General features: G+C 71.6%; 51 protein-coding genes and 2 pseudogenes (2 of these 53 running past the window's edge). 23 read left to right on the plus strand and 30 right to left on the minus strand.

Annotation, left to right across the window (positions count from 1 at the left end; genetic code table 11):
* Nucleotides 1–110 carry the beginning of a GntR family transcriptional regulator gene (locus ACZ7OO_RS30645; RefSeq protein WP_471509651.1) on the minus strand. Its footprint begins 661 nt before the window's first position, so only the first 110 of its 771 coding nucleotides appear in the window; it begins with the start codon at nt 108–110; its stop codon lies off the left edge, out of view.
* Between the two features lie 163 nt (nt 111–273).
* On the opposite strand from ACZ7OO_RS30645, the gene ACZ7OO_RS30650 reads away from it, so the two are divergent.
* Together ACZ7OO_RS30650 and ACZ7OO_RS30655 are read left to right on the plus strand one after the other, a co-directional pair.
* Nucleotides 274–1098, plus strand: a complete 825-nt coding sequence (locus ACZ7OO_RS30650) for a (2Fe-2S)-binding protein (RefSeq protein WP_471509653.1) — start codon at nt 274–276, stop codon at nt 1096–1098.
* Nucleotides 1099–1415: 317 nt separating this feature from the next.
* On the plus strand, nt 1416–2453 hold the full coding sequence (locus ACZ7OO_RS30655) for a DUF2637 domain-containing protein (protein ID WP_471509655.1): 1038 nt from the start codon (nt 1416–1418) through the stop codon (nt 2451–2453).
* Between the two features lie 80 nt (nt 2454–2533).
* Here the strand turns inward: ACZ7OO_RS30655 and ACZ7OO_RS30660 are convergent, their stop codons facing one another.
* The 3 genes from ACZ7OO_RS30660 to ACZ7OO_RS30670 form a co-directional block, all read right to left on the minus strand.
* Nucleotides 2534–2983 carry an ATP-binding protein gene (locus ACZ7OO_RS30660; RefSeq protein WP_471509657.1) on the minus strand — a complete coding sequence of 150 codons (450 nt, stop codon included), beginning with the start codon at nt 2981–2983 and terminating at the stop codon, nt 2534–2536.
* A gap of 307 nt (nt 2984–3290) precedes the next feature.
* A complete protein-coding gene (locus ACZ7OO_RS30665; RefSeq protein ID WP_471509659.1) occupies nt 3291–3755 on the minus strand; it encodes a hypothetical protein in 465 nt (154 codons plus the stop codon).
* A 118-nt stretch (nt 3756–3873) separates the two neighbouring features.
* A complete protein-coding gene (locus tag ACZ7OO_RS30670) occupies nt 3874–4503 on the minus strand; it encodes a hypothetical protein (RefSeq protein ID WP_471509661.1) in 630 nt (209 codons plus the stop codon).
* Nucleotides 4504–4681: 178 nt separating this feature from the next.
* Between ACZ7OO_RS30670 and ACZ7OO_RS30675 the strand changes: the two genes are divergently transcribed.
* Nucleotides 4682–6022, plus strand: coding sequence for a helix-turn-helix domain-containing protein (locus ACZ7OO_RS30675; RefSeq protein ID WP_471509662.1), 1341 nt, complete (start codon nt 4682–4684; stop codon nt 6020–6022).
* A gap of 256 nt (nt 6023–6278) precedes the next feature.
* On the opposite strand, the gene ACZ7OO_RS30680 is transcribed toward ACZ7OO_RS30675, so the two are convergent.
* Together ACZ7OO_RS30680 and ACZ7OO_RS30685 are read right to left on the minus strand one after the other, a co-directional pair.
* Nucleotides 6279–8021 carry a pyruvate dehydrogenase gene (locus tag ACZ7OO_RS30680; protein ID WP_471509664.1) on the minus strand — a complete coding sequence of 581 codons (1743 nt, stop codon included), beginning with the start codon at nt 8019–8021 and terminating at the stop codon, nt 6279–6281.
* A 60-nt stretch (nt 8022–8081) separates the two neighbouring features.
* On the minus strand, nt 8082–9518 hold the full coding sequence (locus tag ACZ7OO_RS30685) for a protein phosphatase 2C domain-containing protein (protein ID WP_471509666.1): 1437 nt from the start codon (nt 9516–9518) through the stop codon (nt 8082–8084).
* A 503-nt stretch (nt 9519–10021) separates the two neighbouring features.
* Between ACZ7OO_RS30685 and ACZ7OO_RS30690 the strand changes: the two genes are divergently transcribed.
* On the plus strand, nt 10022–11002 hold the full coding sequence (locus ACZ7OO_RS30690; protein WP_471509668.1) for a helix-turn-helix domain-containing protein: 981 nt from the start codon (nt 10022–10024) through the stop codon (nt 11000–11002).
* A gap of 168 nt (nt 11003–11170) precedes the next feature.
* Here ACZ7OO_RS30690 and ACZ7OO_RS30695 read toward each other — a convergent pair whose 3' ends face one another.
* The 7 genes from ACZ7OO_RS30695 to ACZ7OO_RS30725 all read right to left on the minus strand — a co-directional run bounded on the left by ACZ7OO_RS30695 (nt 11171) and on the right by ACZ7OO_RS30725 (nt 18335).
* Entirely contained in the window at nt 11171–12352 is a 1182-nt protein-coding gene (locus ACZ7OO_RS30695) for an SGNH/GDSL hydrolase family protein (protein ID WP_471509670.1), read from the minus strand.
* Nucleotides 12353–12538: 186 nt separating this feature from the next.
* On the minus strand, nt 12539–13039 hold the full coding sequence (locus ACZ7OO_RS30700) for a methylated-DNA--[protein]-cysteine S-methyltransferase (protein WP_471509672.1): 501 nt from the start codon (nt 13037–13039) through the stop codon (nt 12539–12541).
* Nucleotides 13039–14436: a DNA-3-methyladenine glycosylase 2 family protein gene (locus ACZ7OO_RS30705; protein WP_471509778.1), complete on the minus strand. Its 1398-nt coding sequence runs from the start codon at nt 14434–14436 to the stop codon at nt 13039–13041. Before ACZ7OO_RS30705 ends, ACZ7OO_RS30700 begins: the two co-directional genes overlap by 1 nt.
* Nucleotides 14437–14508: 72 nt before the next feature.
* Entirely contained in the window at nt 14509–15618 is a 1110-nt protein-coding gene (rsgA, locus tag ACZ7OO_RS30710) for a ribosome small subunit-dependent GTPase A (protein ID WP_471509674.1), read from the minus strand.
* A gap of 274 nt (nt 15619–15892) precedes the next feature.
* The gene (locus ACZ7OO_RS30715) at nt 15893–16564 is read right to left on the minus strand and encodes a class I SAM-dependent methyltransferase (protein ID WP_471509676.1); all 672 of its coding nucleotides are present in this window, start codon (nt 16562–16564) and stop codon (nt 15893–15895) included.
* Nucleotides 16561–17073: a hypothetical protein gene (locus ACZ7OO_RS30720; RefSeq protein WP_471509678.1), complete on the minus strand. Its 513-nt coding sequence runs from the start codon at nt 17071–17073 to the stop codon at nt 16561–16563. Before ACZ7OO_RS30720 ends, ACZ7OO_RS30715 begins: the two co-directional genes overlap by 4 nt.
* The gene (locus ACZ7OO_RS30725; protein ID WP_471509680.1) at nt 17070–18335 is read right to left on the minus strand and encodes a molybdopterin-dependent oxidoreductase; all 1266 of its coding nucleotides are present in this window, start codon (nt 18333–18335) and stop codon (nt 17070–17072) included. Before ACZ7OO_RS30725 ends, ACZ7OO_RS30720 begins: the two co-directional genes overlap by 4 nt.
* Nucleotides 18336–18727: 392 nt before the next feature.
* On the opposite strand from ACZ7OO_RS30725, the gene ACZ7OO_RS30730 reads away from it, so the two are divergent.
* Entirely contained in the window at nt 18728–19171 is a 444-nt protein-coding gene (locus ACZ7OO_RS30730; RefSeq protein WP_471509682.1) for a GtrA family protein, read from the plus strand.
* Nucleotides 19168–19527: a hypothetical protein gene (locus ACZ7OO_RS30735; protein WP_471509684.1), complete on the plus strand. Its 360-nt coding sequence runs from the start codon at nt 19168–19170 to the stop codon at nt 19525–19527. Before ACZ7OO_RS30730 ends, ACZ7OO_RS30735 begins: the two co-directional genes overlap by 4 nt.
* 623 nt (nt 19528–20150) lie before the next feature.
* Here ACZ7OO_RS30735 and ACZ7OO_RS30740 read toward each other — a convergent pair.
* Nucleotides 20151–21161, minus strand: coding sequence for a LacI family DNA-binding transcriptional regulator (locus ACZ7OO_RS30740; RefSeq protein ID WP_471509686.1), 1011 nt, complete (start codon nt 21159–21161; stop codon nt 20151–20153).
* 240 nt (nt 21162–21401) lie between these two features.
* Here ACZ7OO_RS30740 and ACZ7OO_RS30745 point away from each other — a divergent pair, with 240 nt between their 5' ends.
* The 3 genes from ACZ7OO_RS30745 to ACZ7OO_RS30755 all read left to right on the plus strand — a co-directional run bounded on the left by ACZ7OO_RS30745 (nt 21402) and on the right by ACZ7OO_RS30755 (nt 24269).
* The gene (locus tag ACZ7OO_RS30745) at nt 21402–22157 is read left to right on the plus strand and encodes an ATP-binding cassette domain-containing protein (protein ID WP_471509688.1); all 756 of its coding nucleotides are present in this window, start codon (nt 21402–21404) and stop codon (nt 22155–22157) included.
* Nucleotides 22154–23188, plus strand: coding sequence for an ABC transporter permease (locus tag ACZ7OO_RS30750; protein WP_471509690.1), 1035 nt, complete (start codon nt 22154–22156; stop codon nt 23186–23188). Before ACZ7OO_RS30745 ends, ACZ7OO_RS30750 begins: the two co-directional genes overlap by 4 nt.
* A gap of 79 nt (nt 23189–23267) precedes the next feature.
* On the plus strand, nt 23268–24269 hold the full coding sequence (locus ACZ7OO_RS30755; RefSeq protein WP_471509692.1) for an ABC transporter substrate-binding protein: 1002 nt from the start codon (nt 23268–23270) through the stop codon (nt 24267–24269).
* A gap of 97 nt (nt 24270–24366) precedes the next feature.
* Here ACZ7OO_RS30755 and ACZ7OO_RS30760 read toward each other — a convergent pair whose 3' ends face one another.
* The 4 genes from ACZ7OO_RS30760 to ACZ7OO_RS30775 all read right to left on the minus strand — a co-directional run bounded on the left by ACZ7OO_RS30760 (nt 24367) and on the right by ACZ7OO_RS30775 (nt 30049).
* Nucleotides 24367–25866 carry a cellulose binding domain-containing protein gene (locus ACZ7OO_RS30760; RefSeq protein WP_471509694.1) on the minus strand — a complete coding sequence of 500 codons (1500 nt, stop codon included), beginning with the start codon at nt 25864–25866 and terminating at the stop codon, nt 24367–24369.
* 359 nt (nt 25867–26225) lie between these two features.
* Nucleotides 26226–27545, minus strand: coding sequence for a radical SAM protein (locus ACZ7OO_RS30765; RefSeq protein ID WP_471509696.1), 1320 nt, complete (start codon nt 27543–27545; stop codon nt 26226–26228).
* Between the two features lie 388 nt (nt 27546–27933).
* Nucleotides 27934–28992, minus strand: a complete 1059-nt coding sequence (locus tag ACZ7OO_RS30770) for a LacI family DNA-binding transcriptional regulator (RefSeq protein ID WP_471509698.1) — start codon at nt 28990–28992, stop codon at nt 27934–27936.
* A gap of 49 nt (nt 28993–29041) precedes the next feature.
* Nucleotides 29042–30049 carry a hydroxyacid dehydrogenase gene (locus ACZ7OO_RS30775; protein ID WP_471509699.1) on the minus strand — a complete coding sequence of 336 codons (1008 nt, stop codon included), beginning with the start codon at nt 30047–30049 and terminating at the stop codon, nt 29042–29044.
* Nucleotides 30050–30244: 195 nt separating this feature from the next.
* Here ACZ7OO_RS30775 and ACZ7OO_RS30780 point away from each other — a divergent pair, with 195 nt between their 5' ends.
* From ACZ7OO_RS30780 to ACZ7OO_RS30800, 5 genes are all read left to right on the plus strand, one after another.
* The gene (locus ACZ7OO_RS30780; RefSeq protein ID WP_471509700.1) at nt 30245–31498 is read left to right on the plus strand and encodes an FAD-binding protein; all 1254 of its coding nucleotides are present in this window, start codon (nt 30245–30247) and stop codon (nt 31496–31498) included.
* 68 nt (nt 31499–31566) lie between these two features.
* Nucleotides 31567–32817, plus strand: a complete 1251-nt coding sequence (locus tag ACZ7OO_RS30785) for an ROK family transcriptional regulator (protein ID WP_471509701.1) — start codon at nt 31567–31569, stop codon at nt 32815–32817.
* 139 nt (nt 32818–32956) lie between these two features.
* Complete coding sequence (locus ACZ7OO_RS30790; protein WP_471509703.1) at nt 32957–33952, plus strand: ABC transporter ATP-binding protein; 996 nt, start codon at nt 32957–32959, stop codon at nt 33950–33952.
* 1 nt (nt 33953) lies between these two features.
* Nucleotides 33954–34757: an ABC transporter permease gene (locus ACZ7OO_RS30795; RefSeq protein WP_471509705.1), complete on the plus strand. Its 804-nt coding sequence runs from the start codon at nt 33954–33956 to the stop codon at nt 34755–34757.
* A gap of 5 nt (nt 34758–34762) precedes the next feature.
* A complete protein-coding gene (locus ACZ7OO_RS30800; protein ID WP_471509706.1) occupies nt 34763–35563 on the plus strand; it encodes an ABC transporter permease in 801 nt (266 codons plus the stop codon).
* Nucleotides 35564–35578: 15 nt separating this feature from the next.
* Here ACZ7OO_RS30800 and ACZ7OO_RS30805 read toward each other — a convergent pair whose 3' ends face one another.
* Together ACZ7OO_RS30805 and ACZ7OO_RS30810 are read right to left on the minus strand one after the other, a co-directional pair.
* Nucleotides 35579–36259, minus strand: coding sequence for an alpha/beta fold hydrolase (locus ACZ7OO_RS30805; RefSeq protein WP_471509708.1), 681 nt, complete (start codon nt 36257–36259; stop codon nt 35579–35581).
* Entirely contained in the window at nt 36252–36842 is a 591-nt protein-coding gene (locus ACZ7OO_RS30810; protein WP_471509710.1) for a TetR/AcrR family transcriptional regulator, read from the minus strand. Before ACZ7OO_RS30810 ends, ACZ7OO_RS30805 begins: the two co-directional genes overlap by 8 nt.
* Before the next feature lie 118 nt (nt 36843–36960).
* Here ACZ7OO_RS30810 and ACZ7OO_RS30815 point away from each other — a divergent pair, with 118 nt between their 5' ends.
* Nucleotides 36961–38283 (plus strand): MFS transporter, encoded by a 1323-nt coding sequence (locus ACZ7OO_RS30815; RefSeq protein ID WP_471509712.1) that lies wholly within the window; start codon nt 36961–36963, stop codon nt 38281–38283.
* A gap of 344 nt (nt 38284–38627) precedes the next feature.
* Here the strand turns inward: ACZ7OO_RS30815 and ACZ7OO_RS30820 are convergent, their stop codons facing one another.
* Complete coding sequence (locus ACZ7OO_RS30820; protein ID WP_471509714.1) at nt 38628–40325, minus strand: DUF2264 domain-containing protein; 1698 nt, start codon at nt 40323–40325, stop codon at nt 38628–38630.
* Nucleotides 40326–40458: 133 nt separating this feature from the next.
* Complete coding sequence (locus tag ACZ7OO_RS30825) at nt 40459–41517, minus strand: rhamnogalacturonan acetylesterase (RefSeq protein WP_471509716.1); 1059 nt, start codon at nt 41515–41517, stop codon at nt 40459–40461.
* 189 nt (nt 41518–41706) lie between these two features.
* Here ACZ7OO_RS30825 and ACZ7OO_RS30830 point away from each other — a divergent pair, with 189 nt between their 5' ends.
* Nucleotides 41707–43386, plus strand: coding sequence for a rhamnogalacturonan lyase B N-terminal domain-containing protein (locus ACZ7OO_RS30830; protein ID WP_471509718.1), 1680 nt, complete (start codon nt 41707–41709; stop codon nt 43384–43386).
* A 12-nt stretch (nt 43387–43398) separates the two neighbouring features.
* Here ACZ7OO_RS30830 and ACZ7OO_RS30835 read toward each other — a convergent pair whose 3' ends face one another.
* The gene (locus ACZ7OO_RS30835; protein WP_471509720.1) at nt 43399–44808 is read right to left on the minus strand and encodes an RICIN domain-containing protein; all 1410 of its coding nucleotides are present in this window, start codon (nt 44806–44808) and stop codon (nt 43399–43401) included.
* Between the two features lie 194 nt (nt 44809–45002).
* Between ACZ7OO_RS30835 and ACZ7OO_RS30840 the strand changes: the two genes are divergently transcribed.
* On the plus strand, nt 45003–47120 hold the full coding sequence (locus tag ACZ7OO_RS30840) for an autotransporter (protein WP_471509722.1): 2118 nt from the start codon (nt 45003–45005) through the stop codon (nt 47118–47120).
* Nucleotides 47121–47351: 231 nt separating this feature from the next.
* On the opposite strand, the pseudogene ACZ7OO_RS30845 reads toward ACZ7OO_RS30840, so the two are convergent.
* Nucleotides 47352–48747: pseudogene (locus tag ACZ7OO_RS30845) on the minus strand (amino acid permease).
* 129 nt (nt 48748–48876) lie between these two features.
* Here ACZ7OO_RS30845 and mmuM point away from each other — a divergent pair.
* From mmuM to ACZ7OO_RS30860, 3 genes and pseudogenes are all read left to right on the plus strand, one after another.
* Nucleotides 48877–49794 (plus strand): homocysteine S-methyltransferase, encoded by a 918-nt coding sequence (gene mmuM, locus ACZ7OO_RS30850; protein ID WP_471509724.1) that lies wholly within the window; start codon nt 48877–48879, stop codon nt 49792–49794.
* 53 nt (nt 49795–49847) lie between these two features.
* Nucleotides 49848–50344, plus strand: a pseudogene (locus ACZ7OO_RS30855) (substrate-binding domain-containing protein); the annotation flags it as partial.
* A gap of 30 nt (nt 50345–50374) precedes the next feature.
* Nucleotides 50375–50578: a hypothetical protein gene (locus tag ACZ7OO_RS30860; protein ID WP_471509726.1), complete on the plus strand. Its 204-nt coding sequence runs from the start codon at nt 50375–50377 to the stop codon at nt 50576–50578.
* A 60-nt stretch (nt 50579–50638) separates the two neighbouring features.
* On the opposite strand, the gene ACZ7OO_RS30865 is transcribed toward ACZ7OO_RS30860, so the two are convergent.
* The 4 genes from ACZ7OO_RS30865 to ACZ7OO_RS30880 form a co-directional block, all read right to left on the minus strand.
* The gene (locus tag ACZ7OO_RS30865) at nt 50639–50884 is read right to left on the minus strand and encodes a hypothetical protein (protein ID WP_471509728.1); all 246 of its coding nucleotides are present in this window, start codon (nt 50882–50884) and stop codon (nt 50639–50641) included.
* Nucleotides 50881–51747 (minus strand): isocitrate lyase/PEP mutase family protein, encoded by an 867-nt coding sequence (locus tag ACZ7OO_RS30870; RefSeq protein WP_352223120.1) that lies wholly within the window; start codon nt 51745–51747, stop codon nt 50881–50883. Before ACZ7OO_RS30870 ends, ACZ7OO_RS30865 begins: the two co-directional genes overlap by 4 nt.
* Nucleotides 51748–51905: 158 nt before the next feature.
* The gene (locus ACZ7OO_RS30875) at nt 51906–52556 is read right to left on the minus strand and encodes a ThuA domain-containing protein (RefSeq protein WP_471509730.1); all 651 of its coding nucleotides are present in this window, start codon (nt 52554–52556) and stop codon (nt 51906–51908) included.
* A 31-nt stretch (nt 52557–52587) separates the two neighbouring features.
* The gene (locus tag ACZ7OO_RS30880; protein ID WP_471509732.1) at nt 52588–53130 is read right to left on the minus strand and encodes a membrane lipoprotein; all 543 of its coding nucleotides are present in this window, start codon (nt 53128–53130) and stop codon (nt 52588–52590) included.
* Nucleotides 53131–53227: 97 nt separating this feature from the next.
* On the opposite strand from ACZ7OO_RS30880, the gene ACZ7OO_RS30885 reads away from it, so the two are divergent.
* Both ACZ7OO_RS30885 and ACZ7OO_RS30890 read left to right on the plus strand, forming a co-directional pair.
* Complete coding sequence (locus ACZ7OO_RS30885; protein WP_471509734.1) at nt 53228–53860, plus strand: VOC family protein; 633 nt, start codon at nt 53228–53230, stop codon at nt 53858–53860.
* Nucleotides 53861–53911: 51 nt separating this feature from the next.
* Nucleotides 53912–54307: a VOC family protein gene (locus ACZ7OO_RS30890; protein WP_471509736.1), complete on the plus strand. Its 396-nt coding sequence runs from the start codon at nt 53912–53914 to the stop codon at nt 54305–54307.
* On the opposite strand, the gene ACZ7OO_RS30895 is transcribed toward ACZ7OO_RS30890, so the two are convergent.
* Nucleotides 54296–54967 carry a helix-turn-helix domain-containing protein gene (locus ACZ7OO_RS30895; protein WP_471509738.1) on the minus strand — a complete coding sequence of 224 codons (672 nt, stop codon included), beginning with the start codon at nt 54965–54967 and terminating at the stop codon, nt 54296–54298. The two genes, ACZ7OO_RS30890 and ACZ7OO_RS30895, sit on opposite strands and share 12 nt — an antisense overlap.
* A gap of 253 nt (nt 54968–55220) precedes the next feature.
* Nucleotides 55221–56366: a YihY/virulence factor BrkB family protein gene (locus ACZ7OO_RS30900; protein WP_471509740.1), complete on the minus strand. Its 1146-nt coding sequence runs from the start codon at nt 56364–56366 to the stop codon at nt 55221–55223.
* Between the two features lie 152 nt (nt 56367–56518).
* On the opposite strand from ACZ7OO_RS30900, the gene ACZ7OO_RS30905 reads away from it, so the two are divergent.
* Nucleotides 56519–56604, plus strand: partial view of an acyl-CoA dehydrogenase family protein gene (locus ACZ7OO_RS30905; RefSeq protein WP_471509742.1) — the start only. 1558 nt of this gene lie beyond the right edge of the window; the window shows 86 of its 1644 coding nt (coding positions 1–86); it begins with the start codon at nt 56519–56521; its stop codon lies off the right edge, out of view.

Consider the following 56604-nt stretch of genomic DNA (forward strand, 5'->3'; position numbering starts at 1 on the left):
GCCGGCGTGCCGGCGGGATGTCCGGTCGCCTCCCGGGCCGTCTCCCCGGCCCGCGTCTGCGCCGGCACCCTGGCCGTCTCGGTGGGAGCCGGGTGCGCGCGATGGTCCACGGGTCCTCCTCCGACTCGTCGGGACTTGGGCCATTAACGGCGGGTTGTCACTTGTCCGTCAAGCACCTTAGGCGCACCGGGCGATAGTTCAAATTTCCGAATGCCTGGATAAGGTAAGGCTTACTTGCCTGGTAGTCGGTCCGCACCCGATCGGTGGTAGCCCATGACCTCCCCCGTCTCCGCCGCCTACGCCCGCCTCGCCGAGGTCTGCCCGGACCTGGTGGTCACGGAGCTGGGCCCGGGCGAGCCGGCACCGCGGGGCGGCGGCTGGGTCGGCGCCGCCGAGCTCGCGGCGGGCGAGGCCGGTCTGGACGCCTTCCTCGCCTGGGACGAGGAGCAGATCCGGCGGGACTACGGACAGCCGGGCCGCCCGGACGTGGTGGCGAGCTTCGGCCTGCACCGCTACGGCTGGGCCGCCTGCCTCCTGATCACTCTCCCCTGGTTCCTGAACCGCCGGGTCCCGCGCCTGCCGGTGACGCATGTCTCGTACGACCGCACCGCCGGCCGCATGGCCGTACGCGTCGCCTCCTTCGCCTGCCTGCCGGGCGACCCGGCGGCGGCGCTGCCCGGCGCGGTCGTCGTCGCCGACGAGGAGGCACTGCGGGCCGAGCTGCGGGCGGCCGTCGCCGAGCACCTGGAACCGGTCCTCGGCGCCTTCGGGCCTCGGATGCGGCGGCGCGGGCGCGCACTGTGGGGCATGGCGACCGACGAGATCGTCGAGGGGCTCTGGTACGTCGCACACCTGCTCGGGGACGAGGAGCGGGCCGTGCGCGAACTCGACCGGCTTCTGCCGGGTGCCACCAGGCCGTACGTCGGCTCGGCCGCCTTCCGGGTGCTGACCGGCCCGGCGGGCGAGCCGCTGCCGACCCGGGACCGGGCGAGCTGCTGCATGTACTACACACTGCGCCCCGAGGACACCTGCGCCACCTGCCCGCGCACCTGCGACGACGTGCGGATCGCCAAACTCGCGGCGGCCGCCGTGGCCTGAGGCACCCTCAGGCCGACCCTCGGCACTGAGCACCCCACGGGATCCACTAAGATCACCGAGGGCGGGATCAGTCTTGCGCCGAAAGGGAATTCACAACTTCCTCACTTGCCGCAGGAACTTTCCGAGGAACCACCCGTATGGGTACTCTTACTCGAACTCAACTCCCGTCCCTCACGCGGCAGTTCGAGCAGAATGCCGTCCTGGGGCAACCCCTTGCACTTCCTTGGCGGCCTCTTGCCCCGAAACCCCATGAGGGCCAGTGGGATTGGGCCACTATGGCGGGCGATACGCCCTATCCCAATGCAAGGGACCCCTAGATGAGACTGACCGACATATCGCTGAACTGGCTGCTTCCGGGCGCCGTACTGCTCCTGGGCATACTGGTCGCGGTGGCGGTGCTGACGCGATCCAAGCGGTCCGGCGGGGAGCACGCGAAGGACGACTCGTGGGAGCGCAACGAGGAACGGCGCAGGCGCAAGGAAGCCATATACGCCACCGCCTCCTATGTGCTTCTGTTCTGCTGTGCGGCGGTCGCCGCCGCGCTCTCCTTCCACGGGCTGGTCGGCTTCGGCCAGCAGAACCTCAATCTGTCCGGCGGCTGGGAATACCTGGTGCCCTTCGGTCTGGACGGCGCGGCGATGTTCTGCTCCGTCCTCGCGGTGCGCGAGGCCAGCCACGGTGACGCGGCGCTCGGCTCCCGGATACTGGTGTGGACCTTCGCGGGCGCGTCCGCCTGGTTCAACTGGGTGCACGCGCCCAGGGGCGGCGGCCACGACGGTGCACCGCAGTTCTTCTCCGGCATGTCGCTCTCGGCTGCCGTTCTCTTCGACCGCGCGCTGAAGCAGACCCGCCGGGCCGCCCTTCGCGAGCAGGGCCTGGTTCCGCGCCCGCTGCCGCAGATCCGCATCGTGCGCTGGCTGCGTGCTCCCCTCGAGACCTACAGGGCCTGGTCGCTGATGCTCCTGGAGGGCGTGCGCAGCCTCGACGAGGCCGTCGACGAGGTGCGCGAGGACAAGCGGCAGAAGGAGGCGAACCGGTTGCGCCGCCGCGAGCACGACCGTCTGGAGCGGGCCCAGCTCAAGGCCATCAGCCGGGGTCACCGGGGCTTCGTCGGACGCGCCGGCCGGCAGGACGAGGTGCACCAGGTCGAACGCGGTCCCTCCCAGCCCACTGCGGAGCCTGCCATATCGGCGCCGGAGCAACTGCCCGTACGCCAGCGTCCCTCCCTCCAGCCCGTCCGCAAAGGGTCTGACCCGATCACCGTCGACCTGACCGCGGAGGACGACACGATGGCCCTGCCGCGCCTCGACTCCCTGGAGCGCAAGCTCAAGGACCTTGAGCAGCAGTTCGGTTGATCACCCACTGCCGTACGGCGCCTCGGGACGGGGGCGTGACCTTGAAGGTCACGCCCCCGTCCCGTTGTGAGAAGGCGGCCTCAGGCGGCCTCCGCGTCCAGTTCGAACCACACCGACTTGCCGACCTCGTGCGCCTGGACGCCCCAGGCGTCCGCGAGGGAGTCGACCAGCACCAGGCCCCGGCCGTGGGTGCCGTCCCCGGTGTCCGGAGCGCACACGCGCGGCCGACGGCCCACGAAGTCCCTCACTTCCACCCGCAGTTGGCTCGGTCCCACGACGGCCGTCAGCACGGCCTCGCGGTCGGTGTGGAGAAGGGCGTTGGTGACGAGTTCGCTGGTGAGCAGTTCCGCGATCTCCGAGCGGCCCGGTTTCCCCCAGTGCCGCAGCAGTTCCCGCAGCTCCCTGCGCGCCTCGGGCACCGCCCGCAGATCCGACCGCCCCAGCGGGCGCCTGAGCTGTGACGGATGTCCCCGCTCCCTCGTGTCGGTCTCTTCCCCCGCCGTTCTCGCCGAGGAGGCCCCGATGGCCACGGGACCGCCCCCTCGTGCCTGACTGTTCATGACCCCCGCCCGCACGCTGTTGCCGGATCCCCTCCTGATCGAACACGTTCACGGGGATCCATGCCCGCTCGGGCACGGGCCAGTCATGTCACGCCGTTGACGCCGGGGTGTTCGGCCATGTCCCGGACCGGCCCCGGCCCGTACGTCGCCTCCCGGACCGTCCCGTACGCGCCAACGGTGCCGCAGACCCGGCGTGAAACAGCCCCTCGCACAACCCCCCGAGCTGATTCGCGCGGTCCACGGCACCGACGAACCTGGCCGAAACCTACCCTTCCGCCTACTTACCCCCGAGGCCCTTGGCGCCGATGTGGATGATCTTGTGGGAGCCGCGGCTCATGTCGACGATCAGCTTCGTGGTCGTGTCACGGCTCCAGGTGAGGGTGATGACGGCCTCGGTGTGGTTCTTCGCCGTTCCGTTGTCGGTGACCTTCCACTTGATCGGGGTGTTCTGGGCCTGGAGCACCCCGTTGGCGTGCTCGCGGTCCTCCCAGGCCTCCAGCTGCTTCAGGTAGGTCGGGTCGATGTAGTAGGCGCGCAGCGCGGTGGGCAGGTCGCCGCTGCCGTCCGGGTCGCTCACGGCGTCGATGTAGGCGCCGTAGAAGTCGGCGATCCGGGTGAGGTTGTCGGACGGGTCGCCGCTGACGCTGCGCGGCGCGCCGGCCGAGGCCTGGGCGGTGACGCCGAGCCCGAGGGCCACGGCGAGGACGCCGGCGGTGAGGACGGTGCGGGTCTTGGTGCTCATGTCTGTTTCCCCGTTTTCGGTACTTGGTCTTCTGTACTTGGATTTGTGTGCCTGGTCGGTACGTGGTGCTTGTCGGGGCCGTCCTCCCCTCCCCCGAGCGGGAGGACGGCCCACGTCTTCAGTGGAGCTTGTTCACGGCCGTGGCGGTCGTCTTCTTGAACGCCTTCACCGGCGCGTCCCGGAAGCCGCCCAGCTGTCCCCAGTCCACGACCGTCACGGTGCTCCCGTCCCGGCCGAGCGACAGCAGCCGGATGTCACTGGCGCCCCAGGAGGTCTCGGTGTGCAGGGCGTAGACATGGGCGCCGTCCCCGACGGACAGCTCGCCGTGGTCCTGGAAGGCGGCCCGGGTCTCCGGGTCCTCCATCTCGATCCGGTCCGCGCAGGACACGATGTCCTCGTCCAGCTTCGCGACCCGGCCCTTCGCCGCGCTGACGCTGGGCAGTTCGACGCTGACCTGGCGGGCCCTGGTGTCGAGTTCGGTGCGGAACTCCCGGTACCAGGTGTTCTGGCCGCCGCCGAGCGCGATGCCCAGGCAGGTGTCCTGTCTGACCGCGTCCGGCACACCCGCGGTGACCTTGCCGGCCGTCCAGGACGAGCTCGGGTGCGGCGGCAGGTCGGCCGCCGCGAGGAAGCCGGGCGCCTTCGCAGCGGCCGCCGCGGCCGCCGCCGGAGCGGCGAGCGCGGTGCCGACGGCCAGTGCGGCGCCGGCGAGTACGGTGAGCGCGCCTGCTCGGGTGTGCTTGGGCATGGATGGTCCCCCGTTGGATCGGTGCATGGGTGTGGGATGCCGCGGACGGCGCCGGCTGGTCTGTCCGGCCCTGGTCGGTGCGACACCAGAAGCATCGGCGGTCACCTGCGGCAACCGCAACGGCCACCGCCCGTTCCGCCGCCCTGGAACCATCCCAGCCCTGCTGACGTGCAGGTATATGAGTGCCTGGGATACGGACGACCGGGGGAAGGTGCCTGTGCGCGAGGACGTCGAGGAGTTCGCGGCGCTGCTGCGGCAGTTGAAGGACCGTACGGACCGGAGCTACGGCTCCCTGGCCCGCCGCCTGAACATGAACACCTCCACCCTGCACCGCTACTGCGCGGGCGAGGCCGTGCCGCTGGACTTCGCTCCGGTCGAGCGCCTGGCCGCGTTCTGCGGCGCGACCCCGGAGGAACGTCTCGAACTCCACGAGCGCTGGTTACGGGCGGTGGCGGCACGGCAGCGGCCGCGGACGACGGAGAACACCGGGGCGCAGGAGCCTGAACCGGCTGAAGCGGAATCGGCGGTCACCGAAGCACAGCCGGAGGCGGCAGCGGAGTCGGTGCCGCAGCCCCCGCCGCGCCCCTGGTATCGCCGTCGCCGCACCATGGTCGCCTCGGCCGTGGCCACCGTCCTCCTGGTGACGCTGGGCAGTCTGTCCGCCCTCTCCGACGACCGGCCGCCCACCGGCACCGCGGGCCAATCCCCCGGCTCCTCCCCCACGACCGCCGTCGGCGACGCCCGGCGCCAGGACGCCACGCCCACCGACCCGGCGCCTGGCTCCAACTCACCCAGCCGTCGTTCCCCATCCGCACCCGCTTCACCGGACGGCACCAAGCCCGCCGCCGCCTCCTCCGCCCCGAGCAAGTCCACCGCCGCCGCCCCGACCGCCGTCCCCCTCGCCTGGACCGCCAACTCCCAGGTGTGGGAACTGGGCTGCGACCACGACTACGTCATCGACAAGCAGCCGGCGCAGGTCCCACCGCCGCCCGTCCCGCAGGACGCCGGCACCTGGGCGGCCACCCAGAACGCGGTGCACGGCCACGACACGATCGTCCAGATCTCCGTGCAGGGCCGCTCGTCCACGGCCGTCGTCCTGGAGGACCTGCGGGTGCGTGTCGTCGGCCGTACCGCGCCCGCGCCCGGCACCGCCTACTCCATGGCCGACGGCTGCGGCGGCGGGCTCACCCCGCGCTACTTCGACGTCGACCTGGACAAGGACCGCCCCATCGCCCGCCCGGTGCCCGGCGAGGGCCCGGACGGGCAGACCGTCTCGACCATGCGTCTGCCCTACCGCGTCTCCTCCACGGACCCGGAGGTACTGCGCGTCAACGCGCACACCGAGGGCTGCGACTGCCGCTGGTACCTCGAACTGGACTGGTCGTCAAAGGGCCGCTCCGGCACGGTCCGCATCGACGACCACGGCCGGCCGTTCCGCACCACCTCCATCAAGGGCCTGCCGCACTACTGGTACGGCTTCGTGAACGGCGTCCGCCAGTGGGTGCCGGTCGAGGGCTGAGCCAGGGGGTGTCGTCCGGATCAGGCCGGCTGCGAGGTGCGGTACGTCTTGGCCGAGTCGAGCGGGGTCTGGCGCGTGCGGCTGCAAGGCGGAGGAGGCGTGGACATCAGCCGCTGCCGCGGCGGCCGACGCGGTGGGGGCACACCCGGCCGAGGGCTGGGGGACATCGGCGAGTGACGACAACGCGGCTGGGGGTCCCCCTCTGGGGGAGTGCATGCCATACCCCGCGACGCCGGGACGATCCAGACGACACCTCCTACGGCCTCGGCACGCTGCGCAGATTGGAGCGGGCCATCTGGAGCATCCGGCCCACGCCTCCGTCGAGGACCATCTTGGACGCGGAGAGCGCGAAGCCGGTGACCATCTCGGCCTTGATCTTCGGCGGGATGGACAGCGCGTTGGGGTCGGTGACGACGTCGATCAGGGCCGGCCCCTTGTGCCTGAAGGCGTCCTTCAGCGCACCTGCGAGCTGCTTGGGCTTCTCGACCCGCACCCCGTAGGCGCCACAGGCCTGGGCGACGGCGGCGAAGTCCGGGTTGACGTTGGTGGTGCCGTACGAGGGCAGGCCCGCGACCATCATCTCCAACTCGACCATGCTGAGCGCCGAGTTGTTGAACAGTACGACCTTGACCGGCAGGTCGTACTGCACAAGGGTCAGGAAGTCGCCCATCAGCATGGCGAAGCCGCCGTCCCCGGACATCGAGACGACCTGCCGCCGCCGGTCGGTGAACTGGGCGCCGATCGCCATCGGCAGCGCGTTGGCCATCGAGCCGTGCGAGAACGAACCGATCACCCGGCGGCGGCCGTTGGGCGAGATGTAGCGGGCCGCCCAGACGTTGCACATGCCGGTGTCGACCGTGAACACCGCGTCCTCGTCGGCGAGTTCGTCGAGCACGGAGGCCACGTACTCGGGGTGGATCGGGACGTGCTTCTCCACCTTCCGGGTGTACGCCTTCACCACCCCCTCCAGCGCGTCCGCGTGCTTCTTGAGCATCCGGTCGAGGAAGCGCCGGTTCTCCTTGGTCCGCACCCGCGGCACCAGACAGCGCAGCGTCTCGCGCACATCCCCCCACACGGCGAGGTCGAGACGGGACCGGCGGCCCAGCACCTCGGGGCGCACGTCGACCTGGACGATCTGCACGTCGTCGGGGAGGAAGGCGTTGTACGGGAAGTCGGTGCCGAGCAGGATCAGCAGGTCGCACTCGTGGGTGGCCTCGTAGGCGGCGCCGTAGCCGAGCAGTCCGCTCATGCCGACGTCGTACGGGTTGTCGTACTGGATGTGCTCCTTGCCGCGCAGGGCGTGGCCCACCGGAGACTTGATCTTCCCGGCGAGTTCCATCACCTCCGCATGCGCGCCGGCCGTGCCGCTGCCGCAGAACAGCGTCACCTTGTCCGCCGCGTCGATCATCGCGACCAGCTTGTCGAGTTCCTCGTCCCCGGGGCGGACGGTGGGCCGGGAGGTGACGATCGCGCTCTCGACGGGATGGTCCGGGGCGGGCTCGTCGGCGATGTCGCCCGGCATGCTCACCACGCTGACTCCGCTACGGCCGACCGCGTGCTGGATGGCGCTCTGCAGCAGCCGGGGCATCTGCTTGGGGCTGGAGATCAGCTCGCTGTAGTGGCTGCACTCCTGGAAGAGCCGGTCGGGGTGGGTCTCCTGGAAGTAGCCCAGGCCGATCTCGCTGGACGGGATCTGGGAGGCGAGGGCGAGCACCGGGGCCATCGAACGGTGGGCGTCGTACAGGCCGTTGATGAGGTGCAGGTTGCCCGGGCCGCAGGAGCCGGCGCAGGCCGCCAGCTTCCCGGTGACCTGGGCCTCCGCGCCGGCCGCGAAGGCGGCGGTCTCCTCGTGGCGGACGTGGATCCAGTCGATGGCGGAGTTGCGGCGGACGGCGTCGACGACCGGGTTGAGGCTGTCGCCGACGACGCCGTAGAGACGGCGCACTCCGGCGCGGACGAGGATGTCGACGAACTGCTCGGCGACGTTCTGCTTGGCCATGGCGGACAGGAGCCCCTTCCCTGTGGGCGGATACCTCCCATCCACGCACAGGGACCGCCGTCACGCCTCCCAGACGGCCGCCGCCGTACGGTCGTCGGCGTAGCCCTTCACCCGCACCTGGGCGTCCGCGAGGAACGCGGCGAGGCCCGGCGGGGTACGGCCGGACCAGCGTCGGGCCAGGTAGGCACAGAGGGCGGGCTCGCCGCGCAGCGGGTCGGCGAACCCGCCGCTGCACATCACGAGGGCATCACCCGGGCGGGATACCGAGGCCCGGAAGAGGAAGGGGTCGCGGGGCGGCTCGGGGGCCGGTTCGTAAGGGCTCGGCGGGGTCGGGATGCCGAGGTCCATGGTGAGCCGGTCGCCCTCCGGGGTCTCGGCAGGCGGCGAACCGTAGCCGACCACGGCCTCGCCGACGGCGTCGGCGTCGACCTGCGGTTCGATGTCCTGCCACTCGCCGTCCCGGAGCCGGAACAGCCCGCCCTCCCCGACCCCGAAGAAGACCCGGGTACGGCACTGGGGGTGGGCGGGGATGAGCAGGCAGCGCAGGCTGGCCGCGTACTCCTCGGCGGCGACGCCCTGTTCGGCGGCGCTGGCGCGGAGCTTGCCGAGGCTGCGGTCGGTGAGCCGGTGCAGCCCGGACTTGAGGTCGCCGCGCCGGGCGGCCTGGATGTCCTCGGTGAGCCGCTGGTGGCTGCGGCCCACGGCCCGGGCGATCCACTCGCACAGCTCGGCGGCGGCCCGGTGGGCGCCGGGGGTGGCCCGGGCGCCGGTGGCCATCGCGACCAGGAGCAGCGCCTGATCGCCGGCCCCGAACCGGGCGGTGAGCAGGGCGTCGCGGCGCGGCTCGCCCCGGTACCGGGCGGAGTCGCCGCGCTGGGAGACCGCCCGCAGGGTGCAGGTGCCGTAACGGGCGCCGTCCAGCACGGTGTCGGCGACCAGGTCGTCCAGTTCGTCGGGGTCGGCGGCGGGCAGGGCGGTGGGTTCGGCGTCGTAGGTGGGCGGGCCGGAGCCGACGTACTCCACGGAGGAGGCCGGAGCGGAGGGCAGCGGGAGTGCGGCCGGGTCGGACCGGGTGGCGGGGTGGGAGTCCACCCAGGCTTCGTCGTCCGCCTCCGGGAACTCCGCGTCCTCCTGGTCCTCCTGATACTCCTCGTCCCACGGCCATGGCTTCCGGGCGGCGGTGGTGGTGTCCTCGCCCGGTGTCTCGGTGGCAGCGGCGGCGGCCGCGCGCTGCACCGGCACGGTCGGCTTGACGGAAGCGGTCCGCGGGACCGGCTCGGACGACGGCACCGACGCGGGCGACGGGACCGGCTCGGCGCCCGGTTCCTCGGCGCCGCCCCGCCGTCCCCGTCCCCCCACCGTGTTCTTCGGCGAGGCGAAGCGGTCGTCCAGCGAGTCGGGTGCGGCCGTGGGGCCGGTGTCCTCGGTGGAGTCGTCGTACAACTGCCCCCACCAGTCGTCCTCATGACGGGCGGGCCTACCCCCTGGCTGGCTCATGCCCCTAATTGTCCACCGCGCGGGCCGGATGAAAACGGGGCATCGGGAAAATCCCGCACACGACCCGGTGTCGAACGGCGTCGCGAGGGACGCACTGAACACCCGTGCGAGGAAAGAGAGTCGAGGACACGCGGGAGATACAGGAGACGGATGACACGGATGACACGGATGACACGTGTGAGTCGCCGGGTGGTCCCACCCCCCACGGGAGAACCACCCGGCGACATCTGAGTGACCCGGCCCCAGATCCCCTACGCGTGCGCGCGTCTTGGCCCGGGCCACCGTTCGCACGGCCGGACGCGGTCGCGCCGACCGGAGGCCAGATTGTGACGGGTGTTCCTTATGACCAGCTGTGAATCGCGAGTCCGGATCCCGTGTGAAGGTGCTGCGGTGACGTGATCTTGGCAGAGTGACCGGCGGTACGGCGATGATGTGCTGCGGCGGGTTTGCGCCGTGGCCGGTTCCCGCCACGGCGCCCGACTGCGAAGGAGGAACGCGGGTCGATGCTGGCAGCGCTCGGTCTGGACGAGAGGGACGAGTCGGCGTACCGGACGCTGGTCTCCGTGGGTGCCGCCGATGTGCCCGATCTGGCGCGGCGTCTGATGCTGGCCGAGCCGGACACCGAGCGCGCGCTGCGCCGGCTGGAGCGGCACGGCCTCGCGGCACAGTCCTCGGGGCGGCCTGGCCGCTGGGTGGCGGCGCCGCCCGGGGTGGCGCTGGGCGCGCTGCTCACCCAGCAGCGGCACGAGCTGGAGAAGGCGGAGCTGGCGGCGGCGCTGCTGGCCGAGGAGTACCGGGCGGCGGCCGCCGAGCCGGCGGTGCACGACCTGGTGGAGGTGGTGACCGGCGCCCCGGCCGTCGCCCAGCGGTTCCTCCAGCTCCAGCTGGGCGCAGGCAACGAGGTGTGCGCGCTGGTCACCGGCGACCCGATGGTGGTGTCCGGGATGGAGAACGAGGCGGAGGAGCAGGCGGCCGGCCGGGGTGTGCGCTACCGGGTGGTGGTGGAGCGTGCGGTGCTCGATCTGCCGCACGGGATCACGGAGTTGACGGCGGCGCTGGGCCGGGACGAGCAGGTGCGGGTGGTGGAGCGGGTCCCGACCAAACTGGTCGTGGCGGACCGCGCCCTCGCGATGGTCCCGCTCACCTCGCACACCTCGGAGCCCGCCGCGGTGGTGGTGCACGCCAGCGGCCTGCTGGAGCTGCTGTCCGAACTGTTCGAGTCGGTGTGGCGTACGGCGCTGCCGCTCCGCCTCGGCGCGTCCGGGGTGACCGAGGAGCAGCCGGACGCCCCCGACGCCACCGATCTGGAGGTGCTGTCGTTGCTGCTGGCCGGGCTGACCGACGTGAGCGTGGCCAAACAGCTCGATCTGGGCCTCAGGACCGTACAGCGCCGGGTGAAGCGGCTGATGGAGCTGGCCGGGGTGACGACCCGGCTGCAACTGGGCTGGCACGCCTACGAGCGGGGCTGGGTGGCCCGGGACTGACCCGCGCGGCACTCTGGGCTGGTGCCCGGCGTGCCGGGTGGCGTGGGCGGTCCTGGTCGGCGCCTCGGTCGTGCTGCTGACCCAGGTGGTCCCCGTGTTCGGCGCGATTCCCGGTTTCCTGGCCGGGATCCACCTGCACGAACGCCTCCGTCTGGGACGGCTGAGGGCTCAGAGCAGCTCGACGAGCCGGACGGCGGCGGCCAGCGCGTGCATCCCGCCGTCGTTGAAGTGCAGGTGGTCGCCGGGGTCGTAGGCGGGCCGGATCCGCGCCGGCTGCTCGGGGTCGCGGACGACGGCGTCGAAGTCGACGTACGCGTCGAAGACCTGCCCGGTCCGGATCAGTGCGTTGACCCGCTGCCGTACGGCCTCCCGGGCGTCGGTGTATCCGCTGAACCCGGCATACGGCGTGAGTGTGGCGCCGACGACCCGGATCCCGTGCGTATGGGCGCGGGTCACGATGGTTCGGTAGGCACGCACGAAGTCACCGGGGTCGGTCGCCTCCGGGGTGCCCTTGATGTCGTTGATGCCTTCGAGGACGACCAGGGTCCGGACTCCCGCCCGGGTGAGCCCGTCGGCGTCCAGCCGGTTCAGGGCACCGGGTCCTCCGGTGCTGTCGAGCAGCAGCCGGTTGCCGGAGATCCCGGCGTTGAGGACGCCGATCCGGTGGGGGCGCAGCCGTTCCGCCAGGCGGTCGGGCCAGCGGTGGTTGGTGCCGAAGCTGGAGCCGTTGCCGTCGGTGAGGGAGTCGCCGAAGGCGACCACACTGCCGCGGGCCGTGCCCCGCACGTCGACACCGGCTACGTAGTACCAGTTGCCGGTGGTCCGGGTGTACGCCGCCCCGGCCTCGTCGGCCGCCCGGCCGGCGCCGTGCTCGGCGAGGTAGCTGGTCTGGAGTGCGACGCGGTGATAGGTGGCCGGCCCCGAGTCAGCTGGTGTCTCCACGCTGACCAGCAGATCGGCGGCGGCCGGAACGGCGAGCGGCACCGGATCACCGACCAGGTCCTGCCCGACGGGTACGACCGCGGTGCCGGCGCCGCCGAAGGTGACGCCGCGCATCGATCCGGGCACGGCGTCCGCGCCGGTGCCCTGGCGCAGAGCGACGGTGACCGCGCCGAGCCGCAGCGGTGCGCTGCCGAGCCGGTTGCTGATCCGGACCCGGACGGCACTGCCTCCGACGGACAGGTGAACGACGTTGCGAAAGACGGCGCCGGGCACCGCGGGGGCGGTACCGGAGGGCGCGGCCTCCCAGCTTCCCGCCCAGAGCAGGGGGGCGGAATCGGCACCGGCCCGCCCGGTCGTACCCATCGCGATCAGCAGCGCGGCGCCGAGAACCCGCCCGACCTTGCCCATCCACACCCGCCCTTCCGAAGGCCTACTGGAGGGGAAGGTGACATACGGACGGTGAGCGGGACGGCAACTTGACCGGGGGACCACTCGGGTGGCGGAACGCGTGCCTTGCGGAGCAGCGCCGTAGATCCGCCGGCCGCATCCCGACCGCGGGTGGTGTGTGGTTGCTCGCGCGGTTCCCCGCGCCCCTTACGGGGCGTCTCCGCCGCGCCCGCCCTCCAGCGCCAGCAGCCGCACCTTCCGCTCAAGTCCCCCCGCATACCCGGTCATCGACCCGTCCGCCCCGATCACCCGGTGACAAGGCCGCACGATCAGCAGCGGGTTGGCCCCGATCGCGCCGCCGACCGCCCGAACCGCCATCCTGGACGCCCCGATCCGCGCGGCGATCTCCCCGTACGTCGTCGTCCCCCCGTACGGAACGCTGTCCAGCGCGCCCCACACCCGCTCCCGGAACTCCGTCCCGTGCGTGCTCAACTCCAGCCGGAACTCCTTCAGTTCACCGGTGAAGTACGCGGCGAGCTGCTCCTCGGCCGCCCGGAAGGGTCCCGCGTCCGCGAGCCATCCCGCCTCGACGCTCCGGCCGCCCTTCTGCCCGGGGACGGACAGGGAGGTCAACGCCCCGTGCGTGTCGGCGGTCAGCAGCAACTCCCCGACCGGCGAGACGATCCGTGTCCAGTACGTGACACCCATCAGTTCCTCAGCTCTCCTTCCACGAGCAGGTGCCGGACGGCGTACGACCGCCAGGGCCGCCAGTCGTCCGGAAGGTCCAGGCCGGGTGCGGCCACGTCGGGATCGCCGAGCGCGCGCACGCGGATCGCGGAGACGACCGCCGGGTCCAGTCCGGGCAGGGCGCGCAGGGCCGCCTCCGCGTCGTCGCGGTCGGCGCCCGGGTCCAGCCGTACCGTGCCGTCCGCGAGCGCGGCGGCGAGCGCGCCGAGGCTGCCGTCCGGCTCGGCCTCGGCGAGGACGGCCGGCTCCGGGAAGAGGTGGGTGAGGCTGCCCGAGGACGCGTCCAGCGCCTTGCCGTACCGCTGGACCAGCCGCTCGGCGGCGGCGGTGCCGACCAGGGCCCGCACGGCAGCCTCGGCCGGATCCGCGGCGCCCGGTGAGCGCAGCCCGGGCCGCGCGGCGACCAGCGGAGCGAGCCGTGGGTCCTCGGCGAGCCGCTCGTCGACGGCGTACGGGTCGGCATCGAGGTCGAACAGCCGGCGCAGCCGCTGTACGGCGGTGGTCAGGTCACGTGGGTCGGTGAGGCGCAGCCGGGCGTCGAGCCAGCCGCCGGGATGGGCGCCGCCGCCCGCGCCCGTCGTGGCGCCGGTCCGCTCCTCGACGGCGACGACGGCATGGCCGTACGGCAGCCGCAGGATGCGGCGGTAGGTGCGCGCGCCGGGGGCACCGGTGACCTCCTCCACGCCGGGTACGGCCTCGCCTTGCAGCAGGTCGAAGACGGGGGTGGCCTGGTACGGGCCGCGGTGGGCGAGCCGCAGCGGGATCCCGGCGGCCGGTGAGCCGCGCCGGGCGACCCGGCCGCCGGGTGCTGCCTCGCGCAGCCGGCTCGGGGTCGTGGCGTACACGGCGCGGACCGTGTCGTTGAACTGCCGCACGCTGGCGAATCCGCTCGCGAACGCGATCTCCGTGATCGGCAGCTCGGTGGTCTGGAGCAGCACACGCGCGGTGTGGGCGCGCTGGGCCCGGGCGAGGGCGACCGGGCCGGCGCCGAGCTCCGCGGTGAGCTGCCGCTGCACCTGGCGGGCGCTGTAGCCGAGCCGGTCGGCGAGTCCGCCGACGCCCTCCCGGTCCACTACGCCGTCGCCGATCAGCCGCATGGCCCGGCCGACGACGTCGGCGCGGGCGTTCCACTCGGCGGACCCGGGCACGGCGTCCGGGCGGCACCGCCGGCAGGCCCGGAAGCCGGAACCCTGCGCGGCGGCGGCGGTGCGGAAGAAGCGGACGTTGTGCCGCTTCGGGGTGACGGCGGGGCAGCTGGGACGGCAGTAGATGCCAGTGGTCCGCACGGCGAAGAAGAACGCGCCGTCGAACCGCCCGTCCCGGCTGCGCACCGCCTCATACCTGGTGTCTTCGTCCATCACCCTTCAAGTGTGGGCGACAGGGAGGGGTGGGTCTGGCGGAAATCGGACGTGGTGCTGCCAGGCAGCCGACTACCCCCACCGCCCCCTCTTCGCCTCCATCGCCGCCTTCCCCTCCGCGCCCTTCTTCTTCCAGCCATTCTTGATCTCGGCCCGGAGCCGCGCATCCGTCTTGGCGACGATCCACTGGTTCTCCCGCATCAGCTTGCGGTAGCTCTCCAGCCGGCGCACGGGCAGCTCCCCGGTCTCCACCGCGAGGCGGACCGCACAGCCCGGCTCGCTCTCGTGCCCGCAGTCGGAGAACCGGCATCCCTCCGCCAGCTCCTCGATCTCGGAGAACACCTGCCCGACCCCGGTCCCGGCGTCGAACAGGCCCACGCCGCGCAGCCCGGGCGTGTCGATCAGCACTCCCCCTCCCGGCAGCGCCAGCAGGTTGCGGGTGGTCGTGGTGTGCCGCCCCTTGCCGTCGGCGTCCCGGGCGGCCTGGACGTCCATCACTTCCTCGCCCACCAGCGCGTTGGCGAGGGTGGACTTGCCCGCGCCGGACTGCCCGAGCAGTACGGACGTACCGGAGCCGACGAGGGCGGCGAGGACGTCCAGGCCCTCCCCCGCCGTCGCGCTGACGGTGAGGACCGGCACGCCGGGTGCGCTCGTCTCGACGTCCTGCACGAGATGCGCGAGCGTCACCGGGTCCGGGACGAGGTCGGCCTTGGTGAGCACCACGACCGGCTGCGCCCCGGACTCCCAGGCCAGCGCCAGGAACCGTTCGATGCGGCCGAGGTCGACCTCGACGGCGAGGGACACCGCGACGATCGCGTGGTCGACGTTGGCCGCGAGGATCTGTCCCTCGGACCGCTTGGAGGAGGTGGAGCGTACGAAGGCGGTACGGCGCGGCAGATACGCGCGTACGTAACGGGGGGTGCCGCCGGGTTCCACGGCGACCCAGTCGCCGGTGCACACGACGCGCATCGGATCGTTCGGGGTGACGAACGCGGTGTCGGCGCGCAACAGCCCGGCAGCGGTGACGATGTCGCACTGCCCGCGGTCGACACGTACGACACGACCGGGCAGGAGGCCCTGCTCGGCATGGGAGGTGAACTCGGCTTCCCAGCCCTCGTCCCAGCCGTACGGGGACAGAGGGTGCGACGAAGCGGAAGAAGCCGAAGACAAAGAGAGATTCAAGGGGAACCCTTCACAGGGCGGTCCCGGCCGCGCGCACTCGAGGCGCGAGAAAGCAGGAAGGATCAGCCGGGGACCACGGAGGTGGAGTGGATGAACTTCTGGTTGCGGGCAGCGCCCATCACAGAGACAGCCATCGGTCACACCTCCCCGACCAGGTCACCCGCGGCGACCTCCGGTCGCCGCTCGAACAGCAACAACCGTAGAGGCGTCCAGGCCGTGACGCAATCGAATTACGGCGATCCGGTGGCGCCCACGAGCAACCCCTGGCCCCGCGTCAGTGCCCCAGGGCGACAAAGCGCCGGTGGCCGCTCGTCCACTGGTCGGTGACGCGGAGGGCAAGGCCCTCGGCGGCCCTGTGGAGCGCTCGTTCTCCCAGGCGCGCCCAGGGAAAGGGCGGGCCGCCCCGGCCGCGGAAGTCCTCGAACCGGGCAGCGCAGAGCTCCTCGACATCGTGGGGATCGACCTCCACGACGAGCAGCCCCGTCGGGGTGATGAGCCCGCCGCAGCGGCGCAGCAGGCCGCGGGGGTCGCCTCCGATACCGATGTTGCCGTCGGTGAGCAGAACCGTCTGCCAGCCTCCCTCGGCCGGCAGCCGCTCGAACACCGAGCGGCACAGCGCGATTCCGCCCAGGCCGGTGGTCAGGGCGACCGCGCGCGGCGCGATGTCGACCCCGAGAGCGAAGACTCCCCGGCTCAGGAGTGCTCTGCACAACCGGCCCGGGCCGCAGCCGACATCGAGTACGGGGCCGACGCAGCGTTCCAGCACGGTTGTGTCGGCGACGCTGGGCGGCGCGTACCAGCGGTGCACCGGCATCCGGATACGGCGGCCGTCCGCCAACCGCAGGTAGACCGGTCCGTGGCCGGGTCGCAGGGCCAGCGCGTAGGGGTCCTCTTCGCCGCCTTCGCCGCCTTCGTCGCCGTAGAGCTTGTCTTCGCCGGTCGTCACGGTGTGGCGCCATGCCTTGGAGGAGCCGGCCGGTCCCCGTCGGCGCCGTCGGCCCGTCGGACGCGGCGGAGTCTGAGCGCGAAGGCCAGTGCGGAGGCGGCGAAGAGTACGCCGGTGATCGCGAGCCATCGGCCGAGATAGCCGCTCTCGGGCAGCCCGGTGTCACCGGCGTAGGGGACCGCCAGACCGAGGATGAGGGGGAACCAGACCAGCAACAGGAGACCGGACAGAAAGACGGGGACGCGAAGGTAGTTGATCCTCGGCACTGTGGGTCCCCGGTCCGTGCGATGCCGTAGCACGGAGAGGGCCGACAGGTCGGCCAGCGAGTACAGCGGCAGCAGGATGATGTCGTGGAGGATCGCCGCGCCGACGAACCAGACCGCCACCTGCCAGGGCTGGATGGCGAACAGGCGCACCATGGCGTAGCCGGTGAGGGCGAACGAGGCGATCAGAACGAGAAGGTGCAGGGGGCCGGAGCCGTACCAGCGGATGAATCGTGCCATGGTCATGCCCTGAAGGTGAGCCGGTGGACCCATTTGGTGTTGTTCACACCGGGGTTGGCCGGGACGATGACGCGGGCCGGGTAGCCGTGGTCGAGGGAGATGTCCGCACCGTTGACGCGGAGGGCGAGCAGTGCTCGGGTGTCGTGGATCTGGTTGCCCCGCAGCATCACCTTGGTGAACGGGCCCGGGGGTTGGATGGATTCGACCAGGACGCTTCCGGCGCCGGGCACGCCGGCCATGGCCGCGAGGTCGGCCAGACGAAGGCCGCTCCAGTGCTGGTCGTCGGTGGACCACCCCTCCACGCAGGCGATCGGCAGCGCGGCGGCATGCTGCGACATCGCCAGGAGCTGCTCACGGGTGAAGACCAGTGCCGGTCCGTGGCCATGGACCTCCAGCCGCCAGTCGGGGCCGACGAGCGCGGGGGTGACGCCGACGGCCGCCGCCGTCTTGTTGATCTGGAAGCTGTTCGGGCCGCTGCCCGGGTCACGGTTGTGCGGTGCGAGCAGCGCGGTGCCGCGCAGCCATCCGCCGATGCTCTGCCCGGCGGTCACGACGAGGAGGAGCAGCGATCCCGCTCCCACCATGCCCACCGCACCGCGTCGGGTCATCGTCGGCGGAGCGGGGGCGTCCGCCACCAGGCCGTCGGGGTCGGGTGGCTCGGGCCGGGTGTGGGCGAGGTCGGTACGCAGTTCGGTGCCCAGGCTGCGTGAGCGCAGGGCCCGTGTCATCCGGCCGAGCCTGAGGCATACGTGGACGACGAAGGCGGCGACGAACACCCAGGCGCCGTAGGAGTGCAGGCGGTAGAACGAGCCCGGGAAGACGTAGTAGAGCTGGATGTTGAAGATGCCGGTGACGAATTCGAAGATGGCTCCGCCGACCAGCGTCAGCAGGGACACCCGCTCCAGTCCGTGCGCGACGGAGCGCACCGGCAGCCACTCGAACAGCTTCGGGATCACCGACCAAAGCTTGGCGAGCAGGACCGGTACGAGGACCACACCGAGCGTGACGTGCACGCCCTGAGTAAGCCGGTACAGCCAGTACGGGTGGGTGGGCCAGGAGAAGAGGTAGAACCCCAGCACGCCTTTGTCGGGAGTCTCGTCGTTGCGAGGGCTCAGCCCGGGGTTGTAGGAGGCGTAGGAGAGCAGACCGGTGACGAACAGCAGCGGGATGCCGATCAGCAGCACCACGCCGAACACGGACGTCAGCCAGGGGCCGCGGATCGGGCTGCGCCAGAACCCCGGACGGAAGGGGCCCGGGGGCGGAGGCATCTGCCCGATGCGCCGCGCTGCCGCCCGGGTACGAGCGGCGGCGGCCCCTGCCGTACCGGCCACGGTGGCGCTCAGACGTTCGAGGCGCGCCCGCGCACGCTCCTGGCCCGGATTCCGGCGCCGTGATCCACCGGGTGGGGCCGAACCCGACGGCCGTCCGCCACTTGCCATCGGCCGTCTCCTCCAGTCCCCGAGCCGTCTCACGACGGGACAGCGCATGCCTGACAGCGACCCATACCTGACATACCGACAAACAGGACATTTACAGGCTGACACAGGTCAGGCGGGCTGTCCGGGTCTGCGGTGCGTGCGGGTGTCTGCCACCAGCCGAACGGTCGAACCGCTGCCTCTGTGCTCCCCCGGGTCCTCCGGCCCGGCCTCATGATGGAGAGGTGCGACGCCTCAGCGCACGGCACGGCTCCTCCGACCGGCTCGGCCGCACCACGCTGACCAGACAGGTCGGCTGCTTCGCCGCGATCGGCGTCGTCTCCACGGCGGCCCAGGCCCTGCTGTACTGGGTGCTGCGCCACTGGGCGCCTCCCCTGCCGGCCAATTTCGCCTCGCTGCTCGTCGTCACGGTCCTCAACACCGAAGCGAACCGGCGGCTGACCTTCCGCGGCTCTCCGGTCCTCGCCGTCCGGGCTCATCTCGCTGCGGGCGTCATGTTCGTCCTGGCATACCTGGTCACCTCCGGTGCGGTCCTGCTCCTTCGGCACTGGCGGCCCACCGCCTCACCGGCAACGGAGGTCCTGGTGCTGGTTCCGAGCTTCGCCCTGGTGACCGTGGCGCGCTTCACCCTGCTGCGACGGGTGGTCTTCGGACGGCACCGTGGTTGAGAAGAAGCCGTCCGGTTCCCGAACGGCTGCGAGTGCCGTGGCTGCTGCTGCTCGGCGTGGTCCTGGCCGGCGTCGTGTCCGCGCTCGGGCCAGTGGAACGCGGGCTGGCCGTGCTGTACGAACGGACCAGTCCGGAGGTCGGCCTGCGGCGTGCCTGGCCGCTGTGGCTGGGCCTGGCCATGAACATCGCCGCTCTGGGCCGCCCGGCCGTGCACGGCTTCGCGCCCGACGGCCGCCTCCGCCGGCTGCCGGCCCTGGGCCTGGCGTTGGGCACGGCGCTGATGATGCTGACCCGGCGGACGACGGCACGCCGACTGGACCGGCCGAGGGCTGCACGGGCTCCGGGCCGGGTGTGAGAGCGGCGCCCCGACGAACGCAGTGACCGCCGAGAGCCGCTGAGAAACCCCGGCCGGCGGCTCGCTGTTCACGACGCGCGGCCCACGATTCGCGGCCCACGGCCCACAGTTCGCGGCCTATGGCCCACGGCCCACGGCTGGCGACCCACGGCTCCACGGCCGACGGCCCACAGCCCACGGCCGACGGCCCACAGCTCGCGGCTGGCGACCCACGGCCCACTGCCCACAGCCCACAGTTCGCGGCCTATGGCCCACGGCCCACGGCTGGCGACCCACGGCTCCACGGCCGACGGCCCACAGCTCGCGGCTGGCGACCCACGGCCCACTGCCCACAGCCCACAGTTCGCGGCCTATGGCCCACGGCCCACGGCTGGCGGCCCACGGCTCCACGGCCGACGGCCCACAGCTCGCGGCTGGCGACCCACGGCCCACTGCCCACAGCCCACAGTTCGCGGCCTATGGCCCACAGCCCACGGCTGGCGACCCACGGCTCCACGGCCGACGGCCCACAGCTCGCGGTTCACCGTTCGCGGCCCGCGGCCCGAAGTTCGGGCCCGCGGCCCGCGGCACCGGGGCGAGCGGCGGCTCTCCGGATGCGGTTGGGCGGCCGCCGGGCCATCTCCCTACGCGGCGAACGGTCCCGGTAGCTCCCCCGACCCCCGCCGGATCAGCCGGGTCGGCATGACCACCGTGCGTGGTGGTGAGGCGTCCCCGTGGATCCGGGCGAACAGCAGGTGCGCCGCGCTGGTCGCGAGGGCCACCGGGTCCTGGGCGATCACGGTGACGGGCGGGGTGAGCCGGTCGGCGAGTGCGAAGTCGTCGAAGGCGACGAACGCGAGGTCGGCCGGAAGGACGGTGAGGGCGCTGAAGGCGAGGATCTCGTTGCCGGCCAGGAGGGCGGTCGGCGGATCGGGCAGTGCCAGCATCTCGGTGACGGCGCTGGCCGCGGCCGGCCCCGGCCGCAGACCGTCCCTGACCAGTGCCGGGTCGGCGGCGATCCCGGCCGCCGCCAGCGCCGCCAGATAGCCCCGCCGGCGTTCGCCGAACGTCCAGATCCGCGGCGTGTCGCCGATGTACCCGATCCTGCGGTGGCCGTGGGCCACCAGCCGCCCCACCGCCTCCCGCACCGCGCCGAAGTTGTCGACCACCACGGCGTCCACGTCGAGCCCCGGTGCCGCCCGGTCCACACAGACGATCTTCGTGCCCTGTGCCTGGGCCGGGCGCAGGAAGCGGTGGCTGCCGGCGGCCGGGGTGAGGATCAGGCCGTCGACGCGGCGGGCGGTGAACGCGGCGATCACCTCGCGCTCGCGGCTCAGGTCGGCGCGGCTGGAGCCGATGAGCATGACGCTGCCGCGCTGCCGGGCGACGTCCTCGGCGGCGGAGGCGACGGCGGCCATGAAGGGGTCGGCGACATCGTCGACCAACAGCCCTATGGTCTGGCTCAGTTCGTGGGTGCGACGCAACTGGCGTGCCACGTCGTCGCGTTGGTAGCCCAGTTTGCGGACCGCGGCCTCCACCCGGGCGGCGGTCCGTGGGGCGACGGCCGCATCGCCGTTGACGACCCGGGACACCGTCATCGCGCTGACGCCCGCTTCCGCGGCAACGTCCTTCATGGTCGGCCGGGTGGCTGCCACGCCACGTCCTCCACCTGTGTCACGTTTGAGCGTCGACTCGTTAACGTTACCAACTCGACGACATATCAACAGGCGTGCAAATAGGCGGAGCTGAGGAGCAGGTCCGCGGGGTCCGGCGGCAGCTGCACCACCCTTGACACCCCGCCGTGAGCGCCCCAAGAATCAGCCAAGCTGTTAACGATACCAACCAGAAGGCACAACATGGCCTCTGCAAGGGAACCACTACTCACAGCACATGGCGTGGTCAAGCGTTTCGGCCATGTCCAGGCGCTCCAGGGCGCCGATTTCACGGCATACCCCGGCGAAGTCGTCGCCCTCATCGGCGACAACGGTGCGGGCAAGTCCACCCTGGTGAACGTCCTGTCGGGCGTCCTCGCCCCCGACGCCGGCGAAGTCCGCCTGGACGGGGCGCCGGTGCGGTTCTCCGGGCCGATGGACGCACAGCGGCACGGCGTGGAGACGGTTTATCAGGATCTGTCGCTCGCGCCCGATCTCGACGCGGCGGCCAATCTCTATCTCGGCCGGGAGATCGTGCGGGGTGGCCTGCTCGGGCGGATCGGTGTCCTCGACCGGCCCGCGATGCGCCGGGAGGCGGTCAGGGCGTTCGCCGAACTCGGCGTCGAACTGAAGGATGTGACGGCCGCTGTGACAACGTTGTCCGGCGGCCAGCGGCAGTCCGTCGCAGTGGCCCGCGCGGTCGCCTTCGCCAACAAGGTCATCTTCATGGACGAGCCGACCGCCGCCCTCGGGGTCGTCCAGCGCGCCCGGGTCCTGGAGACCGTCCGCAGGGTCGCAGACCGGGGCATCTGCGTGGTGCTGATCAGTCACAACATGCCCGAGGTGCTGTCGGTCGCGGACCGGGTGGAGGTGCTGCGGCTGGGACGGCGCGTCGCGTCGTACACCGCGGCCGACACCACGATCGAGGAGCTCGTCGGGGCGATGACCGGGTCGCTGGACGGGCCCAACGGGGGCAAGGAAGCGGAGGGCGCACGATGACGGCCGAGAGCGAGAAGGCCCCGGGGGCCGTCGACAGCCGTTCCGGGGTGCCGGACTGGCTCCGGCGTGCGGCGACTCTCAACGAACTGTGGACCTTTGTGATCCTCCTGGCGCTGGTGGTGTTCTTCACCATCGCGGCGCCGGGCAAGTTCTTCACCACCTACGACATCACCCAGATCGCCGTGAACGCGGCCATCTATCTGGTGCTCGGTGTCGGCATGACGTTCGTGATCATCACGGCGGGCATCGATCTGTCGATCGGGTCGGTGCTGGTGCTGGCCGCGGTGGCGGCGGGTGAGTTCAACATCCATCACGGCGGGCCGGCGTCGGGCTGGGGCACGGTCGCGCTCTGTGTCGTCATCGCGCTGGCCGTGGGCACGGCGTGGGGCGCGCTGCAGGGCGTGGTGGTGGCCAGTGGGAAGGTGCCGCCGCTGATCGTGACGCTGGGCGGGCTCGGCGCGGCGCTGGGGATCGCCGAACTCGCCACCGGCGGCCAGGATCCGGCCGGCGCGTCCTCCACGCATCTCCAGAACAGCCTCGGTTTCGGCAAGCTGCTCGGCATCCCCTGGATGGTGATCCTGGCCGCCGTGGTGACCGCGGTCTTCGGCGCGGTACTGGCCGCCACCCGGTTCGGCGACCACACCCTCGCGATCGGGTCGAATCCGACTGCCGTACGGCGGGCGGGCATTCCGGTGGGCCGGCATCTGGTGAAGGTGTACGGCCTGATGGGGCTGCTGGCCGGGCTGGGCGCGGTGATGTGGCTGGCCTCGTACGGGACGACGTCGATCGCCGGCCACTCCACCGACAACCTCAAGGTGATCACCGCGGTGGTCCTGGGCGGTACCAGCCTGTTCGGCGGGCGGGGTTCGGTGCTGGGCACGGTGATCGGTGTGTTCATTCCGGCGGTGCTGACCACCGGGCTGATCGTGATCGGCGTCCAGCAGTACTGGCAGGACGTGGCCGTGGGCGTGGTGCTGGTCGTGGCCGTCTACGTGGACCAGTTGCGCAGGAAGACCCGGGAACGCGCATGACGCGGTCACACCCGACCGCATCGCGCGGCACGGAATCGCACAGGACTACTCGATCACGCAGGACAAGGAGAACTCTGTGATGGGAAGCATTCGCAGCAGGCGCGCGTTGCTGGTCACGGTGGGCACGGTGCTGGCTCTCGGAGCGGCCTCGGCCTGCGGTTCCTCGAACGACGGTGGCGGTTCGGGGAGTTCGGGCGGCGCCAAGGGCAAGAAGGTCCGGCTGATCACGGGGGTCAAGAGCGACCCCTTCTACATCACCATGACCTGTGCCGCGCAGCAGGAGGCCAAGGCCAAGGGGATGGACTTCACGGCCGACGGTTCCGCGCAGTGGGACGTGTCGGTGCAGCGCCCGCTTCTCGACTCGGTGGCGGCGGCCCGGCCCGACGGGCTGCTGATCTCGCCGGTGGACACCAGCGCGCTGACCCCGTCGCTCAAGCAGATCCAGTCGGCGGGCACCAAGGTGGCGCTGGTGGACACGACGGTGAGCGACGACTCCGTCGGGATCACCCGGATCTCGTCGGACAACGAGAAGGGCGGCCGGGTCGCCGCCGACGCGCTGGCCAAGCTGATGAACGAGAAGGGCTCGGTGATCGTCATCAGCGTCAAGCCCGGCGTGTCGACGACCGACGCCCGGATCAAGGGCTTCACCGAGGAGATGGGCAAGTACCCGAACATCAAGGTGCTGCCGACGCTCTACGACAACGACCTGCCGGCCACCGCGGCCTCCCAGATCCAGTCGACGCTCGCCGCCCACCCTGACCTGGGCGGGGCGTTCGCGGGCAACACCAACACCGGTACGGGCATCGCCACCGGGCTGAAGCAGGCCGGCAAGCAGGGCACGGTGAAGGTGGCCGCGTTCGACGCCGAGCCCGACGAGGTCGCCGCGTTGAAGGCGGGCACCCTCCAGGTGCTGGTCGCCCAGGACCCGGCGGCGATCGGCCGGCAGGCGGTGGACCAGCTCGCCGGCGCCTTCGAGGGCAAGTCGGTGAGCAAGACGATCGGCACCAACATGGTGGCCATCACGAAGGACAACATGAACGACGCTTCGGTCAGCAAGTACTTCTACAAGTCGCAGTGCTGACAGGCGCCCCCGACCTCAATTACTGACGGTCGATCTACTGGCCGGGCGGGCCCACTCTCTTGGGTCCCCCGGCCGCCGGTCGTACGGGCGGCCCGGCTCAGTCGGGCGAGCAGGAGCCGCCGTTCAGTGTGAAGGCGTACGGCGACGAGTTCTTGCCGTGCCAGGTGCCGAGGAAGCCGAAGGACAGGGTGCCGTTCGGGGAGACCGACCTGTTGTAGTCGGCGGCGTCGGCGGTGACCCGGCCGCCGCTCTGGCTGACGCTCGCGTCCCACATCTGGGTGACCTTCTGGCCGTCCCGGAAGGACCACTGGACCCGCCAGTCGGCCAGGGCCCGGGTGGTGGTGACGGTGACGGTGGCCTGGAAGCCGTCGGTCCACTGGTTGACCAGGTCGTAGGCGACCTGGCAGGTGGCCGCCGCGGATGCGGTGGGGGAGGCGGAGCCGGTGGCCCGGGGGCTGGTGCTCGCCGTGGCGGTGGAGGTGCCCTGGGGTTCCGGGTCGGGGTTCTTGTCGGCCGGCTTGCCCGCGGTGGCCGAGGAGGACGGGGCGGCGGAGGCCGTGTGGGTGGCGGGCGGGTCGGTCGACGGGGGCACGGCGGTGGGGTCGGCGACCGGCTGGCGGTCGTCGTGGGAGGCGGTGGCCTTGTCGTCGCCGGAGCCGCTGCCCATCGGCATCATCGACACGCCGAGCGCCACCAGCGAGATCATGACCGCCGCGCCGAGCAGCCCGTGGCGCAGCACCCTGGCCCGTCCGCTGCCCTCCTTGGGGTCGCCGCCGTCGTTGTCGCCGGCGCCCGGGCGGCCCGCGCCGAGCCGTACCTCGGCCGCGCGGCGGCGGCGCTCGAGATAGGCGAGGCCGCCCCAGCCGATGACCCCGCAGGCGAGCGCCGCGGGCAGTCCCCCGCCGTGCAGCCGCAGACAGGCGGCGGCCTCGGCGCACTGCACACAGGTGGCGAGGTGCCGGGAGAGGTCCTCGGGCGTGTCGGCCGCGGCGGACCGGGTGACCGCGTCCAGGAGCCGGGCGTAGCTGCGGCACTCGGCGGCCATCGGCGTGTCGAGGTGTGCACGATGGCAGCGGTCCCGGAACAGACCGCGTACCTGCTCCAGTTCCTGGGCGGCGACGGCCCGGTCGAGGCCGAGCCGGCGCGCCACCGAGGGCAGCGGCAACGCCTCCACCTCGGCCAGCCACAGCAGTGAGGCGTCCGCCTCCTGCATGTCGCGCAGGCCGCGCAGCGCGACGGGCCGTTGCAAGGGCAGCCCCGTATAGCGCGCGGCCTTCTCGGAGTTGAGCCACAGCCTGAGGTCCGGGTCGAGCTTGTGGCCCAGCCCCTGGGCCTCCCAGCCGGCGGCCGTGTTGCGGACGGCGGTGAGCAGCAGCGGGATCATCGGCAGCCGGGCGGCGCGCCGTCCCGCGCTGCGGACGGGGGTGAAGTCCGTGTCACGGACCTCGCGCATACCCAGCGCGAAGCCCTCGGTGGCCAGTTGATTGGCCGTCAGAGAGCCGGACGTGCACAGGTCGGCGTAGGAGAGAACCGCGTCCCAGCATTCGGAGAACAGCGCTGCCTCGGCGGCGTCCTGGGGGATCGGCAGGTCGGGCATGGGTCTCCTGCATCAAAAGCGAGGTCAACTCACCACATCGGCAATGGAGTTGGGGGGAACCTCGCGGCAGGACCCGAGCTTTTCACGTCTCCTGCACAACTGACAAGCGGCATATTCAAAACCGGTTACCGGTGGTCGTGCCACGGATCCTCCGCGTCACCCATACCACCGGTCCCCGGCGTCATGTCAACCGCAGTGCTCAGGGGTCCGTGTCCACCGTGGCCCACAACTCCGGCCTCCAATACGGACCGCAACCGCATTCCGACTCACCGTCCCCCTCGATCCCGCGCATATCGATGCCCGGGAGGGCGTCGGCGGCCTGCCCGACGCCCTCCTGTGTGAGGTGACCCGGAAGGGAGTCACACCTTCGTCGGTTCCTCCGCCGGGAGGCTGTCCATGAAGGAGCTGACGGAGAAGACGGCGTTACCGGGGCCGGGCGGGCCGTAGCCGGGGGGTGAGGACAGGCCGAAGTCCTCCATCGTCTGGCGGTAGGCCTGGAGCAGGCGGATGTGGTACTCGAGCGGAGCGCCCTGTGGGTTGGCCTTGCCGAGCGGGGTCGTCGGCTCGGGGCACCAGGTGGTGAAGCGGGGCGTGATGCCGTGCGACATGAAGAAGCGCAGGCCCTCCGTGGTGGACTCGATCGCCTCGTCGACCGTGGTGAAGCCGAACGGCTCGGCCATCTCCACGCCGGCCACGAAGTTGGGGATCACATTGCGCGCGCCGAAGATCTCGGCGGCGTCGAGGATCCGCCTGTGCCACTCGTCGCGGCCGACATAGCGCTCCTTGCCGGGGCAGTACAGCTCGAACAGCCGGCGGTCCCAGACCTCGTAGTTGGGGTGGTAGATCTGCACGCCGTAGTCCTTGAAGCGCTGGACGTCGTCCTTGGGCAGCGCCTGGGCGACGACCTTGCCGATCCAGCGGTTCGGGAAGTGCTCCTCGATGGCCTTGGCGTACATGCCGTAGAAGTCGGCCTCGTCACGGCCCTGGAGCTTGGAGGTGATGGCACCGCCGGTGAGGGTGTAGGCGGTGGAGGTCTTCGCCGTGTCGTACCGGTCGATGATCTCCAAGGCCTCCAGGACCTCGTCGACGTCCTTCACTCCCGTGTAGGGTCGGCCGGCGGCCTTGTGCTGTCGCCAGTTGTGGTTGATGTCGCAGTACTGGCACTCCTCCTTGGCGCCGAAGTACTGGCACACCCGGAAGACCGTGAGGTAGATCAGGTAGCCCCACTGGATGGTCGGGGCGACCTCCATCACGGACTTCCCGTTGGCGAGCTTGTGCCGGTAGTACTCCGGCATCGGCGGCACCCCGACGTCGGCGATCCGCTTCCCGTCGAGGTAGAGGCCGAGCAGCCCGTCCTCGCCTGCGGCCACCCGATACGGCGAGGCGGGGTTCACACGTACGGACACGACGGTCCGGCGCAGGTCGTACGGGCCGCCCGTGAGGATGATCTCCTCCGGGGGCCGGCGCAGCGCGGCCTCGCCCAGTTCGGGCAGGGTGCCGTGGTCGAAGGAGAAGATGAAGTACGACTTCGGCTTGACCTCGCCGCTCTCGTTGTCGCTGAGGGCGGACGGATCGAAGGCGACACCGCCCCGGAGCAGGTCCTCCTTGAAGACGGCTTCCCTCGGTACGTGCGGGAACCTCTCCATCAGATCCTCGACCAGCGCGGTACGGCTGCCCATCCCGTGTCTCCTCCCGGCTCACGCGTTCGACTCCTCACGGTATGCCTCTTCGTCGGCGGAGGTGGGAGCGGGGGCATGGTGTGGCGCCGGACCGGGTCGGCCGAGCCACACCATCATGGCGTGACCGGCCTGTCTGGCGGCGCTGGAGGAGTCGCGGAGGTGGCGGAAGGCGTGGGCGTAGGCGTCGGGTTTCCCTGGCCGGACGACCGTCCGGTTCAGAGCCGTACGCCCCGGTGAAGTCCAGTGCCTCGTAGCGCCGCCGGAGCTCCTCCTCGTCGAACGCGGCGAGCGCCGAGGAGACCTCGGTCACCTCGGGCGCGGAGAAGAGCCGCGTGCCACCGTGGTACGCGTCCCCCTCATCGGGCAGTCGTGTCCGGGGTGCCCCGGGTCAGCCCCGTCGCGTCGAGTCCCGCAGCACCACATGCGTGCCCAGCACCAGATGCTGGCCGTCCGGCAGCTCGTCGCGGTGCAGGGCGAGGCGGACCGCCGCGCGGCCCAGCTCCTCCTGGGGTACGTGGACCGTGGTGAGCGTCGGGTGGACGTCCCGGGCGACCGGGATGTCGTCGTATCCGGCCACGGCGATGTCGTCGGGGATACGGCGGCCGGATTCGCGCAGGGCCTGGATCACACCCGAGGCGATCATGTCGGTGGCGGCGAAGACCGCCGTGAACTCCCGTTTCGAGGCGAGGAGTTCACGGGTGGCCTGGTAGCCGTAGGCGCGGGAGAAGACACCGTCGGCGATCAGGTCCGGGTCAGGGGTGAGGCCGAGGAGTTCATGGGCGCGGGTGTAGCCGGCGATGCGCTGGGCGCTGGTGGACAGCCCGGGGACGCGGCCGAGGTAGGCGATGCGCCGGTGGCCGCCGGAGAGGAGGTGGCTGGTGAGGGCGAAGGCGCCGCCCTCGTTGTCGTAGTCGACGACCGTCGCCGGGACGCCGGGGCCGAGCGGCGGGCGGCCGACCAGGACGAGCCGGGAGCCCGCCCGGTCCAGGGCGTGCGCGAAGTGGGTCATACGGTCGTGGTACGCCTTGTCCTCAAGGGCGCCGCCCACCACGATCACCGCGTCCGCCCGCTGCTCCCGCATGGTCTCCACGACGGCGAGGATGCGCCGCGGGTCGCCGTGGGTGGTGCAGAGCATGCACAGCCGGCCCTCCGCCGAGGCCTGCTCCTCGACCCCGCGGGCGATGTGCGCGTAGAAGGGGCCGGTGACGTCGTCGACGACGAAGGCGACCGTCTTGTTGGTGGCGCCACCGAGCGCGCGGGCGTGCGCGTTGACCACGTAGTCCAGCTCGCGCATCGCCTTCAGGACCCTGGCGCGGGTGGTGGCGGCCACCGGGTAGGTGCCGCCCAGGACCCGGGAGACGGTCGACGCGGAGACCCCGGCTCGCGCGGCCACGTCCCGTACCGTCGAGGCGTCGCCGTTCGGCACCGGCTGCGTCCTCGTCGCCACCGTTCGGCTCCCCTTCGTCATGTGTTCGGGTCACCCTACGAGACGGCCGTCACGCGGCCCGTTCGAGGACCGAGTGGTCGACCGCGTACAGCAGGCCGTCGCCGGTCAGCAGCCGTTCGGCCTCCGCTACGACGGTGAGCCCGAGCCGTGCCAGCTCGTTGCCCTGCGAGCCGGCGAGGTGCGGGGTGAGGAAGGCGTTGGGGAGGTCGAACAGGGGGGAGTCGGCGGGCAGCGGTTCTGGGTCGGTGACGTCGAGGACCGCGCTTAGGCGCCCGGTGCGCAGCTCCTCGACCAGGGCGTCCTGGTCGACGAGCGAGCCGCGTGAGGTGTTGATCAGTACCGATCCGTCGGGCATCAGGGCGAGTTCGCGGGCGCCGACGAGATGGTGGGTCTCGGGGGTCTGCGGGGCGTGCACGGTGACGATGTCCGAGGTGTGCAGCAGCTCGTCCAGCGGCAGCAGGGGCACGTCGAGCCGTGCGGCCTCGGCCTCGTCCACGTACGGGTCGGCGAGCCTCACCACAAGGTCGTGGGGGCGCAGGAGTTCGATGAGGCGGCGGCCGATGCGGGAGGCGCCGACGACGCCGACGCGGCGGCGGAAGTTGCCGATGCCGGGGACGATGCCGCCGTAGGGGTAGGTGCGCCGGGTGCGCAGCAGGTCGCGGAAGGCGAAGACGTCCTTCCCGGCGAGGAGGATCATCGCGAGGGTGTACTCGGCGACGGGCAGCGCGTTGGCGGCGGCCGCCGAGGAGACGAGGATGCCGCGCTTCCAGACCTCGGGCGTGGTGAAGCCCTTGACCGAGCCGGCCGCGTGCAGCACCGCGCGCAGTGCGGGCGCCGTGTCCAGTGCTGCCGCGTCCAGGGTCGGGCAGCCCCAGCCGGTGACGAGGACCTCGGTGCGGGCGAGCGTCTCCCGTGCCCGGGGATCGGTGAAGTCGTCCACCACCAGAGTGGGATCGATTTCTACGCACTCGCGCAGTCGGGCGAGCACCTCCGGCGGGAAGATGTGCGGCACGTTCTGGGCTGTCATGGCGAACACTGCCTGGGGACGCTCGGTCAAGGAAGTGACCTTCCGGCTCGGTGACGCACGGATAGCAACCGGTCTCTACCGTAGGTCTCGGCGAATGAGAGGGTCAATGCACACGCGGTCTCCGGCGGACACCAGGTGGGGGACGCCAGGCACGGGACGACAAGGCATGGGACGCCGAAGCAGGAGAGGACAAGGCATGGGACGACAAGGGATGGGACGACAGCGATGACGGATCCGGCGCAGACGGTCACCAACTGGGCGCGCAACATCACGTACACGGCCAAGGAGTTCCACCGCCCGCACTCGCTCGACGCGCTCCGGTCGCTGGTGGCGGGCGGTGGGCGGGTGCGGGTGCTGGGCAGCGGGCACTCCTTCAACCGCATCGCCGATCCGGGTCCGCAGGGCGTGCTGGTCTCGGTCGCCGGGCTGCCGCCGGTGATCGAGGTGGACACGGAGGCCCGTACGGTCCGGGTCGCGGGCGGGGTGCGGTACGCCGAACTGGCCCGCACGGTCCACGCGTACGGCCTGGCGCTGCCCAACATGGCCTCGCTGCCGCACATCTCGGTGGCCGGTTCGGTGGCCACCGGCACGCACGGCTCCGGCGTCACCAACGGATCGCTCGCGGCGCCCGTCCGGGAGGTGGAACTGGTCCTCGCAGACGGTTCGACGGTGACGATCGCGCGCGGCGACGCCCGCTTCGAGGGTGCCGTGACCTCGCTGGGCGCGCTCGGGGTCGTCACCGCACTCACCCTCGACCTGGAACCGGCGTACGAGGTGGCGCAGACGGTGTACGTCGAACTGCCGCTGGCGGGGCTGGACTTCGCGGCCGTGTCCGGGGCGGGGTACAGCGTGAGCCTGTTCACCGACTGGCGGGAGCCCGGCTTCAGGCAGGTGTGGGTGAAGCGGCGCACCGATCGGCCCGCCGTGGACTTCGGCTGGGCCGGGCCCGCGACGGAGGCGATGCACCCGGTGCCGGGGATGCCTGCGGGCAACTGCACCCAGCAGTTCGGGGTGCCGGGGCCCTGGCACGAGCGGCTGCCGCACTTCCGGGCGGAGTTCACGCCGAGCAGCGGGGACGAGCTCCAGTCGGAGTATCTGCTGGCGAGATCGACCGCCCTCGACGCCCTGCACGCGGTCGACGGCATCCGGCAGTCGGTCTCCCCCGTGCTGCAGACCTGCGAGGTACGGACCATCGCCGCCGATCCGCAGTGGCTGAGCCCCGCCCATGGCCGGGACTCCGTCGCCCTGCACTTCACCTGGGTCGACGATCTGGCGGCCGTACTGCCCGCGGTACGCCGGCTGGAGGAGGCGCTGGAGCCCTTCGAGCCGCGTCCGCACTGGGGCAAGGTGCACACCGTCCCCGGCGAGGTGCTCCGCGGCCGCTACCAGCGCCTCGCCGACTTCCGCGCGTTGGCCCGGACCCTGGACCCCGAGGGGAAGTTCGCCAATCCGTTCGTACACGATGCGCTGGCTCTCTGACGGACTTAATAAAGCCCTTTTCCTAATCCCTTGTCGAAAGCCTGCCGCAGCCCATAGCCTTGCGCCGTGTGAAGCACACATCACGTGACATCCGCACCGCGAACCGCTACGAGGTGCTGCGGCACATCATCGCCGAGTCTCCCACCTCCCGGCAGGAGCTGGCGGCCGTCACCGGGCTGAGCCTGGCCACGGTCGCCACGCTCGTCGGCGAGTTGCTCGAACTGCGGATGATCACGGAGGTCGGCTTCGAGGACTCGGCGGGCGGGCGACCCCGGGGACTCGTGGCGGTCAACGCCTCGGGGGGCGCGCTGATCGGCGTCGACATCGCGGAGACGTACGTCCATGTCGAGCTGTTCGACCTCGCGTTGAACGTGCTCGCCCGCGCCGAGGAGGACATGCGCCCCGGCGAGCACCGGCCCCGGCAGGTGGTGAGCCATGTCGCCGCCGCCGTCGGCTCGGTGGTGGCGCAGGCCGGGGTCGAGGGCGCGCGGGTGCTGGGCGTCGGGGTGAGCGTGCCCGGGCAGGTGGACCGGGGCACGGGTATCGCCGAGTACGCTCCCAACTGGGACTGGCACGACGTGCCGTTGCTCGACCTGCTGTCCGAACACATCGCCTACCCCCTCCACCTGGACAATCCGCTGCGCGCCTGTGCGGTCGCCGAGCAGTGGTTCGGAGCGGCGCGTGGGCGCGGGGACACGGTGGTGGTGAACCTCGGCACCGGGGTCGGCGCGGGGCTCGCGCTCGGCGGCGGACTGCACCGGGGGGTCAGCAACAGCGCCGGGGAGTGGGGGCACACGACACTCGTCCTCGACGGGCGGCCGTGCCACTGCGGCAACCACGGCTGCGTGGAGACCTATGTCGGCGCGCCCGGAATCATGCTGAACCTGCGGGAGTCGAGCCCGGACAGCCCGCTGCTGCACCCCGAGGACCAGACGGCCACGATCGAGGCGCTGGCGCGGGGCGTGGCGGACGGTGACCCGGTCGCGGTGCAGGTGGTACGCGACACGGCCCGGTACATCGGCGCCGGGGTCGCCAATCTGGTCAACCTGCTCAACCCCGAACTGGTGGTGCTCAGCAGCTGGGTGGCGCGCGGGCTCGGTGAACCGCTGCTCGACGAGGTCCGCGAGGCCGTCCGGCGCCATGCGCTCGGGCGGCCGTTCGCCGCCACCGAGATCGTCCTCTCCCCCATCCCCACCGACCCGGTCTGCCTGGGCGCGGCCACCTTCGCGCTGGAGGGTGCGCTGCGGTCCGTGGGGCAGCGCAACGGGGTACGCCCAAGCCGTACGGCCTCCACCTCGGCCGCCTCCTCCTCCCGGTGATCGATTAGTCCAACTCGCTGGTCGTTTAATCCATTGCCGGGCTCTTCGGCGCTCTGCGACCGTCGTGGCGTATCCGCGGCCGGCCGGCCTCCCGAACCGGCCGGCCGTACGTCGTGCACGGAACGAGGGAGTCCCCAGCGTGGCCGGAAGCATCGAGGTCCGCGGTCTGTCCCGCACCTTCCACACCACCGTCCGGCGCCCGGGCTTCACCGGCGCCCTGCGATCCCTGGTCAACCCCGAGCGCGTCGAGAAGCACGCGGTCTCCGACATCTCCTTCGACGTCGCCCCCGGCGAACTCCTCGCCCTGCTGGGCCCGAACGGCGCGGGCAAGTCGACCACCATCAAGATGCTCACCGGCATCCTCACCCCGAGCTCCGGCCAGGCCCGGGTCGCCGGCGTGGTGCCCTACCAGGAGCGGGAGCGCAACGCCCGCAACATCGGGGCGGTGTTCGGGCAGCGCACCCAGCTGTGGTGGGACCTGCCGGTGCGCGAGTCGTTCGCGATCCTGCGGGACATCTACGAGGTGCCCAAGGCCGAACACGCCGCCCGGCTACGGGAGTTCGACAAGCTGCTGGACCTCTCCGCCTTCTGGGACACCCGGGTCCGGCATCTCTCGCTCGGCCAGCGGGTCCGCTGCGACCTGGCGGCTGCCCTGCTGCACGATCCGCCGGTCGTGTTCCTGGACGAGCCCACCATCGGCATGGACGTGGTGGTGAAGGAGCAGGTCCGTGAGTTCCTGCGGTACCAGGTGGCCGAGCGCGGCCGTACCGTGCTGCTGACCACGCACGACATGACAGAGGTGGAGCGGCTTGCCGAGCGGGTGGTGCTGGTCAACCACGGGCGGCTGGTGCTCGACGGCACCCTGGACGAGATCCGCCGCACCTTCGGCTCGACCTGGCAGGTGCGGGCCACGCTCGCCGACCCGCACACCCCGGCCGGCCCCCTGCCGGGCATCACCCTGGTGCGCCGGGACGGACCCCAGGTGGTGTTCGGCCCGGACGGTCCGGCCGCGCCCACCGTCCACCAGGCACTGAAGCTGGTCATCGAGCGGTACGAGGTGACGGACGTGGCGGTGGACGAGGCCGACCTGGAGGACGTCATGCGGGCGGCGTACGTGCAGGCCGAGGCGGTCTGAGATGGCCCTGTCCTACGGCTGGCGCGCCGCCCGGGTCACCCCGCTCGGCGAGCTGTACACCCCGCCCCGGATGACCGGGGTGCTGCTGAGGCTGACCGTGCAGGTGGTGCTGGTGGCCTCGCTCTGGCGCGGCCTGTACGCCCAGTCCGGTACGACCGCGGGTCTGGACCGCGGCCAGGCGGTGACCTACGCCGTGATGGCCGTACTGGCCTCCCGGCTGCGGGAGCTGGACCAGTACGCGGGCCGGGACACGGTCATGCAGCACGTGCACTTCGGCACCATCGTCTACTGGTATCTGCGCCCGCTGCCACCCCGGCGCTACCACGCCCTGCGTGCGATCGGCGAGCAACTCTACGGCCTGACCTGGGCGTTGGCCGGGTACGCGGTCTGTCTGGCGGTCGGGGTCGTGCGGCCGCCGGGTTCGGCGGCGGTGGCGGGCGTGTTCGTACTCAGCCTCGTCCTCGGCCAGTTGGTCCTCTACCACGTCATGCTCCTCATCGACCAGCTGTGCTTCTGGACGCTGCGCAACACCGCCGCGATGCTGATCCTGGTCTTCGCGCAGAACCTGCTGTCCGGGGTGTACGCGCCGCTGTGGTACTTCCCGCACTGGTTCATCACGCTGAGTTCCTTCCTGCCCTTCCAGGCGACGCTGAGCGTGCCGCTGTCGCTGTACGTCGGCCGTATCCCGCTCTCGGAGGCCGCCTTCCAGCTCGGCGTCCAGGCCGCGTGGGTCGTGGCCCTCTACCTGTTCACCCGGTTCGTGTGGCGGCGGGCCGCCCGCCGCGTGATCTCGCAAGGAGGCTGAGGCCGATGAACGCCGTACGGATCATGTGGCGCATCACGCGCCTCAACTTCCGCGCCCAGCTCGAATACCGCACCGAGTTCCTGATGATGATCGCGATCGGCGCGGTCTGGCAGGTGTCGGTGATCGTGTTCGCGACGGTGCTGCTCACGCGGTTCGCCGGGATGGGCGGCTGGGACAGCGGCGACGTCCTGCTGATCCCGGCGACCCGCATGCTGGCGCACGGCCTGTTCGTGCTCCTCCTGGGCCGGGTGCACGGCCTGGGCCGGAGCATCCAGGAGGGCAGGATCGACGCCTATCTTCTTCGCCCGCTGCCCGTCTACCGCCAGGTCCAGCTGGAGTTCTTCCCCACCAACGCGATCGGCGACCTGACGGTGGCGGCCGGCCTGATGGCGGCCGCGCTCGGCCGCAGCGACCTGGACTGGACGGCGTCCCGCATCGGCTACCTGGTCGCGGCCGTCCTGGGCGGGATGCTCCTGGAGGCGGCCCTCTTCACGGTGGTGGCCTGCGCCTCGCTGCGCTACCCGGCCGCCGACTACTGGGGCCGCTGGCTGGAGGAGCTCCTCGGCACCTTCGGCAGCTACCCCCTCAACGTCCTCCCCCGCGCGGTGGGCGGTCTCCTCACCTACGGCCTCCCTCTCGCCTTCGTCGCCTACTTCCCGGCAGCGGTTCTCACCGGCCACGGCCATACGACCGGCGCCCCCTACTGGCTGGCGGCCGGGTCCCCGCTCCTCGGCCTGCTCGCCTACCTGGCGTCACGGTGGCTGTGGCGGTGGGCGCTGGGCCACTACACGGGGGTGAACGGCTGACCGGCCGGCGGCCCTTCAGCCGAGCAGGACCTCCCTGACCCGGTCCGCGAAGGCGGCCGGGTGTTCCACGGTGCCCAGATGGCCGCCGGGGAACTCGGCGAAGGCCCCGCCGGTGTGCTCGGCGGCGAACTCGGCGGTGCGGTGGAGGAGTTGGCCGCGGGAGTCGGTGCCGGCCGCCACCGTGAGACGGGGCAGGCCGGTCGGCGGCCGGTAGGCGGTGAAGGGGCCCAGGACGTGGTCGAGGAAGATCCCGAAGGGCGTCGGTTCGCCCGCGGCCGGGCGCCCGTGCTCCAACTGCCCGATCAGCTCGGCCCGCAGCCGCTCCCCGTCGGGCAGCAGCGTGACGCACGGCGGCTCGTGGGCGATCACGCCCCGCAGCCGCCCGGGACGGCGGGCGAGCAGGTCGAGGGCGGTGATGCCGCCGGAGCTGGTCCCGAGGACGTACACCTCCCCGTCCTCGCCCGCCACCTCTTCCCCTACCCGGTGGGCGCCCTCGCTCCAGTCCGCCACCCGCTGGTCGGCGACCGGTTCGCCGAGCCGGCCATGGGCGAGGCCCAGCGGGTCGTACGTCACGACGGTGAAGTGCGGTGCCAGGTGGCCGATCAGCGGGTCCAGGCCCATGGGGTGACCGGCGCCGCCGGGGAGGAGGAGCAGGACGGGTCCGGTGCCGGTGACATCGTAGGGGAGTTCAGGCATGGCGGTCGGTCTCCTCGTGGGGCCAGTTGTCGAGTGCGATGTGCAGGGCGTCGATCGCCCGGTCCCAGGACGCGCGGACGTCCCGCGCGGCGTTGAAGCCGCCGCCCGCTTCCAGGGCGCAGAAGCCGTGGAAGGTGGCGCGCAACAGGCGTACGGCGTCGGTGAGATCGGGTTCGGCGAGGCCGTAGCCACGCAGCATGCCGTAGGTGATCTCGACGGTGCGGCGCATGCCGGGGTCGTCGGGGTCGACGAGGGCGGGGTCGATCCGGATCTGGGTGGCCGCGTAGCGGCCGGGGTGGGCGAGGGCATAGGCGCGGTAGGCGCCGGCGTAGGCGGCGAGCGCATCCTTGCCGGAGCGTCCGGCGACAGCGGTGGCGATGCGGTCGATCAGCTCGCCGCCCGCGAGCCGTGCGATCCGGTGCCGCAGGTCCTGGAGGTTCCTGACGTGCGAGTAGAGACTCGCGTCCCTCACCCCGAACCGGCGGGCCAGCGCGGACAGCGTGACCTGCTCGAAGCCGGCCTCGTCCGCGAGTTCGGCCGCCGCCGCGACCAGCCGGTCGACGGTGATCCCGGCACGCGCCATGCGCCACCTCTTCCTGGGGTTTCTAGCCTTAATCCTAGGGGCCCTAGGTTTTGAGGTCCAGGCGATTATCAACGGGACGCGGTCGGGGTAGGGTTGCCGGGACGCGGAAGGGGAAGCCGTGACACGCGAGGCGCGACGGGCGGAGCGGACGCAGCGCGCCAAGGAGGCCGCGGCCGGTCAACCGCTGTGGAAACAACGGAACTTCGGCTTCTTCTGGCTCGCCCAGACGCTGTCCGTGCTCGGCGACTCCTTCAGTCTCGTCGCGCTACCCCTGCTGGTCCTCCAGGCGACCGGCTCGGTGGCCCGGATGGGCCTGCTCACCGCCGTCGGCGGGGTCGCGATGGTGCTGGCGGCGGTCTTCGCCGGGGTGGTCGTGGACCGGGTCGACCGGCGGAAGCTGCTCATCGCCTGCGACCTGGTTCGTATGGTCCTCTACGGCCTGGTCCCGGTCGTCTGGCTGGCCGGGCCGCACCTCTGGCTGCTGTACGCGGTCCTGCCCCTGTGCGAGGCCGTCGGCATGCTCTTCGCCGTCGGATACGTCACCGTCGTACGCGGACTCGTCGACGTCACCCGGCTCACCGAGGCCAACGGGAGGGTCAACGCCACCGCGGCGGCGGCCGGTGTCCTCGGCCCCCTGGGCGCCGGCCTGATGGCCGCCTGGACCGGGCCCGCCGACGCGGTGGCCGTGGACGCGGCAAGCTATGCCGTGTCGGCCGCCCTCCTGTTCCTGGTCCGGGTCCGGGAGCGCGCCGGGGACGACCACCCGGCCGGGAAGCGGGGCGTGTGGCGTGACCTGCGCACCGGGATCGGGTACCTGGTCCGGCACCCCGTCCTGCGGTCGGTCACCGGGCTGCTCGCCGTCTTCAGCTTTCTCAGCCTCGGCATCAACGACCTGGTCATTTACCACCTGGAGCACGACCTCGGCCACGACGACGGCACGGTCGGCACGGTGCTGGCGATCGGCGCGGTCGGCACGATCACCGGGGCGCTCCTGGTCGCCCGGCTTCGGCGGCGGCTGGGCTTCGGGCCGACCTGGATCGCCTCGATGACGGTATGCGGACTGGCCTTCGCCGGACTCGGCCGGGTGGGCTCGGTGCCCGTGGTGGCCGTCCTGTGCGCGGTCTACCTCGCCTGCGTGGGGGTGGCGGGCACCTGCTCCATGTCCCTGCGCCAGGAAATCACCCCCGAACCCCTGCTGGGCCGGGTCACCTCCGCCCACTGGACCCTCCAGTACGCGCTGGCCCCGTCCGGCGCGGCCGTCCTCACCTGGGCGGCCGAGCGGTACGGCACCGCTCCCGTGGCCGCCGTCGCCGGTGCCTGCTGCACCCTGACCGGCCTCGCCGCCCTCGGCACCCCGATCAGAAGGGCGGCACCGCTACCGGCCACGCCCACGCCGGGCCAGGGCAACCTTCGCCGCCCCGGCGGCGACCTGGAGGCATGACTTCCGCACCACGCACCACCCGCCACCGGCGCGTCCACGCCTTCCGCAAGCCCGTGATCGGGGCCCTCGCGGCCGCCGGGCTGCTGGCCGGCGCCACCCTCACCCCGTCACCCCGACCTACGGCAGTCTTCTCACCGGGCAGCCCCGACACGACGACGCTGCGGATCGCCCGTCTCACCCCTTCGGCGGTCGGCTCCTCGTCCCACTTGATGACATGGCGCCACGCCACCGGCGGCGGCACCACCTCCTCGACGCGCGGGTCCCCACCAGCTCCAGCCGGGCCCGCCCCCAACAGGTCGGAGTTCCTCTCTCCGCCCCATGATCCGCATCATGCCCGGCACGGCTCAGCCCTCCGCGATGGGCTCCACATCGACTCCGGCGCCCTGCCAGCGGACCCGCAGCCCGGGTCCCCCGCTCCACCGCACGGTCAACTCCTCGGCCCCTTCCCCGCGTACCGTCACCATCTCCCCCAGCGGCACGACATCCGCCGCCCCGGTGAGCCGGCTCAGTGCGACGAACAGGGTCGGGTCCTGACCCGTGACCCCGGTCAGCGCGTCGTCGAGTCCGACGGCGGGCAGCAGTTCGGCCCGGAGTCCCTCCCCCGCGGCCCAGCCGGTCACCCTCACCGGCGTCCCCGGCTCCGCCCCGGTCACCAGGAAGGCCCGCACCTCCACGGCCCCGCGCACCAGCACGGCACTCGTCACGCGAGCCCCCGAGGCGGCCGTGTGCCGGGAGGCCGCCCAGCCCTGCCCGACGCCCAGGGGCACGATGTCCGTACGGCTCGGATCTTTCCCGACGATCACACTGTTGTCGTACGACGCCGAGGGCTGCGTCACGGTGGAGTAGCCGAGCCGGGTGTAGTACGGGTCGTAGCGGACGTCCTCGCTGCCGTGGTTGTGGAGGCGGACCACGCCGTCCGAACGCGTGGACTGGAGCAGCCAGTTGGGCGGCGCGATCGGCGTCACCGCGTCGGTGCGCTCGGCCGGGGCCGGTTCCTCCGTCGCCGTCCATACCTCGTGCTCCGCGGGGAGCAGCAGGCCGAGGAAGCCCTTGCTCGCCCAGTACGGGGAGGCGGGGCCCGAATAGCCTTGCAGGACGGCGGGGTCGGGGCCGTGCCAGCCGAGGGTCAGGAGACCTCGCTCGTCCAGGGCGCCCCGGTCCAGGAAGTACTTCAGGGCTCCGGAGGCCAGCCGCCGGGTCTCCCCGGGGGACAGGGGCGTGCGTCCGGTGAGCGCGCCCAGCCAGAGCGGGGCCGTGGTCGCGAAGCGGTAGGTCAGCGAGCGGCCCTGGTGCATCGGGGCGCCGTCGCCGCCGAAAAGCCTCGCGTAGTCGGCGAGATGGCGTTCCAGGCGGCCGCCGTAGAGGTCGAGCAGCTGCTCGTCGCCGGTCAGCCAGGCGTGCAGCACCGGGTAGAGGTGCATCGCCCAGCCGTTGTAGTAGTCGAACTTGCGGCCGTCGCCGTCGGTGTACCAGCCGTCGCCGACGTACCACTCCTCGATGCGGGCCAGGCCGTGGTCGACCGCCTTGTGCGCGGCCTCCGGCTCATGGCCGACCTCGGCGAGGAAGCCGCCGACCGTCACCGGGAACAACTCCCAGTTGCAGGGCCAGGGTTCGGCGGTCAGCGCGTCGGCGAGCCAGGCCGCGGCGCGCTGCCGTACCCCGTCGCCGAGCCGGTCCCACAGCAGGGGGCGGGTCAGACGCAGGGCGAGGGCGATCGAGGCGGCCTCGACCAGCGGCTGGCCGCGGTCCTCGATGCGCGGCCAGACGCCCGACACACCGGCCGCGAGCCCGTCCGCGTACCGCTGGAGCGCGGTCTCGTCACGGCGGAAGGCCGCGAGGAGGAGGGTGCGGGCGTAGCCCTCCAGGCCGTCGGAGAGGTGTCCCGACGCGCTCTGTCGGTCGCCGGGGAGGTGGTAGAGGGCGCGGTCCGCGGTGGCGTACGGCTCCACGGCGGCCAGCAGGGCGTCGGCCGCGGCCTCCCAGTGGGCGCGGGTGAAGCCGGTGCGCGGGCTGGGGCCGCGGTCCTCGGCAGGCAGCTGCATCGGTGCTCTTCCTCGCTCGCTCGTACGGAACCTCGTACCGGACCTGCTACCGGACCTCGTGCCGGACTTCGTACCGAACCTCGTGCCGTTCGGACCTGGGGCGCCCCGGTTCCGGTCGGGACGCCCCAGGGGCTCATCCCACCCGCACGGTGCCCCGGGGCACCAGGTGCTGGGCGAGCAGTTCGTCACGCACCAGGCCCGCGTAGACGGTGGCACCGTACGCGGAGGTGTGCGTGTTGTCCTTCTTCTCGTTGTACAGGTACAGCGCCTTGGAGCCCTCCACGCCGAGGGACTCCACCAGCGCCTTGGTCTTCGCCGTGAGGTCGATCAGCGGAACGTCCTCGGCGGCGGCGACCGAGCGGATCACCTCAGGATGGTTGACGCCGAGCCCGTTGACCAGAAGCGCGATGCCGTTGTTCAGCGTGCCGTCGGAATTGAACCAGCGGCGCACGATCGGCGTCACCAGCACCGGCAGTCCGCCCTTCTCCCGTACGCCCGCCACCAGCGTCTCCAGATTCGCGCGGTAGGTCGCCTCGTCGGTCGTCTTGTCGTTGTGCGCCAGCTGGATCAGGACCAGGTCGCCCCGGCCGATCAACGGCTGGACGGTACCCCAGAGTTGAGGGTTCTGGAGATAGGTCACGGTACTTTCCCCGGAGTCCGCGTAGTTGGCGACGGAGACGCCCCGGCGCAGGAACTGCGGGAGCTGCTGGCCCCAGCCGGAGTAGGGGTCGGCGGGCTGGTCGCAGACGGTGGAGTCGCCGACCAGGAAGAGCTGGCGGGCGTGCCGGGCGGGGGTCACCCGGATGCCGGCGAGCGCGGGCGCCGAGCCGCCGATCGCCAGGTCGAGCCCGGGGGTTCCGTCGGGGCCGGTCGGCTCGCCCTCCGGCGTACGGACGTTCACGGTGAAGCTGCGGGTGACGTGCCGCCCCGCCGCGGCGGCCGTCTCGGGGAGCAGCGAACGCCGGGTCTCCCCGATGATGCTCGTGCTGGACGCGGCCGAACCGCCGAGCCGGACCGTCACGTCGTAGTCGCCCGGCGGGACGTCGAAGTGGCAGGCGCCGGCAGTGCAGTTGGCGAGGGAGAGCGGCGGCCGCCGGTCATGGGCCTGGGCGGGAGTGCCCGTCAGGCCGGTGGCTGCGCTCAGGACGACCGCCGCGGCCACGGCGGCACGGACACCGTTGAAACGTCTCACTCGGGGACTCCTCCGTCACGGTGACAAGGCCTGGCGGGGACCGTACCGTCACCCACAAGCGCTTTCTAGCCCTTGGACTGATTTCGCGAGATTGCCAACCCCGCGACCGTGAAAGCCCTTTCGCGAAATCGATTCAACTGTCACCCTCACAGTCACCCGCAACCCCGCCCCTCCGAAGGAGGCACCCCCATGTCCGGACCCCACGGGAGACCCCTCGGACGCCGTACCTTCGTCCTCGGCAGCGCGGCCGCCGCCGGCACCGCCGCCCTCACCGGCCCGCTCGCAACCACTGCCTCGGCCGCGGGCTTCGGCTGGTCGGACGACGGCTCCAACTACGTCGTCGACACCGGCGCCAGCCTGGTCTTCAAGGTCAGCAAGACCAACGGCGACCTGACCTCGCTCGTCTACAAGGGCACCGAGTACCAGGGCTACGGCGGCAAGAACTCGCATGTCGAGTCGGGTCTCGGCACCTCCACGGTGACCATCGCCCAGTCCGGCTCCACGATCCTGATCTCGGTGACGTACGGCACGCTGAAGCACTACTACGCGGCCCGCAGCGGCGAGAACAACGTCTACCTGTGGACCAACAAGGCCGACTCGTCGGTCACCGCGACCCGTTACATCGTGCGCGTCAAGGCCGGTCTGTTCCTCAACGACGAGCCGGACTCGTACACCTACGCCCCCACCGTCATCGAGTCCGCGGACGTCTTCGAGAAGTCCGACGGCCAGACCCGCGCGAAGCACTACTCGAAGCTGCGGGTGATGGACTACGACTACATCGGCTGGACGACCGGCAGCGTCGGCCTGTGGATCGTGCGCAGCAACCACGAGAAGGCCTCCGGCGGCCCGTTCTACCGCTCGCTGCTGCGCCACCAGAGCGCCGACGGCGGCGGCCTGTACGAGATCCTCTACTACGGCGAGAACCAGACCGAGTCGGAGCGCTACGGCCTCCAGGGCCCGTACGTCATCGCCTTCACGGACGGCGGCGTGCCTTCCTCGTCCCTCTACCCGGGCACGCTCACCACCTCCTGGGCGGACTCGCTCGGCATCTCCGGATACGTCGCGGCAAGCGGCCGGGGCAAGGTCGCGGGCGTCGGGATCAGCGGCCGTAACACGGCGTACGCCTATACGGTCGGGCTCGCCAACTCCGCCGCCCAGTACTGGGGTTCGGCACGCTCGTCGGACGGCTACTTCTCCATCGGGAGCGTGCTTCCGGGGACGTACACGCTGACCGTCTTCAAAGGCGAACTGGCGGTGTACACCACATCGGTGACGGTGACCGCGGGTGGCACGACCACCCTCAACACCCTCGCGATCCCGTCCTCGAACGACCCGGGCAACGCGACCGCGATCTGGCGGATCAACAACTGGGACGGTACGCCGGGCGGGTTCAAGAACGCCGACCTGATGACGTACGCCCATCCGTCGGACGTGCGGGCCGCGTCCTGGACCGGGAACGTGGTCGTCGGCAGCGGTACGGAGACCTCGGCCTTCCCCTGCTATCTGTGGAAGGACGTCAACAGCGGGATCATCGTCTACTTCAAGCTGACGGCCGCCCAGGCCGCCGCCGCGCACACCCTGCGGATCGGGGTGACGACGGCCTATGCGAACGGCCGGCCGCAGGTCGTCGTCAACGACACCTGGACCTCCGCCGTACCCTCGCCGCCCACCCAGCCGAGCACCAGGTCGCTGACCGTGGGCTCCTACCGGGGCAACAACCACACGTTCACCTACAGCGTCCCGGCGTCCGCCTGGCTGACGGACACCAGCGCGTACAACACGCTGAAGATCTATGTGGCGAGCGGCTCGGGGACGACGTCCTTCCTCAGCGCCGGCACCTCGATCGACGCGATCGACCTGCTGGCCTGACCTGGTCGGGTATCAAGTGCCCCGCGTCCACTGCTGGTTCGTGCCGCCGTTGCACGTGTACGTGATGACGGCGGCCGAGTTGGCGGTGGACGCGCCGTTCACGTCCAGGCATTCACCGGTCGTCCGGGCCTTGATGTTGACGTAGGAGCCCGAGGTGACGACCGACCACTGCTGGGCGGTGGCGCCGGTGCAGTCCTCCTGGGTGACGTCGGTGGAGTTCTCCTGGAGGCAGAGTGAACTGCCGCGACCCATCAGCTCGTAGTAGCCGGTGCCCAGGTCCTTGAACCACCACTTCTGGTTGGTGCCGCTGTTGCAGGTGTACTGGCTGATCGCGACGGACTCCCAGAGGGACTGGTTCGGGACGTCGGCGCACTTGCCGCTGTGCCGGGCGATCAGCGTGTTGTAGGTGGCGCTGGTGCCGGAGACCGTCCCGGCGGTCGTGTCGATCGACACCTGCGGGTACCAGGACATCGACATCGTGGTCGTGGTCGGGAAGGTCAACGGCAGCCAGACGTAACGGGAGTCGTTGACCGTGCCGCCGAAGGAGTTGCCCCAGCGGTCCCCCATGTAGAGGTACGAGGTGCCGGACGTGCCGGTGACCGGGAGGACGTACGCGGTCTGGGAGTTGTAGGCGGTGGAGTCGCCGACGTTGGTGAACGCCGTCCAGGGGCCGGAGAGCGAGGTCGCGGTGGCGTACTGCTGCTGGTTGGCGCTCCAGCCGGTCGCACCGGACGTCAGCATGAAGTACACGCCGTTGCGCTTGAAGAGGGCGGGTGCCTCGCGGTGGCCGCCCGCCCAGGGGTTGGCGACCAGGCCGGCGATGGCGGTGTAGTCGGCGGTGAGCCTGTAGATGTGCAGGTCGTAGTTCTCGTTGGCCGCCGAGACCATGTAGGCCGTGCCGTCCGTGTCCACGAAGGTCGTGATGTCCCGGGACATGTACTGGCCGAGCGGCTGGAAGCTGCCCTGGTAGGTGTAGGTGCCGTCGACGGTGTCGGAGACGGCGACGGCGGCGCGGGCCTCGCTGTAGTCGACGCCGTTCTCCTTGTGCATCCACATCACGAACTTGCCGGTGGAGGCGTTGTAGATGACCTTCGGACGCTCGATGTAGGCGGTGCCGAGCTCGGCGGCGGAGGACTGGGTGAGGACGTGGTTGCGGAACTCCCAGGTCTTGAGGTCGGTGGAGCGGTAGGCGTCCACGTACTTGAAGGTGTTGTCGGAGTTGCGGTCCTCGCCGAACCAGTAGTAGTACGAGCCGACCTTGATGACCCCGCCGCCGTGGGCGTGCACGACCGCGCCCGAAGTGTCGGTGAACTGGGTGCCGTTGGTGACGGTCTGGGCGGCGGCCGCGGCCGGGTCCGCGGCGGCGAGGGCGCCGATCACCGCCAGACAGAGGGACAGCAGGATCGCGTACGCACGTCTCATCTCACACACGCTCCTTCAGGTTCGAGATCACGAACGGCGGCTGCCATCACGAACGTTGTGATCGCCGAAAAGGTAAGGGTGCGTTACGGGCAGGTCAACGGGTCTGACCAGACAAGGGGGAAAGCGATTTCCAACCGACCGCCGCCCGGCCGCGTTTTCTGTTATCCGGCGCCTTCCACCGCGTCTCCGATGACGTGCGCAGCCACCTCCACACCACCGCAGCAGCCGTCGGCGCCCTCGCCGCCCTTCTGGCCTCCGCTCCCCCGGCGTCCGCCGCCGGCCCTCGGGACATCACCGCCGACGTACTCGCCGACCGGGACGTGACCCTCACCGGCGACACGGTCGTCACCGTGCCGGCCGGGACGACGACGTACGACGGCGTCCTGCACGGCGAGGGCACCCTCACCGTGCGCGGCGGCGGCACGCTGGTCCTCACCAAGGACAGCGACTTCACGCTGCCGAAGTCCCGGCAACGGCAGGTGGTACGCACCCAGGGCGGCAACCACCCGTATACGACCGTCACCCGCCCCGACCCGCCCGCGATCACGGTGGAGCGCGGTACGACCCTGCAGTACGGCACGGGCGGCGGCACCGGCCTGGTCGGCCACTTCCCGTACAACACGCCCGGCTACCAGCTGAACCAGCTCAACGTCCGGGTCGACGGCACCCTGCGGCTGTCCCTCACCCGCACCTTCAACATCGGCACGATCAGCGGTTCGGGCCTGGTCACCCAGCCCCGCAACATGTGGGGCACCCTCGACCTGGCGGGCACCCACCCGTTCTCCGGGGTCATCGACAACGGCACCGGCATGGCCGTCGGCCGCCCGGAGTACCCGGTGGCGCTGCCCCACGCCCGCGCGATCCTCAACCAGGGCTCCTGGATCATCGACACCCCGCTGAACCAGATGATCACCCTCAGGCAGGACTTCTACCAGCGGGAGTACGGCAGTGACGTCAACGTCCACTCGCGGCCGGGCAGCAAGGTGGTGCTCACCGGCCAGTACAGCTACAGCGACCGGGGCGGCGACACCAACCCGTCGCTCAGCGATCCGGCCCTCAACTGGACGGCAGCCACACACCAGTTGAACAAGCGGGGCACCAACATCGAAGGCGCCGACGTGCACTGGGGCGACGGCACCACCCACCGCAACTTCATGCCGGGTACGAAGGACACCGTCTACATCAACCTGCACGCGGCCAGTGGGCGTCGGTCGCGGCTCACCTTCGACTACGACGGCCCCGTGACGCTGGGCGCCCCGATCGGCGGCGGCCGCTACCACGACACACTGGCCGCGCCCGGCGCCGGGGACATCGTGATCGCGGGCACCCGCGGCAACGACGTGACCTTCGCGGCCGCCCAGGACTACGACGGTTCGACCACGGTCGAGAAGGGCGCGGTGCTGCGCCTCGGTTCGGGCGCCAAGGGCGGCGACGGCTCCCTGCTGACCGGCACCGAGCAACGCCGGATCGTGAACGACGGCACGCTGTACGTCCGAAACACCTCGACTCCCGTGACCCTCGAGTACGTGGGAGGCGCGGGGTCGCTGGTCCAGTCGGGCACGGCGACGACCACGCTGAGCGGGAGCGCGGTGACGTACACGGGGACGACGACCGTGAGCAGGGGCACGCTGGCGCTGCGTTCCGGAGCGACTCTCCTGCACAGCAAGGCGATCCGGCTCACGTCGGCGACCGCCCGGCTCGACGTGGGCACCACGGGCCTGCGAGTCGCCACCGGCCTGTCCGGCAACGGCACCGTACGGGGCTCGGTGACCGACGACGGCCTGGTGACGAGCGGGTTGACGGTGCGGGGTGACTACATCCAGCACAAGCGGGGCGAACTGATCCTGCGGGACAAGCCGTTGAAGGTGACGGGCCGCCTCAGCCTGGCCGGCGCCTTCGACCTGTCCGCCGCGGGCACGTCCCCGGCCCGCCGCATCACGGTGATCGACCACACCGGTACGGCCCGCACCACCGGCTCCTTCGACGGTCTGCGCGAGGGCGCCGAGGTCAAGCTGGCCGACACGGTCTACCGGATCAGCTACCGCGGCGGCGACGGCAACGACGTGGTCCTGAACCCGCAGCCGGCAAAGGCCGCCCCGAAGACCGACAGCGCCGACTCCCCGTCCACTGCGCCCCCGACGGTGACCACCCGCACCGCCGCCGACTCGTCGCAGGCCTTCGGCTGGTGGCCGTACGCCCTGGCCCTCGGCCTCCTCGGCGGCCTGATGGTCCCGGCGGCCCTGCGCACCCGGAAGGCAGGCCTGGGCACCCCGAAGAAGGAACGCCGGAGGGGCGGCCGGCACGCGGCCTGACGCCCCGCACGCGTGCTACCCGCCGTCAGGGCGTCCGCCGCGTCCAGGTCATCCACCCTCGCGTCAAAGGCTGGATCACGCGCCCGCAGCGTGTCGGGCGTGCGTGTGATGCCCGATCCGTGCGGGCGGAGGCGAGTGCGCGCAGTCCTCGCGGGACACCGGCGCTTGGGGCGCCGCGACGTCGTTCGCCCGGATCACGGAGGCCTGACACCGGCCGGCGAGGGCGACGGATCAGACCTCCCCGGTGGCTGCGTCCTGCGGCTGCCGCCCCCGCAGCAACACGTACACCGGGATGCCCGCGAACAGGAACAGCACGCCCTGGTAGACCGCCGCGTAGCCGGCGCCGGCGATCAGCCAGAAGGAGAACGCGAAGGAGAGGGCGGCCACGATCAGGTCGCGGACCAGCGCCGGTGGGCGGACGCGGTCCCGGGTGCCCTGGGCGAGCCAGTAGAGCTGGGCGGCGGCCGAGAGCAGGTACGGGACGCAGCCGGTGAACGTGGTGATGAGGACCAGGACGCGGAATGTGGTGTCCGGCCCCGCCGTGTAGTTGAGGGCGATGAGCAGCGTCCCGAGGACGGCGACCGCCCAGACGCCGAAGCCGGGCACTCCGCCGTTGCCGACCTTGGCGAACGGCTTCGGGAAGAGTCCGTCGCGGGCGGCGGCGTACGGCATCTGCGCGGCCATCAGGACCCAGCCGTTGAGGCAGCCGACGATCGAGGCGACGGCAACCAGGGAGATCGCGGTGCCGCCCCAGTGGCCGCCGGTGATCGCGTCGACCGCGTCGGCGAAGGGTGCCCCGGAGTCGACCAGCCTGTCGTGCGGGACCAGGCCGAAGACGGCGACCGTGCCGAGGAGGTAGACGGCGGGCGGAGCCCAGCGTGCCGAGGACGCTCGCGCGACCGACCGTGCGCTCCGGGTTCTCCACCTCGCCCGCGCTGACCGCGGCCGACTCGACGCCCAGGAAGCTGTAGAGGAGCAGGGCCGCGGCGGCGGCGAGGGCGCCGGGGGCGCTGTCGCCGGACGCGTTGAACGGGCCGAAGTTGTCCGCATGGACGAAGAACAGGCCGACGGTGGCGACGAGGAGCAGCGGGACGAACTTCAGGACCGTCGAGACGAGCTGGACCGCGCCGACCCAGCGGGTGCCCGCGAAGTTCGCGGCGGTCGGGAGCCAGAGCGCGGCGACGGCGACGGCGCCTTCGAGGAGGTGGTTGCCGTGCAGGGGGATCAGGACGTCGACGTACCCGACGACCGCGACCGCCAGCGCCGCGATGCTGACCCAGCACATCGTCCAGTACGACCAGGCGGACAGGAAGCCGGCGAAGGGGCCGAACGCGTCGCGGGGGTAGACGTACAGGCCGCCGGTGACCGGGCTGCGGCGGGCCAGCTTGCCGAAGAGCAGGGCGAGCAGGACGGCGGCGACGGACAGGACGGCGAAGGCGAGCAGGCTGACCGTGCCGTACGGGGCTACGGCGGCGGGCAGCGCGAAGATACCGCCGCCGATGATGTTGCCCATGACCAGGGCGGTCGCGGTGGCGAGACCGAAGGTACGGCGAGGACCGGACGAGGCCCGGGTGGGTTCCCCGGCCTCGGTGGGCGTCGGGGTGGGAGCGGGGGTGGGGACTGTCATTGCGGTTCCGGAGACGTTCAGGGAGCGGGGAAGTCGGGTGATCGTACAACCGGTGTCCACATGGTGGGCGATCTGTTCATGTAATGGACACGGTCGGTCGTTCGACACCGGGTCGACTAGCGTCGGGGCATGACCAGCGACAACTCCCCCAGCCTCGCCGATGCCCTCGCCGCCGGGACGGTCGTGCTCGACGGCGGTATGTCCAACCAGCTGGCCTCCGCCGGACACGACCTGAGCGACGAGCTGTGGTCGGCACGGCTGCTGGCCGACCGGCCCGACGCGGTCGGCGACGCGCACCTCGCGTACTTCAGGGCGGCCGCGGACGTCGCGATCACCGCCAGCTACCAGGCCACGTTCGAGGGCTTCGCCAAGCGCGGGATCTCCCATGAAGAGGCCACTCGGCTGCTCGCGCTGAGCGTGGAGCTGGGGCGGGACGCGGTACGGCGGGCGCGGGCGGAGGGGATCGTACGGCCGCTGTGGGTGGCCGCCTCGGTCGGGCCGTACGGTGCGATGCTCGCGGACGGCTCCGAGTACCGGGGGCGTTACGGGCTGAGCGTCGAGGAACTGGAGCGGTTCCATCGGCCGCGCCTCGAGGTGCTGGCCGGGGCGGGGCCTGATGTGCTCGCACTGGAGACCGTGCCGGACGCGGAGGAGGCGGAGGCGTTGCTGCGGGCGGTGCGGGGGCTGGGGGTGCCGGCTTGGCTGTCGTACAGCGTGGCGGGTGGGCGGACGCGCGCCGGGCAGGCCTTGGCGGAGGCATTCGCCCTGGCGGCCGATGCGGACGAGGTCATCGCCGTGGGCGTGAACTGCTGTGCGCCCGAGGACGTGGACGCCGCGGTCGAGGTGGCGGCACGGGTCACCGGGAAGCCGGTGGTCGTCTACCCCAACAGCGGCGAGGTCTGGGACGCGGAGGCTCGCGCGTGGACCGGGGAGTCGACGTTTGCCGCCGGGCAGGTGCAGGGGTGGCGGGATGCGGGGGCACGGTTGATCGGGGGATGCTGTCGGGTGGGGCCGGAGGCTATCAGTGGGATCGCTCGGGTGGTTTGAGGGTCGCCTGATCTCCGTAGGTGGTCCGGCACCGTGCGCGACTGCGGGTCGTGGGGGCTGATCGCGCAGTTCCCCACCTGGCCGCGCTGACCCAGGCGCAGTACGCCTGGCTGGACCACCACCGCGTCCCGTACGTGCTGATCGAGCCCGTCCACGAACCCCCGGGGGGCGTGGTGTCGGTCGGGGCCGTGAACTGGCAGGGCGGGGTGTCCGCGGCCGAGCACCTGCTCGCTCTCGGCCATGAGCGGATCGCGGTGATCGCGGGCAACCGGCGCAGGATGTGCAGCGGCGCCCGGGTGGCCGGCTACCGTTCGGCGCTCGCCTCGGCCGGGCTGCGCCACCGGGTGATCTGGCCGAGGCACGCTGGGGCGCCCCGGCGCTGACCACGGTCCGCCAGCCGCTCTCGGAGATGGCGGCGACCGCGCTGCGGCTGCTGGTGCGGCTGACGCACGCGGACCGTCCGGAGGGCACCCGGACCGAGCTGTCGACGCGCTTGGTGGAGCGAGCGAGCACGGCCGCCCCGCCTGCCCGTTCAGCCGTACGAGGGTGACCGGGCCCTCGTCAAGATCGTTTCCAGTCCATGGATCTCACCCTGCGCACCGCCGCGGCCGGTGCCCTGGCCACCGCCGCCGTGACCATGGCCCTGGGCTCCGCCCAGGCCACCACCCGCACGGTCGCCCCGGCCCAGCACCACGCCACGGTGGCCGTCCCGACCGACGAGCACCATCCGAAGGAGGACGTGGAGCTGGACGAGAACGGACGCCCGGATCTGAAAGAGGACTGAGCGCCCGGAGACGAGCGTGGGCGGCCGGACAGTGTCCGGCCGCCCACTCGGGTGCGGTCCTCAGTCGTCGTCATCCTGACGAGGCTCACCGAGCAACGCCTGGATCGCGTCCACGGCGCTGCCGTCGTGGTCGCTGCCGGCCGTACCCCTCCCGGCCTGGATGTTCGCCGTGCGGTCCACCTCCAGGATCGAGTCCGCGTTGGAGTTGTCGATCACCGTGATCAGACTCCCGCCCGCGTGGGCGGGAACCGCGGCCAGGCCGAGAAGCACCGCCGCGGCCGCCACAGCCGTAGGAAACCACCTCACACGCCCACGCCCTCGGGCGCGTCGAGCCGTTCCCGGGCGATGTTGCGTTCCAGCAGGGTGGTGGACGCCTTGACCCCGACACCACCGGCCGCGTCCACCTGGGGCAGCCGGCCGTCCGATGCCTTGAGCTCGCCGAGCGCGCTCTCCATGGCCTCGTGCGCGGCGAACAGACAGGGAGTGGAGTAGATGGCCACGTCGACACCGAGCTCGTCCAGTTCGGTGAGCGAGAGCCTGGGTGACTTGCCGCCGCCGATCTGGTTGAAGAGCAGAGGTTTGTCGCCGACGACCTTGCGGATGCGGCGGATCCACTCCTCGCTGCGGACCCCGTCGACGAGGACCACGTCGGCGTCGGTGGCTGCGAGCCGCTCCGCGCGGTGCAGGATGTCGTGCTCGTCCGTGGCGTCCGTGCGGGCGACGACGACCAGGTCCTTGCGGGTCTCCAGGACCTTCTCCAGTTTCTCCAGGTACTCCTCCAGGGGCAGCACCTGCTTGCCGTCGGCGTGCCCGCAGCGGCGGGGCCGCTTCTGGTCCTCGAGGATCACCCCGGAGGCGCCGATCCGCTCCAGTCCCTCCACGACGTGGCAGGCGACCTCTGGGTCGACGTATCCGTCGTCGATGTCGACGAGGAGATGGTGGTGCGGGAACGCGCCCCGCAGCCGCTGGACGAAGGCCACCATGTCGGGCCAGGCGATGAATCCGATGTCCGGCAGGCCGTAGTACGAGGCGGCGAAGCCGAAGCCGGAGACGAACATACCGTCGTAGTGTTTGGCCGCGATCGACGCCGAGTACATGTCGTACACGCCGATCAACGGGGTGGTCCCCGGCCCGGCGATCTGCTCGCGCAGCTTCTTCCCGTAAGTCAAGGTCCGGCTCCTCCTGTGGGTGGGTGGCTCGGCGGCTCGACGGCCTTCGCGTCTCGCAGCCCTTTGCCAAGACAAGAGCATCTCTAGATATGCACGTGACCGTCTCTATGCGCGAGCTTTACTCACTCCAATGGCGGATCGGGTTCACCGGAGAAACGTCACTTGCCGAGCCGTGCCGCCCAGGTGACGCCCCCGTGGAGATGGGCGAGGAAGCCCGGGTCCCGGTAGGCCTCCCGGGCGTGTCCCAGGGCCGTGTAGAACACCCGTCCGGCTCCGTGCTCACGGCACCAGGACAGCGGGTGGTCGTCCCCCATCGCGCCTCCGTCGTACGACAACTCGTCGGCGCGCAGCAGCACCCGGACCCGGCCGCGCGGGCTGTCCCGGAAGTCGTACCACTCGTCGGTGAAGTCCCAGACGGCGGGCAGTTGCCGGGTCGCCGGATGGTCGTGGTCCTCGACGAGCACCCTGCCGGGCTGGTACTCCGGGTGGCGGGCGAAGCGGGCGCCGAGGAGTTCGCCGTAGTACGGCCAGTCGTACTCGGTGCAGGCTGCCGCGTGTACGCCGGCGAAGCCGCCGCCCGCCTCGACGTAGGCGGCCAGCCGGGCACGGCCCGCCGGGGTCAGGATCTCGCCGCTGGTGGAGAGGAAGACGACGGCCGCGTACCCGTCCAGGGGCTGTTCCAGGGCGGCCGGGTCCTCGGTGGCGTCGACGTCGATATCGGGGAACTCCCGTACGGCGGCGATGGCGTCGGGGATCGAGTCGTGGCGGTAGCCGGTGGTGCGGGTGTGGAGGAGCAGTCGAGGGGCCATGGCCGCATGGTCGCCCATGACCGGCGACGGCTCAAAGGCCGGGCGTGGGCACGCTGTTGTCGGGTGCGCCGTCGCCGTTGGGCGACAGGTCGCCGCGCTGGACCGGCCGGTCGTCGGTGAAGGCCGGGTCGGGCGTGGGCAGCAGGGCGTCGAGTTCGTCGGCGGAGGGGCGGTGGATCGCGTGCACCGCCTTGTCCAGTACCGCGTCGGAGACCCCGCCCTCGCCCTCCAGCCACACCACGCAGTCCTTCTTCGTCACCTCGTACTTGTGCTGCCCGGCATAGCGCGGGTGGTCGGTGTAAAGGTGGATGACGGCGCCGGTCCGGTCCGTGTAGGAGGCGGAGAAGCCGTCGTCGCCCTGCACGCCGACGGACTGCTGGGCGAGGGTGAACCCCGGTGCCCCGGTGACGTAGACCAGCTCCGGGTCCATACCCAACGCCTTTGCCTTGGAGGCGAGTTCGGCCGGGTCGGCGGGCGAGCCGGAATCTCCGGGGGCCGCCTTCTCGGTACCGCATCCGGTCAGCAGAGCGGCGGCGAGGAGCAGCGGCGGCAGGACGCGCACGACACGGATCATGCGCCTATCGTGCCGCACAGGTGTTCCACAGGCACCGGGATTTCCGGTCTCACCGCCGCTTGTGACTCCTTCCCGACTGTGCCTAACCTCGGCCTGGATGAACGCCACCCCGCCTCTCCTTGACCACCTGGTGCTGGCGACCCCCGACCTCGCCACGACGGTCGCCGACTTCGCCCGCCGGACCGGTGTGACCCCAGCCGCCGGCGGTGTCCACCCGGATCTCGGCACCCGCAACCATCTGGTGTCCCTGGGCGGCACCGGCTACCTGGAGATCATCGGGCCGGACCCGGAGCAGTCCGTACCGCCCGGCGCCCGCCCCTTCGGTGTCGACGCGCTCACCACTGCCCGCCTGGTGACCTGGGCGATCAGCCCGCCGGACCTGGACGCGGCGGTCGCGGCCGCGCGGGCTCGGGGCTACGACCCCGGTACCCCGCACCCGATGAGCCGGCGCCGCCCCGACGGGACGCTGCTGGAGTGGCGGCTGACCGACAGCACCTCCGCGCACCCCTCGGGCCTGGTGCCGTTCCTGATCGACTGGGGTTCCTCGCTCCACCCGGCCGCCTCCGGTCTGCCGGTCACCCCGCTGCTCGCGGTGTCCGCGACCGCCCCCGACCCCGCGGAACTCCGCCCCCTGCTGAGGGCCCTGGGCACGGACCTGCCCCTGGCCGAGGGACCGCTGTCGTTCTCCTTCACCGTCGACACCCCGCGGGGAGCCGTGACCTTCGGCTGAGTGTCCGATTCCTTCAAGACCGGCGCTCGGCCTTCTGCCTACGGTGACGTCATGACTCCACGATTCGCCGTGATCGGTCTGGTCGCCTCCGACCTGACCGCGTCCCTCGCCTTCTACCGTCGCCTGGGCCTGGACTTCCCGCCCGGTGCCGAGGAACAGCCGCATGTCGAGGCCGAGTTGCCCGGTGGGCTCACCCTCGCCCTGGACACCGAGGAGACGGTCCGCTCCTTCCACCCGGCCTGGCGCCCGCCGGCCGCCGGCGGCCGGGTGGGGCTCGCCTTCCGCTGCGGGTCGCCGGCCGAGGTGGACGCCGTCTACGAGGACCTGGTCGGCGCCGGGTACCACGGCGAGCTCAAGCCGTGGGACGCCTTCTGGGGCCAGCGGTACGCCACGGTGCACGACCCCGACGGCAACGGCGTCGACCTGTTCGCTCCGCTACCGGAGTAGCCCGGTCAGCGACTGCCCGGCCAACTCCCGCACCTCACGGGAGAGATGGGGCTGGTCCGCGTACCCGGCCCGGGCGGCCGTCTCGGCGAGCGGGATCCCGCCCCGGGCGAGCGAGAGGGCCCGCTGCATCCGGAGCACCCGGGCGAGCGTCTTGGGTCCGTAACCGAAGGCGTCGCGACTGCGCCGGTGCAACTGGCGTGCACCGACACCGAGTTCGTCGGCGACTGCGCTCACCGGGCGCCCCTCGTCCAGGGCCTGGACGAGCCGGCCCAGCAACGGGTCGGGGGCGGCGGCCCGCTCCAGCGCGATCTCCTCCAGGGCGGCTGCGGGCTCCGCCGCGGCCTCGACCCGCCCCCGCAGCCGACGTACGACGGACGCCGGCCACAGCTCCGACAGCTCCACACGCCGATCGACCAGCTCATGCGCGGGCACTCCGAGAAAGGCGGGCGCGGTACCGGGAAAGAAGCGCAGGCCCACCCATACACCCGGGACGCCCTGGGTGACGTACGCATGCGTGTCGGGCCCGGCGACGAGCAGCCGCCCCTCGTGCCAGAGCAGGTCCATGCACCCGTCGGGCAGCACCCGCCCCGATCCGTCCTCGCCGGGGGCGTTCATCCAGACGACAGCGCCGGAGAGCCGGGACGCCCGTTCCTCGTACACGTACGCCAGCCTAGGGCCTGCCGGGCGGATGAAGTCGCGGGAAGCCGGCGGCGACTCGTCGACGCCGGTGAGCGGGGTGTGGTGCGTGCGGCTGCGAGGCGGAGGAGGGCGTCGACGCGGCGGGGGCACCTCCGGCCGAAGGCTGGGGGACGTCGGTGACCGACGCCAACGCCGCTGGGGGTCCCCCCTTTGGGGGAGTGGGTGCCATATCCCGCGTCCGCGGCATGATCCGCCGGACAGCCCTCGCGCTCCCTCAGCCTCTCTCCGGCTTGTGCGGCGGGTGGCTGCTCTTCACATGGGTGCGCAGGCGGGCCGTGACATCCTCGGGCGGCAGGAAGCGGGACCAGCGCTCCGGGAACTCGGAGGGCATGTCCGGGTCGTCGGGATCGTCGAGGTGGGCCTCGCGGGCCGCGGCGGCGCGGGCGACGTATTCGGCGACCTGGGCCTCGCGCAGCCGTTCGTTGGCGGCGCGGGCCGCGGCCGTGGCGGCGGCCGGCCAGACCCGGTCGATCGCGGCGTTGACGGCGGCGCCGACGAGCACCGCGAACGCCGACACACCGATCCACAGGAGCACGGCGACGGAGGCCGCGAGCGAGCCGTAGATCGTCGCGCCCTCGATGGTGCTGGTCAGGTAGATGCGCAGCAGGAAGCTGCCGAGGACCCACATGGCCAGGGCCACCAGGGCGCCCGGCACGTCCTCGATCCAAGGGGACCGCACCGGCACGGAGACGTGGTACAGCGTGGTCAGGAAGACGATGGACAGAACGATCACGACCGGCCAGTACAGGACTTGTACGACCGTCGCCGACCACGGCACGATCCGGACCACCGCGTCCGGCCCGGCCACCATCAGCGGCAGCGCCACCGAGCCGATCAGCAGGCCCGCGATGAAGAGCAGGAAGGACACCACCCGGGTCTTCACGATGCCCCGGACGCCGTCGAGGCCGTACATCACGGTGATCGTGTCGATGAAGACGTTCACCGCGCGGGAGCCCGACCACAGGGCGAACAGGAAACCGATGGAGATCACGTCGGGGCGGCCGCCCCGCATCACGTCGTGCAGGATCGGCTCCGCGATCTCCCTCACGCCCTTGTCGGACAGGACGGTGCGGGAGGCGTCCAGGAGGTTGTTCTCCAGGCTGGCGATGGTGTCGGCGCCGGTCCAGTCGTCGACGTAGCCGAGCAGTCCGATGAGGCTGAGCAGCAGCGGCGGCACGGACAGCAGAGTGAAGAAGGCGGCCTCGGCGGCCAGGCCGAGGATGCGGTACTCCATGCAGGAATTGACGGTGTCCTTGAGCAGCAGCCAGGCCGTCCTGCGCTTGGAGACGTTCCGGTAGAGGGCCCTGGCCCGGTGGAGCCGGCCGGAGGGCCGCTCGGGGGTATCGCTTGCTGGCTGCACGCCCTAACGGTATCCGCCGTCCGGGGCGGTACTCATCTTCCGGGGCCCCGGCCGTGATCTTCCGGAACTCGGCGGGATCTTGCGAGGCGACCTGAGGTACCCGCTGTGTCAGGCTGGAGACCACCGCCGTCGCCCCGGGTAGGTTCGCAGACATGGCAGGCACCACCACCCACACCGTGACCAACCAGCCGCCCCCGCTGGTCGGGTACGACCTCTTCGCCGCCGACCGCGCCCTCGT

It is taken from the genome of Streptomyces sp. NPDC111744, assembly GCF_055634995.1.

Coding starts and splice junctions, on each gene's coding strand:
- ACZ7OO_RS30705 (WP_471509778.1), bottom strand. CDS start 14,436: ATGGACGAAGACACCAGGTATGAGGCGGTGCGCAGCCGGGACGGGCGG.
- mmuM (WP_471509724.1), top strand. CDS start 48,877: ATGACCAGCGACAACTCCCCCAGCCTCGCCGATGCCCTCGCCGCCGGG.
- ACZ7OO_RS30835 (WP_471509720.1), bottom strand. CDS start 44,808: ATGAGACGTGCGTACGCGATCCTGCTGTCCCTCTGTCTGGCGGTGATC.
- ACZ7OO_RS30810 (WP_471509710.1), bottom strand. CDS start 36,842: ATGGCGCGTGCCGGGATCACCGTCGACCGGCTGGTCGCGGCGGCGGCC.
- ACZ7OO_RS30675 (WP_471509662.1), top strand. CDS start 4,682: ATGAGTGCCTGGGATACGGACGACCGGGGGAAGGTGCCTGTGCGCGAG.
- ACZ7OO_RS30805 (WP_471509708.1), bottom strand. CDS start 36,259: ATGCCTGAACTCCCCTACGATGTCACCGGCACCGGACCCGTCCTGCTC.
- ACZ7OO_RS30890 (WP_471509736.1), top strand. CDS start 53,912: ATGACTCCACGATTCGCCGTGATCGGTCTGGTCGCCTCCGACCTGACC.
- ACZ7OO_RS30695 (WP_471509670.1), bottom strand. CDS start 12,352: ATGGGCAAGGTCGGGCGGGTTCTCGGCGCCGCGCTGCTGATCGCGATG.
- ACZ7OO_RS30830 (WP_471509718.1), top strand. CDS start 41,707: ATGTCCGGACCCCACGGGAGACCCCTCGGACGCCGTACCTTCGTCCTC.
- ACZ7OO_RS30795 (WP_471509705.1), top strand. CDS start 33,954: ATGGCCCTGTCCTACGGCTGGCGCGCCGCCCGGGTCACCCCGCTCGGC.
- ACZ7OO_RS30685 (WP_471509666.1), bottom strand. CDS start 9,518: ATGAGCCAGCCAGGGGGTAGGCCCGCCCGTCATGAGGACGACTGGTGG.
- ACZ7OO_RS30665 (WP_471509659.1), bottom strand. CDS start 3,755: ATGAGCACCAAGACCCGCACCGTCCTCACCGCCGGCGTCCTCGCCGTG.
- ACZ7OO_RS30765 (WP_471509696.1), bottom strand. CDS start 27,545: ATGGGCAGCCGTACCGCGCTGGTCGAGGATCTGATGGAGAGGTTCCCG.
- ACZ7OO_RS30680 (WP_471509664.1), bottom strand. CDS start 8,021: ATGGCCAAGCAGAACGTCGCCGAGCAGTTCGTCGACATCCTCGTCCGC.
- ACZ7OO_RS30760 (WP_471509694.1), bottom strand. CDS start 25,866: ATGCCCGACCTGCCGATCCCCCAGGACGCCGCCGAGGCAGCGCTGTTC.
- ACZ7OO_RS30650 (WP_471509653.1), top strand. CDS start 274: ATGACCTCCCCCGTCTCCGCCGCCTACGCCCGCCTCGCCGAGGTCTGC.
- ACZ7OO_RS30750 (WP_471509690.1), top strand. CDS start 22,154: ATGACGGCCGAGAGCGAGAAGGCCCCGGGGGCCGTCGACAGCCGTTCC.
- ACZ7OO_RS30700 (WP_471509672.1), bottom strand. CDS start 13,039: ATGGGTGTCACGTACTGGACACGGATCGTCTCGCCGGTCGGGGAGTTG.
- ACZ7OO_RS30800 (WP_471509706.1), top strand. CDS start 34,763: ATGAACGCCGTACGGATCATGTGGCGCATCACGCGCCTCAACTTCCGC.
- ACZ7OO_RS30885 (WP_471509734.1), top strand. CDS start 53,228: ATGAACGCCACCCCGCCTCTCCTTGACCACCTGGTGCTGGCGACCCCC.
- ACZ7OO_RS30670 (WP_471509661.1), bottom strand. CDS start 4,503: ATGCCCAAGCACACCCGAGCAGGCGCGCTCACCGTACTCGCCGGCGCC.
- ACZ7OO_RS30755 (WP_471509692.1), top strand. CDS start 23,268: ATGGGAAGCATTCGCAGCAGGCGCGCGTTGCTGGTCACGGTGGGCACG.
- ACZ7OO_RS30875 (WP_471509730.1), bottom strand. CDS start 52,556: ATGGCCCCTCGACTGCTCCTCCACACCCGCACCACCGGCTACCGCCAC.
- ACZ7OO_RS30880 (WP_471509732.1), bottom strand. CDS start 53,130: ATGATCCGTGTCGTGCGCGTCCTGCCGCCGCTGCTCCTCGCCGCCGCT.
- ACZ7OO_RS30725 (WP_471509680.1), bottom strand. CDS start 18,335: ATGCCTCCGCCCCCGGGCCCCTTCCGTCCGGGGTTCTGGCGCAGCCCG.
- ACZ7OO_RS30690 (WP_471509668.1), top strand. CDS start 10,022: ATGCTGGCAGCGCTCGGTCTGGACGAGAGGGACGAGTCGGCGTACCGG.
- ACZ7OO_RS30655 (WP_471509655.1), top strand. CDS start 1,416: ATGAGACTGACCGACATATCGCTGAACTGGCTGCTTCCGGGCGCCGTA.
- ACZ7OO_RS30820 (WP_471509714.1), bottom strand. CDS start 40,325: ATGCAGCTGCCTGCCGAGGACCGCGGCCCCAGCCCGCGCACCGGCTTC.
- ACZ7OO_RS30860 (WP_471509726.1), top strand. CDS start 50,375: ATGGATCTCACCCTGCGCACCGCCGCGGCCGGTGCCCTGGCCACCGCC.
- ACZ7OO_RS30780 (WP_471509700.1), top strand. CDS start 30,245: ATGACGGATCCGGCGCAGACGGTCACCAACTGGGCGCGCAACATCACG.
- ACZ7OO_RS30720 (WP_471509678.1), bottom strand. CDS start 17,073: ATGACCATGGCACGATTCATCCGCTGGTACGGCTCCGGCCCCCTGCAC.